Source organism: Delftia sp. K82 (assembly GCF_002193035.1).
GTDB classification, from domain to species: Bacteria; Pseudomonadota; Gammaproteobacteria; order Burkholderiales; family Burkholderiaceae_C; genus Comamonas; species Comamonas acidovorans.
Genome location: NZ_MYFL01000001.1, coordinates 670383 through 727712, shown reverse-complemented (window position 1 = coordinate 727712; position 57330 = coordinate 670383). Strand labels below are relative to the sequence as shown.

Genomic DNA, 57330 nt, shown 5'->3' with positions numbered 1-57330 from the left:
CGGAGCCCAGGACGGCGCCATCCTCGACCCCGTGGTCGTGGCCATGCCTGCGGCAGCCGCCACCACCACCGCAGTGCCCACCCTGTCGCAGTGGTGCCTGATAGCCATGTCGGCCCTGCTGGCCCTGTTCGGCATGACCCGGATGCGGCGCCGCCAGGTCTGACGCGTGCGCTCCATTGCGGGCCGTGCCAGGCGGTCAGAAACCGGCCCGGCCTGCCCACGGGCCGAAGGCAACGTGTTTGCGCACGCTGCCTTTTTTCATGCCTGCGACCTGTTCCTGCTACCTGTTCCTGCTACCTGTTCCTGCTACCTGTCGCGCACCGCATCGGCCAGCGCCGCCCAGGCCTTGAGCGTCAGCGCATGCGTGAAGGCCGCGCCCGCCACCGGGTGCGATGACAGCTTGACCACCACCATCTGCGCGGCCGGATTCACGTGGATGAACTGGCCGTGTATGCCGGCGGCCTCGTAGGCGCCATCGGCGTTGTGCAGCACCCACCACTGGTTGCGGTAGCTGTAGCCGGGCCGCGCGGCCTGGATGCCGCGGAACTTGAACTGCTCGCGGTCGCCGCCGCGCGCAATGTCGTCCAGCACCGCCTTGTCGAAGATCTTGTGACCGTTGAAGCTGCCGCCCAGGCGCAGCATCTCGCCCACGCGCGCCAGATCACGCGCCGTGGCGTTCAGGCCCGCGCCCTGCAGCGGCGTGCCGGTGCTGTCCACCATCACATAGGCGTCTTCCTGCATGCCCAGCTTCTGCCAGATGTTCTCGCTCATGAGATCGCTCCAGCGCCGGCCCGTGACGCGCGAGACGATCCAGCCCAGCACCTCGGAATGCACGGTGCGGTAGACAAAGCCCTCGCCATGCGTGCCTTCCTTGGGCAGCGTCTTGAGGAAGTCGTACACATTGGTCGGCCCCGCGTAGCCGGGCGGACGCGGCAGCATGCCCGAGGCCCAGGAGTAGCCGAAGATCTCGGTCTTGGGGTCGGTGTAGTCCTCGCGAAAGCGCACGGCGCCCGTCATGTCCATGACCTGGCGCACCGTCATGTCGCCCCAGGCCGAGCCTTCCAGCTCAGGCACGTACTTCGTCACCAGCGCCTGGGGGTCGACGCGCCCCTCGTGGGCCAGTTGCGCGGCCATCAGGCCGGTGAACGACTTGGTGACCGAGAACAGCAGGTGCGGCGAGCTGGCCTGCATCTGGTTCTGGTAGCGCTCGAAGACCACCCGCCCCTTGTGCAGCACCACGATGGCGTCGGTATAGGTGCGGTCCAGCCACTGGTCCACGGTGACGGGCTGGCCCTTGTCGTCGTCAAAGCGCAGGCCGCCCAGGGCCATGGGCGCTTCGGGCAGGGCCGAGGGCGCCGCCGCGCCGCGCCGGATGTTCTGCGTGGGCTGGATTTCGCGCAGGTGCTGCACCACCCAGCGCAGTTGCGGATAGCGGTAGCCGTTGGACACATCCACACGCTTGTCTGCGGCCGGCGGAAAGCCCTGCATCAGCCCCAGCTGCTCCAGGCGCACGCTGTCGGGCGGCGGCAGCGCAGGTGCTGCCGGTGCCTGGGCTGCAGCCCAGCCGGGCAGCAGCGTCAGCAGGGCCATGGCATGCCGGGAACGCCGAAAGAGCTGACTGACCATCGCTGTCTCCTTGATTTTTTGGAAACAGCCAGTCTTGCAGAAAGACCCTTGCGGGTCATGGGTGTTCGCCCACCCACAGGCCGGCGGGCTGTCGTCTGCGCGACGCCTGTTTCAGCGGCGCATCAGGGCGGAATCGCACCAGCGCTGGGCGACCTGGGGCGAGGTCATGCAGACCGTGTCGTGCGTCACCGTGGTCACGGCGCGCTCCAGCAGCTGGATGTCGGCCTCGTGCTGGCGCGCCACATGCGGGTCCTCGAAGAAGATCACGCGCTGGCAGCGGCGGTCCAGCACCAGGTCGGCGATCTGCGCATCGCCGCCCAGCGGGCCGCTGTTGTAGCGGTCCACCCAGGGCCGGTCCTCGGGCCAGCCACGGCTCCAGGCCATTTCGTTGAGCCTCTGGCCCGTGGTGCCCGTGCCCACGCGTCGGCCAAAGCGCGACAGCAGCTCGAAGTTGCGCGCCGCGAAATCCAGCATGGTGGGCTTGAGCGCATCGTGGGCGATCAGCGCCAGCGTCTGCTGCCCGTAGTCGTGGAAGCGCTGCGCGCCGGCATCCCTGGGAAGGCCGGCATGGATGCGCTCCATCTCGATCCAGTCCCGCGCCGAGGCCACGGTGGACAGGAAGGGCTTGCCGTGGATCACGCATTGGCGCTTGAGCGCCACGGCCTCGGGGAAGATGGAGGACGGATCGACCGGGTCGGTCAGATAAATGGCGCCGTCAATCGTGCGCTCGTCGCCTTCCACGCCCACCACCTCAGCCACCAGCTTCATCAGCCCGCCTTCGCGGCCATAGGGATAGCGGCGCAGGCCCCGGTAGGACGCCAGCATGCCGGCGGCCTGGATGGCGTCGAAGGTACGGCCCACGGCATGCAGGCCCAGCTGCAGCTCGCGGATGCCGGACTCACAGGCGCGCAGCCAGCCGAACAGTGCGGCATCCTCGGTTTGGTGGTGGATTCGGTTGGCGGCCAGGCCCAGGCGTATCGGCATACAGGTTCACTCATCAACAGTGGGGAGAGGTCCGCATCGCCTTGTCGGCCCGCGAACCAGCGGCAAGAATAGCGCCAATCCATGACAGCGCCGGCCCGCAGGGCAGCGGCGCTGAACTTTTGGCCGGCCCGTGCATCCATTGTTGCGTCATGCCCTCAATGCTTCCCTTTCTGTGGCCCCGAAGGCGCCTGCACCGGATCACGGCGGCGCTGGGCGTGGCCGCGCTGCTGGCGGCCAGCGGCTGCTCCGTGCTGGACACCAAGCAGCGCGAATGGATCTTCCAGCCCAGCGACCGCAGCTGGCCCGGCGCCAACACGGCCGGCATGGAAGATGTCTGGATCGACATGCCAGCGCAGGACGGCGCCCGCCTGCATGCGCTGTGGCTGCCCCAGCCGGCCACGGCCGGCAACGCCCCCGTGCTGCTGTACCTGCATGGGGCGCGCTGGAACGTTGCCGGCTCCTCGCCGCGCATCCGGCGGCTGCACGAACTGGGCTTTTCGGTGCTGGCCATCGACTACCGGGGCTTTGGCAAGAGCAGCGCCGGCCTGCCGTCCGAGGAATCGGCCGCCGAGGACGCACGCGCAGGCTGGGACTGGCTGGGCCGGCACGCTCCGGACCGGCCGCGCTTCATCTTCGGCCATTCTCTGGGCGGCGCCATCGCCATCGACCTGGCGCGCAGCGTCCAGGACGAGGCCGGCGTCATGGTCGAGGCGACCTTCACCAGCATTCCCGACGTGGTCCGCAGCTTCCGCTGGGGCTGGCTGCCCGTGGGGCCGCTGATCACGCAGCGCTTTGCCTCCATCGACAAGGTGGCCGGCATAGGCTCGCCGCTGCTGGTCGTGCACGGCAGCGCCGATCCGCTGATCCCCGCCACGCTGGGCCGCCAGCTGTTCGACGCGGCCAGCGAGCCCAAGCGCTTCGTGCTCATCGAAGGCGGTAACCACCACAACACCCAGTCGCGCGCCATGGAGCAATACCGGCAGGCGCTGGACGAGCTGTTCGGGCTGCGCCTGCTCGCACAGGCGCCCACAGCGCCAGCTGTTGCACCTCAGGTATTGCGCTAACATCCGCGCCTGCGGTGCAGGCCGCACCCGGACCCGCGGGAAGGGTTGAACCCACCTGTATGCGCCCCTGCGGCGCGTTCTTTCTTGCCACATGCCTTTGTGCTGCCAGATTGCGGGTCGTTGGCCTCAGGGGCCTGTTCACACGGATCCAGGGATCCGTGTGAACAGGCCCCTTGCATGGAGGTATTCCTGTGAAACGCATTCCCGCCCAGCCCGACATGGGCCATCTCAAGAAACAGGCCAAGCAACTGCTGGCCGCCTATCGCGCAGGCTCGGCCCAGGCCATGGAGTCCATGCGCTCCCACCTGCCAGCAGCCAAAGGCCTTGCCGATGAGGCGCTCGCCGCCAAGGACCTGCGGCTGCACGACGCCCAGTCCTGCGTGGCGCGCGAGCACGGTTTCGCTTCATGGAGCGAGCTGTCAGGCTACGTCGAGGCATGCCAGCGCCTGGCGGCGGACCCCGAGAAATCCCGGCTGCACTGGCTGGCCCTGGTCTATGCCGGCGATGTGGCGGGCGGCACGCACCGCGCGCAGCCCGCGCTGGCCCGGCGCCTGCTGGACGAGCGGCCGGAACTTGCGGGCAGTGATGGCAGTGATCCCTGGGTGGCCTGCGCCACCGGCAAGCTGGCCGTGCTGCGCGAGGCCGGGCGCAACGACCCCGGCTGGCTGCGCCGTGCAGGTGGGCCGTTGGCGCTGCCGCCGCTGATGGCCGTCACCCATTCCTGCCTGCTGCGCCTGCCCGAATTCACCGAGCACCTGCACGCATGCGCGCGCTGGCTGCTGGACGCGGGCGCAGACCCGCTGCAGACCATAGGCAACCGCTGGCCACCCGCCTCTCTGCAGTCCCCCTCCGATACCGAGCGGCTGTCGGCCCTCTATGGCGCAGCAGGCCAGAACCATGATGCGCAACTGACGCAGATGCTGCTACAGGCCGGTGCCGACCCCAACGATGGCGAATCGCTCTACCACTCTCTGGAAGGCACGCCCGCCAGCCGCGAATGCACGCGGCTGCTGCTGCAAGCCGGCGCACGCGTGGACGGCAGCAATGCCCTGTTCCGCGTGCTGGACCTGGACGATGTGCAGGCCCTGCGCCTGCTGCTGGACCACGGCGCCGATCCGAACGAGGACAACGGCCAGGGCGAATGGGGCCGCCCGCTGCTGTGGGCCATCCGCCGGCGCCGCTCGCCCGCCCATGTGCAGGCGCTGCTGGATGTCGGCGCCGATCCGTCGGTCCGCACGCCGCAGGGCCTGCGTGCCGCTGCACTGGCGCAGCGCTTTGGCCTGGCCGACGTGGCCGCCCTGCTGGAACAGGCTGCGGGCAGCGAGCCCACCACGCCGCAGGAGCAGCTCCTGGCCGCCTGCGCCGTGGGCGACGCAGCACAGGCCCGCCGTCTTGCAGCAGCCCACCCCGGGCTGCTCCAGGGCCTGGCGCCCGAACAACTGCGCATGCTGCCCGAACTGGCGGCCCTGGGCTGCATGGACGCCGTGCGCTGCATGGTGGAACTGGGCTGGCCCATCGCCGCGCGCGGCGGCGACTGGGATGCATCCGCACTGAACCAGGCCGTGTTCCGTGGCGATGCCGCCATGGCGCGCTTCCTGCTGGAGCACGGCGCACAGTGGACCGAACGCCACGCCTATGGCGACAACTGCGCAGGCACCCTGTGCTGGGCATCGCTGAACCGGCCCGAATCCACGGAACCCGGCGGCGGCGACTGGCTGGGCTGCGCCCAGGCCCTCATCGACCACGGCATGCCCCTGGCCAGGCCCGACCCCGAGGCGCCCGGCTGCGTGCTCATCGACGGAAGTCGGCAGCGGTATCCGGAGGAGATCGTGGATTTGCTGCTGGGTGCGGCTGCCGGCTGAAGGCCCTCAGTCCCGGCTGGCCTGCCAGCGCCGCAGCACGAAACCCGCCCACAGCGCCGTGAACACGGCCGCGCCAAATACCCAGCCCGACAGTGCGCCCGCCATGCTGCCCGACAGCAGCGTGCCGATGGTGCAGCCCAGCCCCGTCATGGCGCCCCAGCCCAGCAAGGAGCCACCAGCCAGGCCGCGTGCCGCATCGCGCCAGGTGGGGCGGCGCGGCGTCCACTGGCGGCTGGCCACGGCAGCGCCCCAGGCGCCGGCCACCAAGCCCAGCAGCAGCACGGCATGGGGCGTGAGCAGGCTGTTGAGTACGGCCGTAGCGCATCCGCCCAGGGTGTCGAGGCCGTGCAGGCGCTCGGGCACCCAGCCGCCGGCCTGGGCCCAGCCGCGCACGGTGCTGCCCAGCGTGGTGGTCACGCCCAGCGGCCGCATGCGCACGATGGCGGCGGCCGCGATCAGGCCCACGGCCAGGCCGCCCAGCGCGGCGTTCCAGCGGCCTTGCCACAGTGACAGCCACAGCTGGCGCAGGCCCGGTGGCTGCGCCGGTTCTGCCGCAGGCCGGGGCTGTGCGCGGCCCGAGCGCCCATGGATGCGCCAGACCCAGGCCGCCAGCAGGCCCAGCACGGCCAGTTGCAGCGCCAGCGCGCCGCCATAGCCCAGATGGGCCGGCAGCCAGATGACGGGTGCATCGGCAATGGCCAGGCTGTAAAGCGGGTTCCAGCTGCGAAACCCCAGCACGAAGCCCAGGCCCGTGCCGACCAGGGCAAACGGCGCCACGGGCGATCCCTCGCCCAGCCGGTACCAGTGGGCGCTGATGCACGAGCCCGAGACCGACATGCCCGCGCCAAAGGCCAGGCCCGCAAGGACCAGCACCCAGCTCACGGGACCTATGTGCATGTCAGGCGGCAACTGGCCCGGCTGGGGCACGGCCACCCAGCTGCCCAGCACCACGGTCATGCCCGCCGATCCCACGGCCAGCGCCAGCAGGATGGAGAGCACGCCGCGCGGGTCGCCGAACTCGAACCAGTCGCGCGCATGGCAGTAAAAGCAAAAGCGCGAGCGCTGAAGCACCAGCCCCAGCAGCAGGCCCAGCGCCAGCGCAAAGACCAGGGTGCGCCCGCCGCCTTGCAGCTGCAGCTGCGCCGCCACAGGCCAGGCTGCGGCCAGCACGGCGGCCAAGGGCAGCCATCTGGTCCAGTCCCTTGCCCTGTGCCTGCCATTCACGTTCTGCGTGTGCTCACCGGTCACGCTTGTCATTCCTGCCCCCTTTGTTGCCATCCACGCATAAAAAAAGGGGCCCGCAGTCTGCGGGCCCCAAAGGAGCCGAGCTTTTGCCAAAGCCACTCGTCACCACCCCTGATCCGTCGAACCAAGAGCACCGACACCCCTCGCCCGGCCCCCGCCTTCAAGACAGGTTGATCGACTGCAGGATCATTTCGCGGCCCAGACCGTACCAGCCGGGTTGTTGATGGGCACACCCACGGAGTTGCCGTATTCGGTCCACGAGCCGTCGTAGTTGCGCACCTGGTAGCCCAGGATCTTGGACAGCGCAAACCAGGTGTGGCTGGAGCGCTCGCCAATGCGGCAGTAGGTGATGACGGGCTTGCTGCCGTCGATGCCCACGCCCGCATAGAGCTTCTTGAGTTCTTCGGCGGACTTGAAGCTGCCGTCCTCGCGCACGGCCTGCCCCCAGGGCACGTTGACGGCGCCGGGGATGTGGCCGGCGCGGATGGCCAGCTCCGGCACGCCGGCCGGGGCGAAGACCTTGCCCTGGTATTCGTCGGCCGAGCGGATGTCGACGAGCCGGGCGTCGCTGCGCCCCTCGGCCGAGGCCAGCGCATCGGTCAGGCGCGCGCGCAGCGCGGTGTTGACCTTGCCCACGCGGTAGGTGGTGGCCGCATATTCCGGGGCGCGGTTGTTGAGGGGGCGGTTCTCGGCCTCCCACTTCTTGCGGCCGCCGTCCAGCAGCTTGACGTTCTGCACGCCATAGATGTCGAAGACCCAGGCCCCCCAGGCCGCGAACCAGTTGTTGGTATCGCCGTACAGCACGACCGTGTTGCCTTCCTTCACGCCGGCCTGGGACAGCAGCTTCTCGAACTGCTCCTTGCCCACGATGTCGCGGCGCACCTTGTCATTGAGGTCGTTGTGCCAAGAGAAGTTGACGGCGCCCGGCACATGGGAGCGTTCGTACAGGCCGGGGTTGACGCTGACCTCGACGATGCGCACATCGGCGCGGTTGAGGTTGGCCGCCAGCCATTCGGTGCTGACCAGCGGGCCTTCGGGCACAGGCGCATTGGCATGGGCCGCACCACCGACCAGGGCCACGCCCCACAGCAGGGTGCACGCCCCCTGGCGCAGCGCGGCGGGAAGGGAGGAGAAAGCGGTCAGCGTTGCCATTGCGGTCCTTTGTTCACAGTTGCATTGATCGGGTTGATTCCTCTGCAATGCAATGTAGGCAGGGCCCGGCCGGTTCCCAACTGCGCAATCCGCAGATGGATATGCACCGCCCGAACATGGACAGCGGCACCCCTTGTTCTCTGCTACCCTCGGTCGCCTATGTCAGCGCCCCTGTCTCCCGCCGCCGCGCAAGCGCAGCCGGCCATGTCCCCCGTCCTGGTCGTCGTCCTGCTCGGCCTGCTGCTGGGACTGCAGCCGCTGGCCACCGACCTGTACCTGCCGGCCCTGCCGTCGATACAGGCGGCCTTCTCCACCCAGGTGTCCCAGGTGCAGCTCACGCTGACGGCGTTCCTGCTGGCCTTCGGCTGCTCGCAACTGGCCTGGGGGCCGCTGTCCGACCGCTTCGGGCGCCGGCCCATCCTGCTGGCGGGCATGTCCATCTACGTGCTGGCCGCGCTGGGCAGCGCCAGTGCCGAGACCATGGAGTCGCTGATCGCCTGGCGCGCGCTGCAGGGGGCATCGCTGGGCGCCGGCGTGATGTGTGCACGCGCCATGGTGCGCGATCTGTTCGCACCGCACCTGGGCGCCCAGGTCATGTCCAAGGCGCTGACCGGGCTGGGCGTGATCGCCTTCCTGAGCCCCGTCAGCGGCAGCCTGCTGGTGGATTCGCTGGGCTGGCGCTCGACCATGCTGGCCCAGGCCGTGATGGGCGCGCTGGCCCTGCTGCTGGTGGCCCTGCGCTTCACGGAGACACTGGCCCGCACCAATCCCACGGCGCTGCAGCCGCTGGCCCTGGCGCGCAACTGGATCACCATCGTGCGCCACCCGGGATTCCAGTCCTACCAGTTGCTGACCTGCTGCACCTATGCGGCCCTGTTCACCAACCTGGCCGCATCTTCCTTCACCTATATCCATGTGCTGGGCGTGAGCCGCACGGGCTACGGCCTGCTGATGGGCAGCAATGCGCTGTGCTACATCGCGGGCACCTTCCTGTGCCGCTGGCTGCTGCAGCGCATGGATGTGCGGCGCGCCGTGCAGATTGCCGGGCTGGCCAGCCTGCTGTCGGCCACGGCCATCGGCATTGCGGCGCTGGCCGATGCGCGCAGCCTCTGGGCCTATGCCCTGCCCTTCTATATCTTCCAGATCGCCCATGGCGTGCACATGCCCTGCGGCCAGAGCAATGCCATCGCGCCCTTCCCGCAGTCGGCGGGCACGGCCTCGGCGCTGAACGGCTTCACCATGATGCTCATCGCCTTTGCCATGGGACACTGGCTGGGCCTGCACCTGGACGGCCAGTCCACCCGGCCCATGGCCTTCGGCATCTGGTTCTGGGGCGTGTGCACGGCCCTGGTCGCCTGGGGGCTGGTGCGCCGCCACGGCCGGGTCGATGGCCACCGCTGATTCCACTTTCCTGCGTTCCCGTTTCTCGAATGTCCACCGCTTCCCCGCTCCCCTGCCTGGCCATCGCCGGCCCCACCGCTTCCGGCAAGACCGCTGCCGCCCTGGCCCTGGCCAGGCTGCTGGCCGAACGCGGCCAGGCCGCAGAAATCATCAGCGTGGACTCGGCCCTGGTCTATCGCGGCATGGACATCGGCACGGCCAAGCCCACGCCCGAAGAACTGGCTGCCTGCCCCCATCACCTGATCGATATCCGCGACCCGCTGCAGGCCTACAGCGCGGCCGAATTCGTGCAGGACACGCAGCGCCTAGTGGCCGAGATCCGCGCGCGCGGCGCCCTGCCGCTGCTGGTGGGCGGCACCATGCTGTATTTCAAGGCCCTGCAGGATGGCATTGACGACATGCCGGCCGCCGACCCTGCCGTGCGCGAGCGGCTGGACGCCCAGGCCGCGCAGATCGGCTGGCCCGCCATGCATGCGCTGCTGGCCCAGGTCGATCCCGCCACGGCCGCACGCCTGGCGCCGGCCGACAGCCAGCGCATACAGCGCGCGCTGGAGGTTTGGCACGTGTCGGGCAAGCCGCTGTCCAGCTTTCATACGCGCAGTGGCAAGAATGCCGAACAGGGCCTGATCAGCCCCGGCGGTTTCTTCTCGCTGGAGCCGCAGGACCGCGCCTGGCTGCATGCGCGCATCGCCCAGCGCTTCGACGCCATGCTGGACGCCGGCTTCATCGACGAGGTGCAACAGCTGCGCGCGCGCGGCGACCTGCACCTGGACCTGCCCTCCATCCGCTGCGTGGGCTACCGCCAGGCCTGGGAATCGCTGGACGGCCTGTACTCCATGAACTCGCTGCGCGAACGCGGCATTGCCGCCACGCGCCAGCTGGCCAAGCGCCAGATCACCTGGCTGCGCAGCATGCCCGCCCGCCATGCCATTGCCTGCGATGCGCCCGATGCCCAGCAGCAACTGCTGCAGGCAGCGATGGCCGTGGTGGCTGCAGCAAACCAGGCCCGCAACGGCTGAACAGGAAACCGCCTTCATGACTGCCGCGCCCCGGGACAACACGCCACTGACTCAGCCGCCGCTGCTTCAGGTCCAGGGCCTGGCGCGGCGCTACCGCAACGACGGCGGCACGGAAACCGCCGTCTTCGAGAACGTGGACTGCAGCGTGGCGCGCGGCGAGTTCGTGGCCATCGTGGGTGACTCGGGCGTGGGCAAGTCCACCTTTCTCAACTGCCTGGCCGGGCTCGATGAATGGCAGCATGGCCGCGTGCTGCACGAAGGCCAGGACCTGTCGGCCCTGGATGAAACCGGCCGTGCGCTGTGGCGGCGCAGCCATGTGGGCTTCGTGTTCCAGGCCTTCCATGTGCTGCCCCATCTGGATGTCTGGCACAACGTGGCCCTGCCGCTGATGCTGCTGCAGCGGCTGGATGCGGCGGGCCGCCAGCGCGTGCAGCAACTGCTGCAGGCCGTCGGGCTGCAGGGGCTGGAGCAGCGCCTGCCCTGGCAGCTCAGCGGCGGCCAGCTGCAGCGCGTGGCCATTGCACGCGCCCTGGTCCACGGCCCGGCCCTGCTGCTGGCCGACGAGCCCACCGGCAACCTGGACCCCGGCACGGCCGCACAGGTCATGGAACTGCTGCTGCAGCAGACCCGGGAACACCAGGCCGCCCTGGTGCTGGTCACGCACTCCATCGAGGCCGCGCGCCGTGCCGACCGCGTGCTGCGCCTGACCGCACAGGGCATGCAGCCCGCCTAGCGCCAGAGACCATCCGCCCATGCTCGCACTGCTTCGCACCTTTTCCTGGCAGGAGCTGCGCCAGCATCCCTGGCGCACGGCCACCGCCTTGGTGGCCATCATGCTGGGCGTGGCCCTGGGCTTTGCCGTGCATGTGATCAACCAGTCCGCACTCGATGAGTTCTCGCGTGCCGTGCGCACGGTCAGCGGTCAGCCGGACCTGGAACTGCGTGCCATGCAGGGCGGCCTGCCCGAATCGCTGTATGGCCGTGTTGCGCAGCAGCCCCAGGTCAGCCTGGCCGCACCCTGGATCGAAGCCACGGCCCTGGCCGGCACCGCCACGCCGGTGCAGTTGCGCGTGCTGGGCGGCGATGCGCTGCGGCTGGCGCCCGTGGCGCCTGCGCTCATGCCCCGGCTGTTCGATGGCGGCGGGCGGCTGGACCTGTTCGCGCCCGATGCGGTCTTCCTCAATGCAACGGCACTCGAAGCCCTGGGCCTGACGCCGGAGCAGGCGCGGCACACGCCCCTGCCATGGCAACTGGGCGGGCGCGCGCAGACCCTGCGCATCGCGGGCACGGTGGCCGCATCCGGCCCGCCGCTGGCCGTGATGGACATCGGCGCGCTGCAGGACGGCCTGCAGCGCTGGGGCCAGGTGGACCGCATCGATGTGCTGCTGGCCGAAGGCGCCACGCGCGAGTCCCTGCTGGCCGAGCTGCGCCGCCTGCCCGACTGGCCCGCCCAGGCCCTGGCCAGCCGCCCCGGCGACGACCAGCAGCGCATAGCCGAGATGTCGCGCGCCTACCGCGTCAACCTCACGGTGCTGGCCCTGGTGGCGCTGTTCACGGGGGCGTTCCTGGTGTTCTCGGTGCTGGCGCTCAGCGTGGCCCAGCGCGCGCCGCAGTTCGCCCTGCTGGCCGTGCTGGGATTGACGCCGCGCCAGCGCCTGGGCCTGGTGCTGCTGGAATCGCTGCTGCTGGGCATGGTGGGCAGCGCGGCCGGCATTGCGCTGGGCGCGGGCCTGGCCTGGCTGGCCCTGCACCTGCTGGGCGGTGACCTGGGCGGCGGCTACTTTGCCGGCGTGCAGCCCGCGCTGCAGTGGAGCGCCGGCGCCGCGCTGACCTTTGGACTGCTCGGCGTGGCCGCCACCGTGGCTGGCGGCTGGTGGCCGGCGCGCCAGGCCATGGAGTTGCCGCCCGCCGCCACGCTCAAGGGCCAGGGCGCGGGCTCCGAACGCGCGGCGCGCGGCCTGCCGGCCCTGCTGCTGATGGCGGCCAGCGTGGCCCTGGCCTTTGTGCCGCCCGTGGCCGGCATTCCCCTGGCCGCCTATGCCGCCGTGGCCCTGCTGCTTCTGGGCGGCATGGCCGCCCTGCCCTGGTTGCTGGGCCAGCTGTTGCGCCTGGTGCCGCAATCGCTGCTGCGCCAGCCGCTGGCCCTGCTGCCCGTGGAGCGCGCACGGCGCATGCGCCGCAGCACCACCGTGGCCGTGGGCGGCGTGGTGGCCAGCCTGAGCCTGGCCGTGGCGCTGACCGTGATGGTGGCCAGCTTCAGGGACAGCATGATCGCCTGGCTGGACGCTGTGCTGCCCGCCCCGCTGTACCTGCGCACGGCCGGCAGCGCAGGCCGTGCCGATGCCGCGCCCCTGCCCGCCGATCTGGCCGCGCGCATTGCCGCCCTGCCTGGCGTGCAGCGCGCCCAGCCCATGCGCAGCACCAGCCTGTGGCTCAGCCCGGATCGCCCCGCCGTCAGCCTGCTGCTGCGTCCGCTGCATGGCCCCCAGGGCCAGCAGTTGCCGTGGATACAAGGCCCCTTGCAAGCGCCCGCTGGCAGCACGCCCGTCTATGTCAGTGAAGCCGTGGCCCAACTCTATGGCGTGCGGCCGGGCCAGGAGTGGCCGCTGCTGGCCCAGGCCCTGCCGTCCGAAGATTCCCGCGTGTTTGTGGCCGGCATCTGGCGCGACTATGTGCGCCAGTTCGGCGCCATCGCCATGGACTGGGAGGACTACCAACGGCTTGCCGACGGCAGCGCCACCACGGCAGGCCCCACCGAAATCGCCATCTGGCCGGACGGCGACGACACGGCCACGGCGCAGCAGCTTCAGGCGCGCATCCAGTCCCTGCTCGCCGGGCCGGGCGCCGCGCAGGCACTGGAGTTCGCCAGCAGCGGCGCGCTGCGCGAGCGCTCCATGCGCATCTTCGACCGCAGCTTTGCCGTGACCTACTGGCTGCAGGCCGTGGCCATCGGCATCGGCCTGTTCGGCATTGCCGCCAGCTTCAGCGCCCAGGTGCTGGCACGGCGCAAGGAATTCGGCCTGCTCGCCCACCTGGGCCTGACGCGGCGCGACATCCTGGCCGTGGTGGCTGGCGAAGGCATGGCCTGGACCACGGCAGGCGCCATCGCCGGCAGCCTGCTGGGCCTGGGCGTGGCCGTGATCCTGGTGCACGTGGTGAATCCGCAAAGCTTTCACTGGACCATGGAGCTGTCCCTGCCGTGGCCCCGCCTTTTGGCGCTGGCTGCCAGCGTGATCGCAGCAGGCACGCTGACGGCATGGCTGGCCGGGCGTGCGGCTGCAGGGCGTGAGGCAGTGCTGGCGGTCAAGGAGGATTGGTAAGAGGCAGCCTGCGACAATGGCCGCCATGCCGCACACCACCTCTTCCTGGCTGCACGAGGCCATCAACCGCATCGAGGCCGATTACCAGCGCAGTGCCGACACGCACCTGATCCCGCTGCCCCTGCCCGGCTTTGCCGGCCTGGGGATCGACCTCTACCTCAAGGACGAATCCACCCACCCCACGGGCAGCCTCAAGCACCGGCTGGCGCGCTCGCTGTTTCTCTATGCGCTGTGCAATGGCTGGGTGCATGAGGGCTCGACCATCGTCGAGGCATCGAGCGGCTCCACGGCCGTGAGCGAGGCGTATTTCGCGCGCCTGCTGGGCCTGCCTTTCGTGGCCGTGATGCCGCGCAGCACCTCGGCCGAGAAGATTGCGCTGATCGAGTTCTACGGCGGCCGCTGCCATCTCGTGGACAGCGCAGGCCAGGTCTACGACGAGGCACGCGCCGTGGCTGCGCAGACCGGCGGCCACTACATGGACCAGTTCACCTATGCCGAGCGCGCCACCGACTGGCGTGGCAACAACAATATTGCGGAGAGCATGTTCACCCAGATGCGGCGCGAGCGCCATGCCGTGCCGCGCTGGATCGTGGTGGGCGCGGGCACGGGCGGCACCAGCGCCACCATTGGCCGCTATGTGCGTTTCCAGCGCCATGCCACGGGCATCTGCGTGGCCGACCCCGAGGGCTCGGTGTTCGCCGCCTACCACCGCACGGGCGATGCCACCCTCACCGCACCGGGCTCGCGCATCGAGGGCATAGGCCGCCCGCGCGTGGAGCCCAGCTTTGTGCGCACCCTGGTGGACCGCATGGAGGAGGTGGCGGACTGCGATTCCCTGGCCGCCATGCGCAGCCTGTCCGCACTGCTGGGCCGGCGCGTGGGGCCGTCCACGGGCACCAACTACGTGGCCATGCTCAGGCTGGCCAGCGAGATGCGCCAGCGCCGAGAGCGGGGCTCCATCCTCTCGCTGCTGTGCGATGCGGGCGAGCGCTACCTGCCCACCTACCATGATGCGGACTGGGTGATGCAGCGCATTGGCGACTGCGGGCCGGCCCAGGCACGCATCGCGCAGTTGCAAAGCTGATCCATGATGCACCTGCCCCGCCGCCATCTGCTGGGACTGGCTGCCGGCCTGGGCCTGGGGGCGGCAGGACTGCCCGCCCAGGCACTGCCGCCACGCACGCTGGTCTTCCCGCGCGACCATGGCAGCCACCCCGGGCTGCGCACCGAGTGGTGGTACATCACCGGCCAGGCACGCGCGGCGGGCCAGGCCTGGGGTTTCCAGATCACCTTCTTCCGGTCACGCGTGCAGGCCACGCAGGAGCTGCGCTCCGCCTTTGCGGCGCGCCAGTTGCTGTTTGCCCATGCGGCGCTGTGCGATGTGCTGGGCGCCCGCCTGCACCACGACCAGCGCATCGCGCGCGCAGGCTTTGGCATTGCCCAGGCCAGCGAGACCGATGCCGACCTGCGGCTGCAGGACTGGTCGCTGCAGCGCACCGATGAAGGCACCGGTAACGGCGAGGCCGAACGCTACACCACCCGCATACGCAGCACCGCATTCGCACTGGACCTGCGCTTCGAAACCCGCGAGCACCCGCTGCTGCAGGGCCGCGCAGGCCTCTCGCGCAAGGGGCCGGAACCCGAGCAGGCCAGCTACTACTACAGCCGCCCGCAACTGCAGGTGAGCGGCACCCTGGAGCTGGCAGGCCAGCGCATGGAGATCGAAGCCGCGCGCGAACCCGGTGACAACCGCGCCTGGCTGGACCATGAATGGAGCCAGGCCCTGATGCACCCCGAGGCCGTGGGCTGGGACTGGATAGGCATGAACCTGTTCGACGGCGGTGCGCTCACGGCCTTCCGAGTGCGCCGGGGCGATGGCAGCGCGCTGTGGGCCGGAGGCTCGCTGCGCGGCGCCGATGGCAAGGTACAGGTCTTCGCCCACGATGCCGTTCGGTTCACACCGCTGCGCCACTGGAGCAGCCCCGCCAGCGGCGCGCGCTACCCCGTGCAATGGCAGGTGGACACGCCCGCTGGCCGCTTCACCGTGAACGCCCAGGTCGATGACCAGGAGCTGGACAGCAGCGCTTCCACCGGCGCCATCTACTGGGAGGGCCTGTGCAGCCTCCAAAAGCTGTCCGGCCCGGGCCAGGAGGCGCGAGCCGGTCAGGGATATCTGGAGATGACGGGCTACGCCCGGCCGCTGCAGTTGTAGCTATAGCAGTCAAGAGCATGGGCACGTAGCCCACCCCCTTGAAACCGTCCCAACCCGGCTCTCAAGGAGTACGCTTTTTCTGCAGCCAGGCGATCAGCTCTCCCATGATGCCCTTGCGGAACAGCAGCACGCAGACCACGAAGATCAGGCCGGTGACGATGGTCACCGACTCGCCCAGCGTGGAGAACCACTCCACGCCCGTGAGGCGCTGCAGGAAGCTGCCGAACTCGCCGATCTTGTTCTCCAGCATGACCACCACGGCCGAGCCCAGGATGGGGCCGGACAGCGTGCCCAGGCCGCCCATCAGCGTCATCAGGATCACGTGGCCGGAGGTGGTCCAGTGCACATCCGACAGCGTGGCAAAGCCCAGCACCACGGTCTTGAGCGAACCGGCCAGGCCCGTGAGCGCGGCCGAGATCACGAAGGCCAGCAGCTTGAAGCGCGCCACGTCATAGCCCAGCGAGGTCGCGCGCGGCTCGTTCTCCTTGATGGCCTTGAGCACCTGGCCGAAGGGCGAGTGGATGGTGCGCACGATCAGCAGGAAGGCCAGGACCACGATGACCAGCGTGACGTAGTACATGGTCAGGTCGCTGGTCAGGTCGATGAGGCCGAACAGCTTGCCGCGCGGTACGCCCTGCAGTCCGTCCTCGCCGCCCGTGAAGGGCGCCTGCAGGCACACGAAGAACAGCATCTGGGCCAGCGCCAGCGTGATCATCGAGAAATAAATGCCCTGACGGCGGATGGCCAGCCAGCCGAAGATCAGCCCCAGCAGCGCGCCCCCGGCCGTGCCGGCCAGCATGGCCAGCTCGGGCGTGAAGCCCCAGCCCTTGATGGCGTAGCCCGTCACATAGGCCGCACCACCCAGGAAGGCCGCGTGGCCGAAGGACAGCAGGCCCGTGTAGCCCAGCAGCAGGTTGAAGGCCGAGGCGAACAGTGCGAAGCACATGAGCTTCATCACGAACACCGGGTAGGCACCCAGCATGGGCGCCGCCAGCAGGCCCAGCAGCAGCAGGCCGTAGCCCCAGGGGGCGATGCGTTGAACGAGAGTCTTGGATTTCATGTGGTCGGCCCCTTGTCCTCGTTCTTGTTATTTCTCTTTGCCGAACAGGCCGGCGGGGCGGATGAGCAAAACGATGACCATGATGAAGAACACCACGGTGGACGAAGCCTCGGGCCAGAAGACCTTGGTCAGGCCCTCGATCACGCCCAGGCCCAGGCCGGTGAGGATGGAGCCCATGATGGAGCCCATGCCCCCGATCACCACCACGGCGAAGACCACGATGATGAGGTTCTGCCCCATCAGCGGCGTGACCTGGTAGACGGGCGCCGCCAGCACGCCGGCAAACGCCGCCAGGGCCGCGCCGAAGGCATAGGTCAGCGTGATCATCACGGGCACGTTGACGCCGAAGGCCTCGACCAGGCGCGGGTTCTCGGTTCCGGCCCGCAGGTAGGCTCCAATGCGCGTCTTCTCGATCATGAACCAGGTGGCCACGCAGACCACGATGGAGGCCAGCACCACCCAGGCGCGGTAGTTGGGCAGGATCATGAAGCCCAGGTTGGTCGCGCCTTCCAGCAGCTCGGGCGTGTCGTAGCCCAGGCCCGAGACGCCGTAGACCGAGCGGAACAGGCCCTCGATCAGCAGCGACAGGCCCAGGGTCAGCAACAGGCCGTAGAGGTGGTCGAGCTTGTAGATCCAGCGCAATAAAAAGCGCTCGATCAGCACGCCCAGCAGGCCCACCAGCAACGGCGACAGCACCAGCATCACCCAGTAGTTGATGTTGAAGTAGCTCATGGCCATCCAGGTGACCATGGCGCCCAGCATGAACAACGCGCCGTGGGCGAAGTTGATCACGTTGAGCAGGCCGAAGATCACCGCCAGCCCCAGGCTGAGGATGGCGTAGAACGAGCCGTTGACCAGCCCCAGAAGGAGCTGGCTCATCAGGCCTGGCAGGGAAACACCAAAGATTTCCATGGGATGCAGCTGTCGTGGTTGGCCGGGTGGCGGTTGGGGGTCAGTGGCGGCGCAGCGTTACTTCCACAGCGCGCACTTGGTCTCGGCCTTGGTGGTCCAGACCTGGTCGGCGGGCAGCGTGGCCACGACCTTCAGGTAGTCCCAGGGCTTCTTGGACTCGGCGGGCTTCTTGACCTCGACCAGGTACATGTCGTGGGCGAAGGTGCCATCGGGACGGATCGAGCCCTTGCCGTAGAAGTCGTCGATGGGCGTGCTCTTGAGGTAGGCCATGACCTTGTCGGCATCCGTGGACTTCACGGCCTGCACGGCCTTGAGGTAGCTGGTCACGGCCGAGTAGTCGGCAGCCTGGATGGAGGTGGGCATGCGCTTGGTCTTGGCGAAGAAGCGCTCGCCGAACTTGCGCGTGGCATCGTTCTGGCCCCAGTACCAGCTGGTGGTGAACTGCATGCCTTCGGTGTTCTTCAGGCCCAGGCTGTGGATGTCGGTCAGGAACACCAGCAGGCCCACGGTCTTCATGCTCTTGTTGATGCCGAATTCCTTGGCGGCCTTGATGGCGTTGATGGTGTCGCCCCCCGCGTTGGCCAAGCCCAGGATCTGGGCCTTGGAGGCCTGCGCCTGCAGCAGGAAGGACGAGAAGTCCGAGGCATTGAGCGGGTGCTTGACGCCGCCCACCACCTTGCCGCCCTTGGCCTTGATCACGGCCGTGGTGTCGTTCTCCAGCGCGTGGCCGAAGGCGTAGTCGGCCGTCAGGAAGAACCAGTCCTTGCCGCCGCGCTCGACCACGGCCGTACCCGTGCCCTTGGCCAGGGCCACGGTGTCATAGGCGTAGTGCACGGTGTAGGGATTGCACTGCTCGTTGGTCAGTGCCGAGGAACCCGCACCGCTGTTGAAGTGCACGCGCTTTTTCTCATTGGCCACCTGCGACACCGCCAGGGCCGTGCCGGAGTTGGTGCCGCTGAACACCAGCGAGATACCTTGCGTGTCCACCCACTCGCGCACCTTGGAGGCGGCGATGTCGGCCTTGTTCTGGTGGTCGGCGCTCAGCAGCTCGATGGGCTGGCCCAGCACCTTGCCACCGAAGTCATCGATGGCCATCTGCATGGCGGTGACGGCGTTCTTGCCTTCCACGTCCGCATACAGGCTGGACATGTCGGTCACGAAGCCGATCTTCACCTTCTCCTGTGCCATGGCAAGCGGGCTGGCCAGGCCGGCCGCAGCCAGCATGCACGACAGTGCGGTCAGTTTTGCTTTCATTGGTGTCTCCTTCGCGTTGATGTCTTGGGTTTTTGTCACAGGGCCATGGCAGGAATGCAGCCGGCGAGCCCCAGGCGCCGGCCACGATGGATATCCGGGTCAAACGCCCAGCAGTTCGTTGAGCACGGGCATCTTGGCCTGCAGCTCGGACGCGCCGAAACGCTCGACCACATGGCCGTGCTCGACCACGTAGAAGCGGTCGGCCAGCGGCGCCGCGAAGTGGAAGTTCTGCTCCACCATGACCACGGTGTAGCCCTTGGTGCGCAGCATGGTGATCATGCGGGCCAGCGCCTGCACGATGACGGGTGCCAGGCCTTCCGAGATTTCGTCGAGCAGCAGCAGCCGCGCGCCCGTGCGCAGGATGCGCGCCACCGCCAGCATCTGCTGCTCGCCGCCCGACAGGCGCGTGCCCTGGCTGTGGCGGCGCTCGGCCAGGTTGGGGAACATGGCGTAGATCTCATCCACGCTCATGCCCGGCTGGCCGGTCTTGAGCGGCGGCGGCAGCATCAGGTTCTCTTCGCACGAGAGGCTGGAGAAGATGCCGCGCTCTTCAGGGCAGTAGCCCACGCCCAGGTGGGCAATGCGGTGCGTGGGCAGGTGGATGGCTTCCACGCCGTTGATCCGGATGGAGCCCTTGCGCGCGCCCGTCAGACCCATGATGGCGCGCAGCGTGGACGTGCGGCCCGCGCCGTTGCGCCCCAGCAGCGTGACCACCTCGCCGGGCTGAACCACCAGGTCCATGCCGTGCAGCACATGGGATTCGCCGTACCAGGCCTGCAGGCCCTTGATTTCCAATGCCGGTGCAGTCATCTCAATGCGCTCCCTGCAACTGGCCGTCGGTGGTGCCCATATACGCTTCCATCACTTGCGGGTTGCGCGAAACTTCCTCGTACGGCCCCTCGGCCAGCACGGCGCCGCGCTGCAGCACCGTGATGCGGTCGGCAATGGTGGAGATCACTTTCATGTTGTGCTCCACCATGAGAATCGTGCGGCCGGCCGAGACCTTCTTGATCAACTGGGTCACGCGGTCCACGTCTTCATGGCCCATGCCCTGCGTGGGTTCGTCCAGCAGCATCAGCTCGGGCTCCATGGCCAGCGTGGTGGCAATCTCCAGCGCGCGCTTGCGGCCATAGGGCAGGTTGACCGTGACCTCGTCGGCCAGATCCTGAAGGCCCACTTCGGCCAGCAACTGCATGGCGCGGTCATTGAGCTGCGACAGGCTCTTCTCGCTGCGCCAGAAATGGAACTCCGTGCCCAGCTTGCGCTGCAGGCCGATGCGCACGTTCTCCAGCAGCGTGCAATGCGGGAACACGGCCGAGATCTGGAAGGACCGGATCACGCCACGGCGCGCAATCTGCGCCGGTGCTTCCCGCGTGATGTCCTCGCCATTGAAACGGATGGTGCCGGAGGTGGGCTCCAGGAACTTGGTCAGCAGATTGAAGCAGGTGGTCTTGCCTGCGCCATTGGGGCCGATCAAGGCATGGATGGAGCCGCGGCGCACCGAAAGGTCCACCTTGCTCACCGCCGTAAATCCCTTGAACTCTTTGGTCAGGTTCCGGGTTTCGAGAATAACGTCGCTCATGTGCGCTTCGCCTGCTCCGTTGATGCTGCCAGCCCCCAACGCGTCGCCAGAGGCTCTGGCGGGCGTTGTACAGGGTCGGACGCATCGTAGGCTTGCCGACGTTGTGCACCGCAGCGGGAAAACGCCTACGTAAGTGCTCCTAAGCACAGGCCCTGCCCCGCACTGCAGCATGCCGCATCAAGCCTGGCCTTCGCAAACAATAGAAGCAACCACTCACACTTGAAATAATCAAGCACACACGGGGCTGTAAGGTGCCGCGGTGATAGGCAGGGCCTAGGGTTCTCCAGCATCTCGACCCGGCGCGGCCCACACGGAAGGCCAGAGCGCTTCCAAAGCGATAGCAAACTACCCTTTTTGCGACTTACAGGGCAGCGGCCAATGTCCGCTGCCTTACGGGAAACACCCAGGTCAGCAATCTCCCTGTGGCCTGCTCAGTCACTATGCGAAAAGCCGCGGATATGCTTGAGTTTGTCGCCTCTTCAATTGAAGGGCGACAAAGTCAGCTGGAGCGCTACTCAATCAATAGCAACAAGCAAAGGCCTGGCCTGGAAATTGCCGATCCATTGCAATGCGGGCAATTGTCGTCGCCAAGACAGCAAGTGCCAATCGCCACTTACTGCAGCGTTTCCTTGCTGCCTTCGGGCAAGGCCAATGGAAGGACGGCAATGCCTTCATCCAGCAATTGCATGGCCTGCTCGGGACTGGCCTTGCCGCGGATGGCACGCTCGTCCGTCTCGCCGTAGTGCATGCGGCGGGCTTCATCGACAAAGCGCTCGCCCACGTCCTCGGTCTGCTGCGCCACCTGGCGCGACCATTTCAGCCAGGCGGCCTGCATGGCCTGCAGCTGCTCGCGCGCCTGGGGCGGCATGGACGGTGAGGGAACGGCTGCCGCACTGGCAGCCGATGCGGCTGCAGCAGGCTCAGCCGCCGCAGTCGGGGGCGAGGCTGCGGGCTTGGCGCCAAGATTGATGCGGGGGGCGCTCAGTCGCTTGGTGATGTCGTTGTGGCCGCAGACGGGGCACAGCACCAGCTGGCGCTGCAGCTGGCCCTGGAAATCATCTTCCGAGGCGAACCAGCCCTCGAACAGATGGCCGTGCGGGCAATGCAGGTCGAGCACTTTCATCACGCACCCCCACCCATGAGACAACCGGCACCGCAGCCTCAGCCGCGGCGGTGAATCAGGAAACGATAGACGAAACCGGGGAAGGCCAGCGTCAGGAACAACGCTCCCGTGACGGCATAGAACTCCCAGCCCTGGGGCGCAATCTGCCCCACACGGCGCTCCAGCAGCAGCGCCACGCCGCCGACGATGAAGTACAGCAGCACCATCTCCAGCAGGCACATGGCCAGCGGCTTGCGCTGGGCGCGCAGCGGCCCCAGCTGCAGCCAGCGGGCGTTGAAGAAAGGCAAATTGGCTGCCACAAGGGCAGCCAATATCACGAGCCAGATCGAAGCGGTTTGCGACAAGCCGATGTCCTCACCGCGGAGCCCTGCGTGCAGGGCCCCGCATCGGGAAAGTGGATCAGGAAGCCAGGGCGCGCACAACGGCGTCGGCGCACAGGGCCATCAGGCCACCCGGCAGAAGGCCCAGCCCCAGCACCAGGGCGCCGTTGAGGGTCAGCACCACGCGCACGTCCAGCGAAGCGGAAACGCTGGTGGCGGTGATGGGTTCGTCAAAGTACATGACCTTGACGACGCGCAGGTAGTAGAAGGCGCCGATCAGCGACATGACCACGGCAAACACGGCCAGCGCGATGTACAGGCTGTGGCCCGATGCCACGAGCGCCTGCAGCACCGACAGCTTGGCGTAGAAGCCCACCAGGGGGGGGATACCGGCCATGGAGAACAGGCAGATCGCCATCACGCCGGCATACAGCGGGCTGCGCTGGTTAAGGCCGGCAAAGTCGGCGACCTCTTCGCTCTCGAAGCCTTCGCGGGCCAGCAGCTGGATCACGCCGAAGGCGGCCAGCGTGGTCAGCACGTAGGTCACCACGTAGAACATGGCCGAGCTGTAGGCGTTCTCGATGGTGGCCGGATCGACCTTGCCATCCACCACACCCGACATCAGGCCCAGCAGCACGAAGCCCATCTGCGAGATGGTCGAGTAGGCCAGCATGCGCTTGAGGTTGGTCTGCTGCAGGCCGGCCAGGTTGCCGACCAGCAGCGAGGCAATGGCAAGCACCGCCAGCATCTGCTGCCAGTCGATGGCCAGCGGCAGCAGGCCGTCCACCAGCAGGCGGATGACGATGGCGAAGGCGGCCAGCTTGGGCGCGCCACCGATCATGGTGGTGATGGCCGTGGGAGCGCCCTGGTAGACGTCGGGAACCCACATGTGGAAGGGAACCACGCCCAGCTTGAAGGCCAGGCCGGAGACCACGAAGACCAGACCGAACACCAGCACCTGGTGCTTGATCTCGCCCGAGTTGATGGCCTTGAAGACTTGGCCGATGTCCAGCGAGCCGGTCGCACCGTAGAGCATGGACATGCCATACAGCAGGAAGCCGCTGGCCATGGCGCCGAGCACGAAGTACTTCATCGCGGCCTCGACCGACGCCGTGTGGTCGCGGCGCAGGGCCACCAGGGCGTAGCTGGACAGCGTCAGCAGCTCCAGGCCCAGGTAGATGACCAGGAAGTTGTTGCCCGAGATCATGATGAACATGCCCAGCAGCGCGAGCATGGCCAGCGTGAACAGCTCGCCGCCGCGAAGCATGTCGCGGTCGGCGGCGTAGGGGCGGCCGTAGACCAGGGTGACCATCATGGCCACGGTGGCGAAGCACTTGAGCCAGTTGCCCATGGCGTCGGAGACCACCATGTTGCCCCAGCCATAGAAGGTGTTGCCACTGGAGGCGTACATGCCTTGCAGCACGGCCACCACGCCCAGGGTCAGCAGCGTCAGAACATAGGTGCCCGTGCGGCGCGGGCTTTTGACGCCCAGGTCCACCAGGGCGATCACGCAGGCCATGACCAGGAGAAGGATCTCCGGATAGATGGCCAGCCAGCTGATGTTGTCAATCATCTCGATTCTCTCGTTTCAGTCTGGTCACTGCAGCTTGCTCATGGCCACATGCTTGAGCAGCTCGGCCACGGACACATCCATCACGTCAGTGAAGGGCTTGGGATACAGACCCATGTACAGCACGGCGATGGCCAGCAGACCCAGCACCAGGAACTCGCGGTTGCCGATGTCGGTCAGGCCGCGCACATTGTCGTTGGTGACCGGACCCAGGTAGACGCGCTTGTACATCCACAGGGTGTAGGCGGCGCCGAAGATCAGCGCCGTGGCAGCGCCCAGGCCGATCCAGAAGTTGTACTGGACGGCACCCAGGATCACCATCCACTCGCCCACGAAGCCGGCCGTTGCGGGCAGGCCGCAGTTGGCCATGGCGAACAGCAGTGCGAAGGCCGCGAACTTGGGCATGGTGTTGACCACGCCGCCGTAGGAGGCGATTTCACGCGAGTGCACGCGGTCGTAGAGCACGCCGATGCACAGGAACATGGCGCCCGACACGAAGCCGTGGGCAATCATCTGCACGATGCCGCCGGCAACGCCCAGCGGGTTGAAGATGAAGAAGCCCAGGGTCACGAAGCCCATGTGGGCCACGGACGAGTAGGCCACCAGCTTCTTCATGTCCTTTTGCACCAGCGCGACCACACCCACGTAGATCACGGCGACCAGCGACAGCGCGATGACCAGCCAGGCCCACTTGTGCGAGGCATCGGGTGCGATGGGCATGGAAAAGCGCAGGAAACCGTAGGCACCGAGCTTCAGCATGATGGCAGCCAGCACGGCGGAGCCGCCGGTGGGTGCTTCCACGTGCACGTCGGGCAGCCAGGTGTGCACCGGCCACATCGGCACCTTCACGGCGAAGGCCGCGAAGAAGGCGAAGAAGATCAGCGTCTGGGCCGTCATGGACAGCGGCAGCTTGTGCCAGTCGAGGATCTCGAAGCTGCCACCGGACTGGGTGTACAGATAGATGATCGCGATCAGGGTCAGGAGCGAACCCATCAGCGTGTACAAGAAGAACTTGAAGGCCGCGTAGATGCGGTTGGGTCCGCCCCAGATACCGATGATCAGGTACATCGGGATCAGCGTGGCTTCGAAGAACACGTAGAACAGCAGGCCGTCCAGTGCGCTGAACACGCCGACCATCAGGCCGGACAGGATCAGGAACGCGCCCATGTACTGGTTCACGCGCTCGGTGATGTTTTCCCACGACGCGATCACGACGATCACGGTGATGAAGGCCGTCAGCGGCACGAACCAGAACGAGATGCCATCCACGCCCAGGTGGTAGTAGATGTTGAAGCGCTCGATCCACAGCGCCTTCTCCACGAACTGCATCGCAGCCGTGCTGTTGTCGAACTGCTGGATCAGCGGCAGCGTGACCGCCAGGCCGGCCAGGGCGCCGACCAGGGCCAGCCAGCGCACTGCCTTGACCTGGTCCTCGCGGCCCAGGGCCAGCAGGAGGGCGCCGAATGCGATCGGCACCCAGATTGAAAGACTCAACCAATGCATTTTTGTTCTTCCTCTACTACTTGTTGAGCCACACGAAATACGTCATGAGAGCGAACACGCCCAGCAGCATGACCAACGCGTAGTGATAGAGATAGCCCGACTGCAGCTTGCGCACCCACTGGCCGATGCGGCCGATGAGCTTCCACGAACCGTTGACGATGGCGCCATCGATGATGGCCTGGTCGCCGACCTTCCAGAAGAAGCTGCCGAAGGCGCGTGCACCACGGGCGAAGATGTTTTCGTAGACCCAGTCCACGCCGTACTTGCCTTCCAGTGCCTGGTAGACACCGATCTTCTGCATGGCCGACTTGATGGCCGCAGGGACTTCGGGCTTGACCATGTAGAACAGGTAGGAGACGACGACGCCTGCCAGTGCCAGCCAGAACGGCGCGGCCGTGAAGCCGTGCAGTGCCATGGGCACCCAGCCGTGGATCTTCTCGGCCAGTTCGGCCATGGCGCCGTGCTTTGCGCCATCGACGTGGATCACGCCCTTGAAGAAGTCACCGAACAGCATGGGCATCAGCGCGATGGCACCGATCACCACCGAGGGGATGGCCAGCAGCATCAGCGGACCGGTCACGACCAGGGGCGACTCGTGCGGCTTGGCATCGTGGCCATGGCCGTGGTGGTCGTCATGGGCATGATGGTCATCGTGACCGTGGTGGTCATCGTGGTGCGCGTCCGGGTTCTGGTCGTAGCGCTCCTTGCCGTGGAAGACGATGAAGTACAGGCGGAAGGAGTAGAAGGCCGTGATGAACACGCCGGCCAGCACCGCAAAGTTCGCGAAGCCTGCGCCCGGCAGGTTCGTGGCGTGCACGGCTTCGATGATGGCGTCCTTCGAGTAGAAGCCCGAGAAGAACGGCGTACCGATCAGAGCCAGGTTGCCCAGCAGGAAGGTGATCCAGGTGATGGGCATGTACTTGCGCACGCCACCCATCCAGCGGATGTCCTGGTTGTGGTGCATGCCCATGATCACCGAGCCGGCGCCAAGGAACAGCAGGGCCTTGAAGAAGGCGTGGGTCATCAGGTGGAACACGGCCACCGAGTAAGCGGAGGCGCCCAGGGCCACGGTCATGTAGCCCAGCTGCGACAGCGTGGAGTACGCGATCACGCGCTTGATGTCGTTCTGGATGATGCCCAGCACGCCCATGAACAGCGCCGTGATGGAGCCGATCACCAGGATGAAGCTCAGTGCCGTGTCCGACAGCTCATACAGCGGCGACATGCGCGAGACCATGAAGATGCCGGCCGTCACCATGGTGGCGGCGTGAATCAGTGCCGAGATGGGGGTCGGGCCTTCCATCGAATCGGGCAGCCAGGCGTGCAGCGGGAACTGTGCCGACTTGCCCATGGCGCCGATGAACAGGCAGATGGCCGTCACCGTCACCAGCAGCCAGCCGGTGCCCGGCAGCAGGGTGTTCTGGATCTCGGGCAGCTTGGCGAAGATTTCGCCGTAGTTCATGGTGCCGGTGTAGGCAGCGATCAGGCCGATGCCCAGGATGAAGCCGAAGTCACCCACACGGTTGACCAGGAAGGCCTTCATGTTGGCGAAGATGGCCGTGGGCTTGTTGTAGTAGAAGCCGATCAGCAGATAGGACACCAGGCCCACGGCTTCCCAGCCGAAGAACAGCTGCAGCAGGTTGTTGCTCATGACGAGCATCAACATGGAGAAGGTGAACAGCGAGATGTAGGAGAAGAAACGGTTGTAGCCGTCATCTTCCTGCATGTAGCCGATGGTGTAGATGTGCACCATCAGCGACACGAAGGTCACCACGCACATCATCATGGCCGTGATGCTGTCGATCAGGAAACCGACCTCCATCTTCAGGCCGCCGATTTCCATCCAGGTGTAGATGGACTGGTCGAAACGCGCGCCGTCGAAGATCACGCTGTTGAACGTGATGGCCGACAGGATGAAGGCGATCAGCACGCCCGCGATGGTGAGGGTATGGCTGCCGCCGCGACCGATCTTGTTGCCGCCGAAGGCCGTGCCCCAGATGCCCGCGAGCACGGAGCCCGCCAGCGGTGCCAGCGGCACCGCCAGGAGCATGGATGCAGAGAGTGTTTGACTCATTCTTAAGAACCTTGCAAGTTACGGCGGACTCAACCCTTGAGGGAGTTGAGATCTTCCGCATTGATGCTGGTCTTGTTGCGGAACAGAAGCACCAGGATCGCCAGACCGATGGCCGACTCGGCGGCTGCCACTGTCAGGATGAAGAACACGAACACCTGGCCGTGCATGTCACCCAGATAGCTGGAGAACGCCACGAAGTTGGTGTTGACGGCCAGGAGCATCAGCTCGATGGCCATCAGCAGCACGATCAGGTTCTTGCGGTTCAGAAAAATGCCAACGACGGAGAGCGCGAACAGCATGGCGCCCAGCGTCAAATAATGGCCCAAAGTCAACGTCATGCTTTTGTCTCCACGGCGGGGGTTGCCTCGGCGGCCGGTGCCTGCGGCGCCTGGGTGACCGGCACCTTGACCAGCTCGAGGCGATCCTTTGCGCGCACGCGGATCTGCTGGGCCGGGTTCACTGCCTTGCTGTCCTTGCGCTTGCGCAGGGTCAGGGCGATGGCGGCAATCATGGCCACCAGCAGGATCACGGCAGCGATCTCGACGGGGTACAGGTATTCGGTGTACAGCAGCTTGCCCAGGGCCTGGGTGTTGGAGTACTGCACGGTCTGGCCGGCAGCGTTGACCGTGGCCGCAATGGCCTTGGGCTCCTCGACGCCGCTGAAGCCGCCCATCAGCACCATGCCCATTTCAAAGGCAATCAGTGCACCGATCAGGGCAGCGAAGGGGAAATGCTTCCAGAACCCCTGGCGCACGGCGTCGATGCGGATGTCCAGCATCATCACCACGAACAGGAACAGCACCATCACGGCGCCCAGGTAGACCAGCACCAGGGTCACGCCCAGGAACTCGGCCTTGAGCAGGAGCCAGATGCCGGCAGCCTGCGAGAAGGCCAGGATCAGGTTGAGCACGGCATGCACGGGGTTGCGTGCCGTGACGACCCGGAAGGCTGCAAACAGCAGCACGACCGAGAACAGATAGAAGAAACCAGTTTTGGCGTCCATGGATCGAATCTTTTCAAGTGATCAAGGAGCCGCTTCAGCGGTACTTGGCGTCCGCAGCCTTGGCGGCGGCAATCTCGGGTTCGTAGCGATCGCCAACGGCCAGCAGCATGTCCTTGGTGAAGTACAGGTCGCCGCGCTTTTCTCCGTGGTATTCGAAGATATGCGTCTCGACGATCGAGTCCACCGGGCAGCTTTCCTCGCAGAAGCCGCAGAAGATGCACTTGGTCAGGTCGATGTCGTAGCGCGTGGTGCGGCGCGAGCCGTCGTCACGCACATCGGACTCGATGGTGATGGCCATGGCCGGGCACACCGCCTCGCACAGCTTGCAGGCAATGCAGCGCTCTTCGCCGTTGTCATAACGGCGCAGGGCGTGCAGTCCGCGAAAACGCGGCGACAGGGGTGTCTTTTCCTCGGGGAACTGCACCGTGACCTTGCGGCGGAAGGTGTAGCGGCCAGTCAGGGCCATGCCCTTGGCCAGTTCCCAGAGCATGAAGCTCTTGAGGAAATCTTTGATCGAAAATGGGGTAGCAGCAACCGCAGACATTCTTGCTCCGCTCAGTTCCAGATGTTCCAAGGCGAGTGCATCCAGCCACCCACGACGACCAGCCACACCAGGGTGACGGGAATGAAGATCTTCCAGCCCAGACGCATGATCTGGTCATAGCGAAAGCGCGGGAAGGTGGCACGGATCCAGATGAACATGGACACGACCAGGAAAGTCTTCGCCGCCAGCCAGATCCATCCGGGGATGAACGACAGGAAGTCGAACGGAGGCAGCCAGCCGCCCAGGAACATGATCACGCCCAGGATGGACACCAGCCACATGCTGGCGTACTCGGCCAGGAAGAAGATGGCAAAGCCCATGCCCGAGTACTCGACCATGTGGCCGGCCACGATTTCGGCTTCGCCTTCGACCACGTCGAAGGGGTGGCGGTTGGTCTCGGCCACGGCCGAGATCAGGTAGACCACGAAGATCGGCAGCAGCGGCAGCCAGTTCCACGACAGGACACTGGCACCCATGCTGGCGAACTGGCCCTGGCCCTGGCTCAGCACGATCTGCGTCAGATTCATGCTGCCCGTGACCATGATCACGACCAGGAAACAGAAGCCCAGCGCGATTTCATAGCTGACCATCTGTGCCGATGCGCGCAGCGCGCCCAGGAAGGCGTACTTGGAGTTGGAGGCCCAGCCCGCAATGATCACGCCATAGACTTCGATGGAAGTGATGGCCATGATCAGCAGCAGGCCGGCGTTGACGTTGGCCAGCGCCACTTCGGGGCCGAAGGGGATCGCCACCCATGCCGCCAGGGCGGGCATGATGGCCATCACCGGGCCCACGTAGAACAGGCCCTTGGCGGCAGCCGTGGGCTGGATCAGTTCCTTGGTCAGCAGCTTCAGGCCGTCGGCCAGAGGCTGCAGCAGACCGAAGGGACCCACGCGGTTGGGACCCATGCGAACCTGCATGAAGCCCAGCAGCTTGCGCTCCCACAGCGTCAGGTAGGCCACGGCGCCCATCAGCGGGGCGACGATGGCAACGATGCCCAGCAGGATCCAGAGCACGGGCCAGGCCACGTCGGTCCACCAGGGGGCGGCGATCAGGCCGGCACCGGCCGTCTTGAGTGCGTCAATCATGCGGCGCCTCCCTCACGAGCCTGACGTGCATCTGCCGTCAGTTGCAGCGATGTCGCGCGGCGCACGATGCTGTCGAGCTGATAAATGCTGGCCACCACGGGCGCGGCATGGCCGGCACCGTTGGCGATGGAATTCACGGCAGGCGCACCGTTGCCCAGCAGGTTGGCTGGCACGCTGGTGGCAGCGGCGGTGGCGGCTGCGAGCACGTCCTGCGACGTCTCGTAGTCCACGCCCTGCACGCCCAGCAGGTTGGCCAGCACGCGCAGCACCTTCCAGCCCGGACGGGCTTCGGCCAGCGGCTTGACCACGGCGTGGAAGCTCTGCAGGCGGCCTTCGGCATTGACGAAGCTGCCCGAGGTTTCCGTGAACGGGGCGATGGGCAGCAGCACGTCGCTGAATTCCATGTTGGCCTTGAAGGGGCTCAGGGTCACGACCATCTCGGCCTTGCCCAGTGCCTCTGCGGCGCGGGCGCCGGCAGCGGAGTCGAACACGGGTTCGTTGTTCAGCAGCAGCACGGCCTTGAGGCCGCCGGCCAGCATCTGGCCTGCGTTCAGGCCCGAGGCGGCAGGCTGTGCACCCACCCACTGTGCACCCACCGTGTTGGCGGCTTCGGTCAGGTAGCCGACCGAGGCACCGGTCTGCTCGGCAATCCAGTTGGCCAGCGACAGCAGGGTCGATGCCTGTGCGTGGTGCGCAGCGGCATTGCCCAGCAAGATGGCCTTGCGCTCGCCGCGCAGCAGCGCGGCAGCGATGGCCTGGGCCTCGGCATGCACGTCGGCGGCGGCCACGGGAGCGGCAACGCCCTTTTCCTGCGCCACGGCGGCGGCCACATCGGCCAGCGCCTGGGCCCAGTCCGGGGCAGCCACGATGGACGCCGTCACCGGCATGGCCCAGTCGTAGACACGCTCATTGATGGCGAGCACGGCGCAGCCCTGCTTGGCAGCCTGGCGGATGCGCTGCGCGAACAGCGGATGGTCCTTGCGCAGGTTGGAGCCCAGCACCAGGACGCCTTGCAGCTTGGACAGCGACGCGATAGGCGTGCCCAGCCACTGCACGCCCTGGGCGGCGGTGAACTCGGCATTGCGCAGGCGGTAGTCGATGTTCTCGCTGCCCAGGCCACGCACCAGCTTGCCAGCCAGGTACAGCTCTTCCAGCGTGCTGTGCGGGCTGACCAGCGAACCGATGGCGGATGCGCCATGGTCATTCTTGATCTGGCGCAGGCCGTTGGCCACGTATTCGAGGGCGGTCTGCCAATCGACTTCCTTCCACTCGCCGCCTTGCTTGAGCATGGGGCGGGTCAGGCGTTCGTCGCTGTTCAGGGCTTCGTAGGAGAAGCGATCGCGGTCGGCGATCCAGCACTCGTTGACCTCTTCGTTCTCAAAGGGCACGACGCGCAGAACCTTGTGGTTCTTGACCTGGACGATGAGGTTGGCACCCGTGGAATCATGGGGCGAGACCGACTTGCGGCGCGACAGCTCCCAGGTGCGGGCGCTGTAGCGGAAGGGCTTGCTGGTCAACGCGCCCACGGGGCAGATGTCGATCATGTTGCCCGACAGCTCGGAGTCCACCGTATCGCCCACCACCGTGGTGATCTCGGAGTGCTCGCCGCGGTTGATCATGCCCAGCTCCATCACGCCGGACACTTCCTGTCCGAAGCGCACGCAGCGGGTGCAGTGGATGCAACGGCTCATCTCCTGCATGGAGATCAGCGGGCCCACGTCCTTGTGGAAGACCACGCGCTTTTCTTCCTCGTAGCGCGAGGCGGAGCTTCCGTAGCCCACGGCCAGATCCTGCAGCTGGCATTCGCCGCCCTGGTCGCAGATCGGGCAGTCCAGCGGGTGATTGATGAGCAGGAACTCCATCACCGATTGCTGTGCCTTGATCGCCTTCTCGCTCTTGGTGCGCACGATCATGCCCTGCGTCACGGGCGTGGCGCAGGCGGGCATGGGCTTGGGGGCTTTTTCCACATCCACCAGGCACATGCGGCAGTTGGCGGCGATGGAAAGTTTCTTGTGATAGCAGAAATGCGGGATGTAGGTGCCTGCCTTCTCGGCTGCATGCATGACCATGCAGCCCTCGGCGACCTCCACCTTCTTTCCGTCCAGTTCAATTTCAACCATATGCTTTTCTCGCGATCAGGCGGCGTGGACCGTCTGCTTGGAAGCGTTCTGGATCTTCGCTTCAAACTCGTGGCGGAAGTGCTTGATCATGGCGCGCACCGGCATCGCTGCCGCATCGCCCAGCGCACAGATCGTGCGCCCCATGATGTTCACGGACACCGAGTCCAACAGCTCGATGTCTTCAGGACGGCCTTCGCCGTGCTCGATTCGGTTGACCACGCGCCACAGCCAGCCCGTGCCTTCGCGGCAAGGGGTGCACTGGCCGCAGGACTCGTGCTGGTAGAAGTAGGACAGGCGCAGCAGGCTCTCGACCATGTCGCGCGAGTCGTCCATCACGATCACGGCGCCCGAGCCCAGCATGGAGCCGGCCTTGGCGATGGAATCGTAGTCCATCGTGCATTCCATGATGATGTCAGCCGGCAGCACGGGCGAGGACGATCCACCGGGGATCACCGCCTTGAGCTTGCGGCCCGTGCGCACGCCACCGGCCAGCTCCAGCAGCTTGCTGAAGGGCGTGCCCAGCGGCACTTCGTAGTTGCCGGGCAGGTTCACGTCACCGCTGACCGAGAAGATCTTGGTGCCGCCGTTGTTGGGCTTGCCGCACTCCAGGTACGCAGCGCCGCCGTTGCGGATGATCCAGGGAACGGCCGCAAAGGTTTCGGTGTTGTTGATGGTGGTCGGCTTGCCGTACAGGCCGAAGCTGGCCGGGAACGGCGGCTTGAAGCGCGGCTGGCCCTTCTTGCCTTCCAGCGACTCCAGCAGCGCCGTCTCTTCGCCGCAGATGTAGGCGCCGAAGCCATGGTGCGCGTGCAGCTGGAAGCTGAAGCTGCTGCCCATGATGTTGTCACCCAGGTAGCCGGCAGCGCGGGCTTCTTCCAGCGCGGCCTCGAAGCGCTCATAGGCTTCGAAGATTTCGCCGTGGATGTAGTTGTAGCCCAGGGAGATGCCCATCGCGTAGGCGGCGATGATCATGCCCTCGATCACGATGTGCGGGTTGTGCACCAGGATGTCGCGGTCCTTGCAGGTGCCAGGCTCGCCTTCGTCCGAGTTGCAGACCAGGTGCTTCTGGCCCGGGAACTGGCGAGGCATGAAGCTCCACTTCAGGCCCGTGGGGAAACCTGCGCCGCCGCGGCCGCGCAGGCCCGATTCCTTGACGGTGGCAATCACCTGGTCCTGGGTCAGGCCTTCGCTGCCATCCTTGCCCAGGATCTTGCGCAGCGCCTGATAGCCGCCGCGTGCCTCGTAGTCCTTGATGGACCAGTTGGCGCCGGTCAGGTCGGCGTAGATCTGCGGATTGATGTGGCGGTCGTGAAAGCAGGTCTCGCTGCCCGAAGAGGCAAACTTGGCCAGGACCGATTGTGCGGCGGCGTTCATGCCTTGCCCTCCGCGGCGCGCAGGCCGTCGATCAATTCGTCGAGCTTCTCGTTGCTCATGAAGCTGCACATGCAGCGGTCGTTCACCAGCATCACCGGCGAATCCGCGCAGGCGCCCAGGCACTCGGACTGCTGCAGCGTGAACATGCCGTCAGGCGTGGTCTCGCCCATCTTGATGCCCAGGCGGGATTCCAGATGGTGCAGCGCCTTGTAGCCGTCGCGCAGCTGGCAAGGCAGGTTGGTGCAGACGTTCAGCTTGTACGTGCCCGTGGGGCGCTGGTTGTACATGTTGTAGAACGTGGTGACTTCATGCACCGCGATCTCGGCCATGCCCAGGAACTCGGCAATCACGGCCTCGCTCTCGGCGCTGACCCAGCCCTGCTCCTGCTGCACGATGGACAGGCAGGCCATCACGGCAGACTGCTTCTGGTCGGCCGGGTACTTGGCCACCTCGCGCGCAAAGCGCTCCTTGGTCGCTTCGGTAATCATCGGTCAACGTCTCCAAACACGATGTCCAGGGTACTCAGCACCATCACGGCGTCGGCCAGCATGTGGCCTCGGCACATTTCGTCCATGGCGGACAGATTGGCGAATCCCGGCGGACGGATCTTCAGGCGGTAGGGCTTGTTGGCCCCATCGCTCACGATGTAGATGCCGAACTCCCCCTTGGGGTGTTCGATGGCCGCGTAAGCCTCGCCTTCGGGCACGCGGAAACCTTCGGTGAAGAGCTTGAAGTGGTGGATCAGCTCTTCCATGTTGGACTTCATGCCTTCGCGCGGCGGCGGAGCAATCTTGTGGTTGTCCACGATCACCGGGCCCGGGTTGGCACGCAGCCAGTCCACGCACTGCTTGATGATGCGGTTGGACTGGCGCATTTCGGCCACGCGCACCAGGTAGCGGTCGTAGCAGTCGCCGGTCTTGCCCACGGGCACGTCGAAGTCCATGCGGTCATAGACCTCATAGGGCTGCGACTTGCGCATGTCCCAAGCCACGCCGGAGGCACGCAGCATGGGGCCGGTCAGGCCCAGGTTCATGGCACGCTCGGCCGTCACCACGCCGATGTCCACGTTGCGCTGCTTCCAGATGCGGTTGTCGGTCAGCAGGGTCTCGTACTCGTCGGCGCACTTGGGGAAGCGCTGCGTGAAGTCGTCGATGAAGTCCAGCAACGAGCCGTGGCGGTTGCGGTTCATGATCTCGACCGAGCGCGCATTGCGCACCTTGCTGGCCTTGTACTGCGGCATGGTGTCGGGCAGGTCGCGGTAGACGCCGCCAGGACGGAAGTAGGCCGCGTGCATGCGAGCGCCCGAAACCGCCTCGTACATGTCCATGAGATCTTCGCGCTCACGGAAGGTGTAGATCAGCGTCGTGGAGCTGCCCGCATCGTTGCCGCTGGAGCCCAGCCACATCAGGTGATTCATGATGCGGGTGATCTCCGAATACATCACGCGGATGTACTGGGCGCGGATGGGCACCTCGATGCCCAGCAGCTTCTCGATGGCCAGGCAGTAGGCGTGCTCGTTGCACATCATGGACACGTAGTCCAGCCGGTCCATATAGGGCAGCGACTGGATGTAGGTCTTGCTCTCTGCCAGTTTTTCTGTCGCACGGTGCAGCAGACCGATGTGCGGGTCTGCGCGCTGCACCACTTCACCGTCGAGCTCCAGCACCAGGCGCAGCACGCCGTGCGCTGCCGGGTGCTGCGGACCAAAGTTCAGGGAATAGTTCTTGATTTCAGCCATGGTCGTCCATCAAAAAGGCGCCTGGAGCGCCTTCAGTGCAGGCCCCCGTAGTTGTCTTCGCGGATGATCCGCGGCGTGATCTCGCGGGGCTCGATGGTGACCGGCTGGTACACCACGCGCTGTTGCTCGGGGTCATAGCGCATTTCCACATGGCCCGACAGCGGGAAGTCCTTGCGGAAGGGATGGCCGATGAAGCCGTAGTCGGTCAGGATGCGGCGCAGGTCGTCATGGCCGTCGAAGACGATGCCGAACAGGTCGAACGCTTCGCGCTCGAACCAGTTCGCACCCGCCCAGACGGAAGTGACGGAAGCCACCACCGGGAAATCGTCGTCGGTGCAAAAGACACGAACGCGCAGGCGCTGGTTCAGGCTGATCGACAGCAGGTGGGATACCACGGCAAAGCGCGGGCCTTCACGCCCGACTTCTGCATAGGTGGAGTAGTCCACGCCGCACAGGTCCACCAGGACCTCGAACCGGCAATCCGGGGCGGTGTGCAGAACCTGCATGGCCTCCAGATACTGGGCGGCGGACACTTCGACCGTCACTTCGCCCAGGGCCACGGTCACGCTGCGCGCCTTGTCGCCCAAGGCAGCAGCCACCACATCCCGAAGCACTTCGGGGTGAATCGCAATAGCAGTCATCATCTAGCCCTTAGACGCGAGCGATGGTATGGGTGCGGCGGATCTTCTGCTGCAGCTGGATGATGCCGTAGATCAGGGCTTCCGCCGTGGGGGGGCAGCCAGGCACATAGACATCGACCGGCACGATGCGGTCACAGCCGCGCACCACGGAATAGCTGTAGTGGTAGTAGCCGCCGCCGTTGGCGCACGAGCCCATGGAGATGACCCAGCGGGGCTCGGACATCTGGTCATAGACCTTGCGCATGGCGGGCGCCATCTTGTTGCACAGGGTGCCGGCCACAATCATCAGGTCCGACTGCCGCGGGCTGGCACGGAAGACTTCCGAGCCAAAGCGACCGATGTCGTAACGCGCCGCCGCAGCGTGCATCATCTCCACCGCGCAGCAGGCCAGACCAAATGTCATGGGCCACAGCGAGCCCGTCTTGGCCCAGTTCACCACAGAGTCGTAACTCGTGGTGATGAAGCCTTCTTTCATCACGCCTTCGATCATCGTGTTTCCTTAGTGAACCCGCTTCAGTCCCAGTCCAACGCACCCTTCTTCCATTCGTAGACAAAGCCCACGACGAGAACGGTCAGGAAAATAAGGACAGCGGCGAAACCAGCCCCACCCACGTCCCGAAGCGCAACGGCCCAGGGCAGCAGAAAGGCGATTTCCAAATCAAACAGGATGAACAGGATGGCGACGAGGTAGTAGCGCACATCGAACTTCATGCGCGCGTCTTCGAAGGCCTCGAAGCCACATTCATAGGGGGAGTTCTTGGCGGCATCGGGCCGGTTCGGACCCAGCACATACCCCAGTACCAGGGGGACTACGCCGACACCCATGCCGACGAGAATGAACAAAAGAACGGGAAGATACTGGTCGATGTTCATCGTGTGCGGCTACCTTGAAAGGCATGCCCGCACCGATCAGCCTGATCAGCAGGGCAGGCTCTTAGTTATATCTTGGTGCCGTCGGCGAGACTCGAACTCGCACAGCTTTCGCCACTACCCCCTCAAGATAGCGTGTCTACCAATTTCACCACGACGGCAAGTCTTGATTTCGGCTGGCTCTTTATCTCCGTTGCAAAGATTCCGCCTACCGAACAATCTCTAGATTCTACTCTGAAAAACCCTCGGACCCGGAGGACCGAGGACTTTGTTCGAAATTATTTCGTGGGGATCTGGGCGGCGCCTTCAGCACCGGCAGCAGGCGCCTGGCCTGCAGCAGGAGCAGGCACTTCGCCAGTAGCGCCAGAGGCCGCAGGAGCCGGCGCCGTGATGGGTGCGGCACCTTCCAGCACGCTGCCCGAGCTGACGGGACGCGCATTGCTCAGATAGGCCAGCGCCAGTGTGGCCACGAAGAACACCGTGGCCAGGCCTGCCGTGGAGCGCGACAGGAAGTTGGCGCTGCCCGAGGCACCGAACAGGCTGCCGGAGCTGCCGCTGCCGAACGAGGCGCCCATGTCGGCACCCTTGCCGTGTTGAATCAGGATCAGGCCGATCATGCCGAGAGCCGACAGCATCTGAACGGCGAGGATCACGCTTGCGAATGCATTCATTGGTTGTACCTGCTAGTAACGCGAGAGCTAAAAAAGCGAATGGAAAAACCGCCCCGGCTTACTAGGCCGCAGCGATGATGGTCAGGAAATCGGCCGCCTTGAGCGACGCTCCGCCCACCAGGCCACCGTCAATGTCGGCCTGGGCCAGCAGCTGGGCTGCATTGGAGGCATTCATGCTGCCGCCGTACAGCAAGGCGATGCGATCGGCCTGCTGGCTGGCAGCCGCCAGCTGGGCGCGCAGCACGGCATGCACCTGCTGGGCCTGCTCCGGCGTGGCGGTCCTGCCGGTGCCAATGGCCCAGACGGGCTCATAGGCCACGACCAGCTCATTGATGCACTGACCCACCTGGTGGATCACGGCCGCCAGTTGGCGCTTGACCACTTCTTCGGTCTGCCCCGCCTCGCGCTCCGCCAGCGTTTCACCCACACAGACGATGGGCGTGACGCCCTTGGCCAGCGCAGCCTGCGCCTTCAGCGCCACCACGGCATCGGTTTCGCCATGGTATTGGCGGCGCTCCGAGTGCCCCACCAGCGTATAGCGCACGCCAAAATCCCGAAGCATTGCGGCCGACAGCTCGCCCGTATAGGCACCCGATTCATGCTGCGACACGTCCTGCGCGGCCACGCCGATGGCCGAGCCTTCAAGCTGGGCCCGGGCCTGGGCCAGATAGACGGCAGGCACGGCCACAGCCACGCCCGCATTGCCCCCCTCGGGCAGACCCTCCTTGAGGGCCTTGAGCAAAACGGCATTGGCAGCCAGGCTGCCATTCATCTTCCAGTTGCCGACGATGAGTTTCTTCTTCATGGTTACCACGTCAAAACGATTTTGCCGGTGTGCTGACTCGACTCCATCAGCGCGTGCGCCTTGTCGGCATCAGCGGCAGCAAAGGTGCTATGGATCACAGGACGAATGTCGCCTGCCTCGATGAGCGGCCAGACCTCGCGGCGCAGGGCCTGGGCGATGGCTGCCTTGAAAGCCACAGGCCGCGGACGCAGTGTGGAGCCCGTCACCAGCAGACGGCGACGCAGGACCAGGCCCGCGTCGAACTCTGCCTTGATGCCACCCTGCACCGCAATGATGACCAGGCGGCCATCCTCTGCCAGGCTTTGCACTTCGCGTGCCACATAGCCACCCGCCACCATGTCAAGGATCACGTCCACGCCCCTGCCTTCGGTGATGCGCTGCACCTCCGCGGCAAAGTCCTGCGTACGGTAGTTAATGGCATGGTCGGCACCCAGCTTGAGGCAGTCGGCGCACTTGGCATCGGAGCCAGCGGTCACGATGACCGTGGCGCCGCGCGCCTTGGCCAGCTGGATGGCCGTCACGCCGATGCCGCTGCTGCCACCCTGCACCAGCAGGGTTTCACCCGCCTGCAAGGCACCGCGGTCGAACACATTACTCCAGACGGTGAAGAAGGTCTCGGGCAATGCCGAAGCCTCCACCTCGCTGAGCCCTGCCGGAATGGGCAGGCACTGGGCCACGGGCGCAACGCAGTACTCCGCATAGCCACCACCGGCCAGCAGCGCGCACACGCGGTCTCCCACGCGCAGGCCTGCCAGCCGCATGGCTTCGTCGTCGCCCGACACGATCACCCCAGCCACTTCCAGCCCGGGCAGATCGGAGGCGCCAGGCGGCGGAGCATAGTGCCCCTTGCGCTGCAACACATCAGGGCGATTGACACCACTGGCCGACACCTGGATCAGCAACTCCTGCGCACCCGCAACGGGCAGCGGACGCTCGCCCAGGCGCAATACCTCGGGAGCACCAAAGTCCGTGAGCTCCACGGCACGCATGATTTGCTTTTCCATCTTTCGACCTCGCAATCCCTGTCAAAAATGCCACAAGCGCTGAACAGGTCAGCGCTTTTTGCCAGTCACCACATGCACCTGCAAGGCCACCCCCCCTTTTGGGGAATGGGCCTTGCCGGGCATTACTGCTGCTGTTGCTGTTGCTGCTCGCCCTCGGCAGCCGGACGGCCGCCGTCACGGGGCTCGCGGGGTTCACGCGGCTCGCGGAACTCGCGCTGCTGGCGGGGCTCACGCGGCTGGCGGAACTCACGCTCGGCAGGCGCGGGGCGCTCGCTGCGCTCCATGCCGGCAGGACGCTCGGTCAGCGCCTTCAGCGACAGCTTGACACGACCCTTTTCGTCGGTCTCCATGACCTTGACCTTGATGATCTGGCCTTCCTGCAGGTAGTCGGCGACGCGCTCCACGCGCTCGTGGGCAATCTGGCTGATGTGCAGCAGACCGTCCTTGCCGGGCAGCAGGTTCACGAGAGCACCGAAGTCCAGGATCTTGGTGACCGGGCCTTCGTAGATCTTGCCGATTTCGACTTCGGCCGTGATCTCTTCGATGCGGCGCTTGGCTTCGTCGGCCTTGGCGGCATCGCTGGAAGCGATGGTGATGGTGCCGTCTTCGCCGATGTCGATCTGCGTGCCGGTCTCTTCGGTCAGTGCACGGATGGTGGAGCCGCCCTTGCCGATCACGTCACGGATCTTCTCGGGATTGATCTTCATCGTGTACAGCTTGGGAGCGAAGGACGAGATCTCGGCCTTGGCTTCGCCCATAGCTTCCTGCATCTTGCCCAGGATGTGCATGCGCGCTTCCTTGGCCTGGGCCAGGGCGACCTGCATGATTTCCTTGGTGATGCCCTGGATCTTGATGTCCATCTGCAGCGCAGTGATGCCGCTGGTGGTGCCAGCCACCTTGAAGTCCATGTCGCCCAGGTGATCTTCGTCACCCAGGATGTCGGTCAGCACGGCGAAGCGGTTGTCTTCCTTGATCAGGCCCATGGCGATGCCGGCCACGTGGGCCTTCATCGGAACGCCTGCATCCATCATCGAAAGGCAGCCGCCGCAGACCGAAGCCATGGACGAGGAGCCATTGGACTCGGTGATTTCCGACACCACGCGGATGGTGTAGGGGAATTCTTCCTTGCTGGGCAGGCAGGCCGCCAGGGCGCGCTTGGCCAGACGGCCGTGGCCGATTTCGCGACGCTTGGTCGAGCCCATGCGGCCCACTTCGCCGGTGGCAAAGGGAGGCATGTTGTAGTGGAACAGGAAGCGGTCCTCGAACTCGCCAGCCAGCGCGTCGATGCGCTGCGCGTCGCGCTCGGTGCCCAGCGTGGACACGACCAGGGCCTGCGTCTCGCCGCGCGTGAACAGGGCCGAGCCGTGCGTGCGGGGCAGCACGGAGTTGCGGATTTCGATGGGGCGCACGGTGCGCGTGTCACGGCCGTCGATGCGCGGCTCGCCGGCCAGGATCTGGCTGCGAACGATGCGTGCCTCGATGTCGAACAGCATGCCTTCGACCTTGACGCCGTCGAACTCCACGCCCTGGGCCGTCAGGCCGGCCTTCACGGCGGCGTAGGCTTCGCGGCAGGCTTGCGTGCGGCTTTGCTTGTTGCGGATCTGGTAGGCCGTGCGCAGGGCTTCGTCGCCCAGTGCCGCCACCTTGGCGATCAGCTCTTCATCCTTGGCGGGAGCGACCCAGTCCCAGACGGGCTTGCCGGCTTCGCGCACCAGTTCATGGATAGCTTCGATGGCGATGCGGCCTTGCTCGTGGCCAAAGACCACGGCGCCCAGCATCACGTCTTCAGGCAGTTGCTGCGCTTCGGACTCCACCATCAGCACGGCGGCTTCGGTACCGGCCACGACCAGATCCATCTGCGAATCCTTGCGCTGGGTCTGGCCGGGGTTGAGCACGTACTCGCCATTGATGTAACCCACGCGGGCAGCACCGATGGGGCCATTGAAGGGAATGCCCGACACGGACAGGGCAGCCGAGGTGGCGATCAGGGCGGCGATGTCGGCATCGACTTCGGGGTTCAACGACACGGTGTGGATGACCACGTGCACGTCGTTGTAGAAACCCTCGGGGAACAGCGGGCGGATCGGGCGATCGATCAGGCGGCTGGTCAGGGTTTCGAGTTCGCTGGGCTTGGCTTCGCGCTTGAAGAAGCTGCCGGGGATCTTGCCTGCGGCGTAGGTCTTCTCGATGTAATCGACGGTCAGCGGGAAGAAGTCCTGGCCGGACTTGGCCTGCTTGGACGCCACCACGGTGGCCAGCACCACGGTGTCATCGATGTTGACCAGCACGGCGCCGGAGGCCTGGCGGGCGATCTCGCCGGTTTCCATGGTGACCGTGTGCTGGCCCCACTGGAAGGTCTTGGTGACTTTGTTGAAGATGGACATTGTTGCTCCTTTGGAATGGGTGGACCGATGCACTCATCGGGCCATGATGGAGAGCAATTCAGAACACGATGCCATTCCAGTGCTGGATTTACTGCTATCAAATCAGCAGCACTGGAATGACACAGCTTCGCTCTGTCTTGCATTCTCCGAAGTAAAAAACGCCTGAGCTAGACAGGCTAACTCAGGCGTTTTGATCTCCCACCGTGCTTACTTGCGCAGGCCCAGCTTGGCGATCAGTGCGGTGTAGCGATCAGCGTCCTTGGACTTGAGGTAGTCCAGCAGCTTGCGACGACGGCTCACCATGCGCAGCAGGCCGCGACGACCGTGGTGGTCCTTGGCGTGTTGCTTGAAGTGAGGGGTCAGCTCGTTGATGCGTGCGGTCAGCAGAGCCACTTGCACTTCTGGGCTGCCAGTATCGTTGGCAGAGCGTGCGTTGGACTTGACGACTTCAGCTTTCACGGAAGATGCGATCATTTTTTTTCCTTTGAAATTGGCCCCTCACAGACAAAAGCAGGGAGGCAGCCTTGGTTACTTGCGCCGGGACTGGAAAGGCCCCGACGTGCGTCTTGCACCATGCAAAACCCTGGGATTATAACAAGCGCGCCCAGTCCAGCATCCACACATGCTTTGTGACCCCATGCCATGTCGGCCGACAGCCCGCCCAGAATGCCGCAAAACCTGCAGACATTCATAGATCACGGGAGGGCAACACCATGGCGACGCGTTTTTCATTCACTGCTGCAACCTGGCGCGCACATCGGCAGCAATGCACCCTGCTGTGCCTGGTCGCGGCCCTATGCCTGGCCCTACCGGCCCAGGCGAGCCCTCACCGCTCCGACACATCGGCTGCGCAAGGCGCCAAGCGCAAAAAAGGCGGACAGCGAGTCCGTATTCCAACCCAGCGCAGCAGTTCCGAGGAATCGCCCGAACAACGCGACAAGCGGCTGTACCGCGAATGCCAGGGCCGGCACAACGCCGGGGCATGCGCCGGATATACCCGGCCGCCACCCGGCAGACAGCAGCGCTGAGCGTTCTCCCAACAAAAACAGTCCTACCCCGGAGTCCGATAGCGACAAAGCCGGCAATACCTTGTCACCGTTGGATTTTTTGACGCATCGTCATGCCGGGTGACCCTGCACCAACGGTACGACTCCTAATTGTTGAGGACAGAAACAGATTTGTCTGAAAGACATGTACGAAGAACCCCAATAGATTGAGCAGCGGGCAAAAACAACCAGCGCTTCGCAAGCAGATCGACGGGGAGGGATTCAAGACATGTCATCGACCTGGCCTCAGGCCCACCCGGGCGCAAAAGGCTTCACGGCCATCGAGCTGATGGTGGTCGTCGCCATCCTCGCCGTGCTCACCACGCTGGCCGCACCCAGCTTCCACCTCATCATCGAGCGATGGCGCGTTCGCCAGACCGTGGAGGGCCTGCAGTCGACGCTGCAATACGCGCGCTCCGAAGCAGTCCGGCGCGGGGGCAGCGTCTTCATCCAGAAGCTACCCCAAGGCACCAACGGCTGCACTCTGGCTGCACGTCACGCGGACTGGGGCTGCGGCTGGGTGGTGTTCGTTGACCGCAATGGCAATAAGCGCTGGGATCCCCGGGAAGAACTGCAGCGCTTCGACACTCCCGCTCGCACCCTTGTCATCCGTTCCAGATCCGCCGCCATCATCAGTGTGAACCGGTGGGGACAAATGGGTGGATTCACTGCCATGGGCTTCGCCGTCGCCCCGTCTTCCGCCGGCCTCGTCTCTGCTGCAGCGAAAGGCGTCTGCGTTTCGTCCGGCGGACGTATCCGGGTGGTCGGCCGGGAAGGCATTCCATGCGCCTGACAAGTACCCACGCTCGGCACGCCGAAGGCTTCACCCTGATCGAAACCCTGGTTGCCACCGTCGTCACGGCCTTGGGTGTTCTGGGAATCCTGAGCCTGCAGATGCGCACCCTGGCCGACACCCAAAGCGGCGTGCGCCGCGCTCAGGCCATCCGGTTGATCGAAGACTTCAGCGAGCGCACCCACGCCAATCCCAACTCCCTCGGGCAGATGGGCAATTACGAATCCGATTGGGATCACACCCCTGAATCCACCGCCGACTGCAGCGCCACCCCATGCGACCCGGAAACGCTGGCCAGCTACAACCTCGCGCTATGGAAGGCTTCCGTGCACCAACTGCTGCCAGGCGGAGCAGCCAAGGTCTTCCCTGCAACAGACGACCCCAGCAACGGACGCCACCTGGGCATCGTGATCAGCTGGCGTGAAAACGAGAAATCCAGCAAAGCCGGCTACAAAAAACCCATCGGACTCCATAGCGATGGCACACACGGCGACGAAGCCATGGCCTGCCCCACCGGCAGAACCTGCCACCTGCAGTACATAGCGCTCAGCGCTCGTTGCGCGCCATATCTTGCCAACAACGCAGTCCAGTTCTTCTGCGCAAGCCCATGAAGCACACCCGCATCGCCGCCGCAACCCTGGTGCAGCCTGGTCAACGGGGCTTGAGCCTGGTCGAACTGCTGGTGGGCCTTCTCCTGGGACTGTTGATCATCGGTGTGGCCCTGGGCGCACTCATGGCATCACGCGCCGTCTCCGGCACCGTCAGCGATGCCAGCCATCTGCAGCAGCAGGCATCCCATATCTTCCGCGTCATGGGCCGGCAGATCCGGCAGGCGGGGTCTCTTCGGCTGCTTCTCTCGTCTGGAAAAAAGGGAACAGACACCGTTGACGTGGCGGACCCCGTTGCATTCGAGGCGAGCGCACAAGATTTCGACCCTGCGCACGACACCATCCTGGGCCTTGATGCGCCAGGCCGCGCTCAATACAAGCTCACCGTGGGCTACAGCAACTACACGCAACCGCTGCACGGCTCGGCCATAGAAACTTCACTGCAGCGCAATTGCCTGGGCCAGACCAACAGCCACAACCTGATCCTGAGCCGCTTTGCGCTGGACGCCCGCAAAAACACCCTGCGCTGCACCGGAGCACCCTCTGCGGGAGCCCAGCCACTGGCCCAGAACGTCGCCAACTTCCAGGTGCGCTATCTGATCCAGTCGCCGAAAGGTGATGCACGCCTGCAGTACGTCAACGCAGCCGCTGTGGGCCAGGACTGGTCACGCGTCGTTGCCGCCGAGGTCTGTCTGGTGCTTTTCGGGATCGAAGTCATCAACATGCCCGCCGACAGCCGCTACACCGATTGCGCAAGCAGTGACGGCACAGCCGAATCCATCGACATGACCACGCTGCCGGCGCCCAGGACCCGGCGCCTGCACATGGTCTTTCGCAGCGTGTACCAGTTGCGCAGCCAGGGGATGGCTGGATGACCGCCAAAGCAGCAGGCATGCGGCATGCCCACACCTGTGCCACGCAGCGCCAGAAAGGCGCCGCACTGTTCATCGTGATCACCCTGGTCATGCTTTCCATGCTGCTGGCACTTTGGGCATCGCGCAGCGCCCTGTTCAACGAGATGTTCGTGGGCAACGATGCCGACTACCAACGCGCCCTCGAAGCTGCACAGGCATTGCTGCAGGATGCCGAACTGGACATTCGAGGCGAACAGGCCAACGGCGCCGCATGCATCGCCAACAGCAGCCAGCCATCCGTCTGCCGCAACGCTGCAACCATCACCCAGTTTCCCCAGGAAACCCAGCAGGTAGGTCTGCTGCTGGCCAACCTGAACCGAGCCACCCCCACAAGCTGCCGAGACGCCCTGTGCACCAAGCGCACAGGGCCTCAGGACTTCTGGAACAACGTGGACGAGACCAAAGGGATCACGCTGAGCCAGATGACCGCCACCGATGTAGCCGCACGCTACGGCCAGTTCACGGGCGCCATTTCTGAAGGCAAGAGCAATCCCATCCTGGCAAGCCGTGAGACAGGAAAGGGGGGGTTGGTACTGGATAGAGATCCTGCCCTATGACGCCAACGCAGGGAACTCAGGTCTCATCGCCAACGACTCTCCACGTCTGGCCCTATACATGCAGCCGCAGGTGATCTATCGCATCACAGCCATCGCTCACGGCCGCAAGAACGGCACCCAGGTGGTGCTGCAACAGACCTATGCGCGCCAGAAGCGCCGCGACTGACTCAGAACATCTGACATGCCTTATCTCTTCCACCCTGGGCTCCGAACCCTCCTGCTGCCAGCCGTGATAGCCGCACTCCTGGCCGCGCAAAACAGCCAGGCACAACGTTTCTCTGAGGCAGGCACGCCAGTTTCCCCGGCACAGAGAGAAGACAACGAATTTGCCACGCCCATTGAAGACTGCCCGACAGGCCAGCCAGCCGATGCCAAGGGCCGCAGCAGCTCAGCCACTTCCAACGGCAGCGTGATTGCACAGTCAGGCGTGGACATATTCACGGCACGCTACAGCTCCAAAGCCGCCTGGAGCGGCTGGATCAACGCAGAAACGGTCCAAGCCGACGGGAGCATCACCGCAGCAGCCGGCTGGCAAGGCAAAAGCACGGCTGGCCACCTGGATGCACTCAGTGATCAACAGGTACTCAATGAGCGCCTGATCCTGACCTGGAGTGACAGACTGCAAAGGGGCGTGTCCTTCAAATGGCATGAGCTGGACCGCCCCCAGAAGGCGTCTTTCAGCGTCGATGCCGAAGGCAGGGCAGACAAACTGGGCAAGCACAGACTCAACTTCATACGTGGCGACCGCCGCATGGAAGCTGCGGGACAACCGCCGCGCCCTGACCCGGCCCACCCTTTTCGCCAACGCGGCTCGCGCCAGGGCGATATCGTCAACGCCCAGATCTGGCATAACGGCCGCCCCGTGGACAACTCGCCTTTGCCGGGTTACGCGGCCTATGCGCTCGCCCAGCAGAAGCGCCAGCCCATGATTTACGTGGGCGGCAACGACGGCATGCTGCACGGCTTTTCTGCCACTGACGGCAGCGAGAAGATCGCCTACATCCCCCGTGGCTTGATTTCGGGGCTGGCACGCCTTTCCGATCTCGATTACGACACCCGGCATCGCTACTTCGTGGACGGCTCTGCCATGAGCGGCGACATCAACTCAGGCAGCCATGCATCCCCGCAATGGCGCACCGTGCTGGCAGGCATGCCGGGCGCCGGTGCCAAAGGCTACTTTGTGCTGGACATCACGCACCCAGAGGCTTTCAACGAGCACGGCGCCGGCACGCTGGTCCTGCTGGACCGCACCCAGACCCGCAACAGCGATCCCGGTGACTGCGCCATCTCCGCAGACCTCTGGCAGCGCACCACTTGCCAGGAAGACAAGGACCTGGGCCATATCCTTGCAGCCCCCGTGCGGGACGATGCCAACCCGCAACGCAGCATCCAGATCACGCAGTTGAACAACAACCGCTGGGCGTTGGTGACGGGCAACGGCTACCACAGCACCAACCAGCGGCCCGTGCTGCTGATCCAGTACCTCGACGGCAACCAGGAACTGCTGCGCATCGTGGCCACAGGCGACATCCCCACCGGCACCACACCGGAGACCACCAACAATGGGCTCTCCGCCCCACGCCTCGTGGACATCAATGGCGATGGCCGGCCCGATGTGGTCTATGCGGGCGACCTCCAGGGCAATCTGTGGAAATTCATCATCGCCAGCGATGCCTCCTCCGCTTGGGGCATGGCCTTCAACGGCCGGCCGCTGTACACCGCCATGGGTGGCAGTTCGCCAACGGCCTCTCGCGCGCTGCGCCAGCCCATTACCGCCCCTGCGTCCGTACGCGCCAATGACCGGTACAGCGTCACCACAGGCCCTAAAGGAAGCGATGAACGCGTGACTGTGGGCGGCATGCTGGTGGCATTCGGCACAGGACGCAACATCACCCAGCAGGACACTGGCAACACGGCGGTGCAGAGCATCTATTCCATCCTCGACAACACCCGCTACAAGCTGCTCGCGGACAGCCAGGTACAGCCTTGCACGGATGACTCGGACTCTGAGTGCAAGCTGCCTGCAGGGCAGCGCCCAGCCCCTGTATCCGGCATCGGTGAGCTGGCCAAACGCTCGGTGAGCCATCAGACGCAAGGGGCCGTAGGCCATGGCACCTGGCGAGTGGACTCCGCCACCGACCTCGACTGGACGCGGCACAAAGGCTGGTACATGGGCCTTCCCCTGTCAGGCGAGCGCCTGCTCAAGCCGATGCGCTTCTACGACGGCAGCAACCTCCTCGCGATCTACAGCCAGATACCCGCAAGATCCTCCAAGCGTCCTGGTGAAGCCATAAACCGTCCCGCTGACGCCTGCAATGTGAGCGAGGAAAGCCAATTTCTGACGCTCATTAACATCATGGATGGCAAGCGGCCCAGTGTTCCATTGATGGACAGCAACGGCGACGGCGTCTACGACACGGCGGATCAGGAAGCCTCGCGCGCAACCGTCTCCGGGGGATCCCAGACATTGCTCAACAAAGGCCATCACGCCATTGGCTACGACACCGATGGTCGCCGCAACGTCCTCGCCCGCATGCCCGAGCAATCCCTGCGCCCCAGCTGGCGCCAAATGAAATGAGCCGCACAATGCGCCGCCCTCCTCCCCCGGGCTTCACACTCATAGAGCTCATGATCGTCGTGGCCGTCATGGTCATCCTCGGCACCGTCGCCGTGCCCAGCTACAACGAATACATCCGCGGAGTCCACCGTGCCGATGCCCGCGCCGGCCTGCTGCAGGCCCAGCAATGGCTGGAGCGCGCAGCCACGGCCAACGGGGTCTATCCAACCAAGCTGCCTGCAGACCTGACTTGGACCCGCGATTCCAGCAAGCGCTACACCATCAGCCTGGATTCAGGAAACACCACCGAGGCCTATACCCTGATCGCCACGCGCCGAGGCTCACAGATAGGGCACCGCTGTGGAGATTTCGCGCTGACACATACGGGTGTGCGGGAGACACTGAACCTCGCAACCGGCACCAGCGCGGCGGAATGCTGGTCGCGGTAGCGCCGCAGGCCAGCCACAATCCCCTGCGACAACCCTGGCCCGCCATCCATCCAGCGGCCGCATCCATTCATCCGGTTCGCTCACCTGCCCGCGAGTGCAATGCCTAGCATCTGCGCATGCACGCATTGCACCTACAACGGCTGACACACGCCAAGGCACCCGCCCGACGCCGCAAAGGGTTCACCACCCTTGAGCTGATGGTGGTGGTCGCCATCCTGGCCATACTCACCGCCCTTGCAGCGCCCAGCTTCACCCCATTGATGGAGCGCTGGCGCGTGCGACAGGTTGCCGAGGATCTCCAGGCAACGATTTATTTTGCCCGCTCCGAGGCCCTCAAGCGCGGCGGCAACGTCACTATCGCCAAGGCCGCAAATGGCAATGGCTGCGCCAATGCCACCGGAAACACCCAGTGGGGGTGTGGCTGGCAAGTGGCCAGCGGCAACACGGTGCTGCAGCAGACCGCGCCCCCGAGCCGCGTCCAGATCACCCTCGCCGACAGCACGGGCTCCATTGCCGTGGACCGCTGGGGCATGCTGTCGCATGGAGGAGGTACCGCGGCAGCGGCCATGGATCTCCTGCTCGTTCCCGAAGGCAAGATCGCCAGCGACCGAAGCGCCGTCCGTCTTTGCACAGGCACGGGCGGAAGGATCGTGCAGATGAAGGGCAGCGAATCCTGCTCCTGAACCGTTCTAGAGAAAGCAACATGCACAGACTCCAACGCAGCAAGCCGGCAGAGCGCCGCAACCAACGAGGCCTCACGATGATCGAATCCCTGGTCGCCATCGTCGTGGCGGCGCTGGGCATCCTGGGCATTCTGGGCACGCAGATGCGTACGCTGACGGATACCCAGACCACGGTCCGGCGCGCACAGGCCATCCGCCTGATCGAGGATCTGGGCGAGCGCATGAAGGTCAACCCCAGCGTGCTGAGGGATGCCGATGCCTATGTCGCCGATTTCAACACCACGCCCGCCCCTGGCGATTGCCAGGCGGCCTCGTGCAACCGCACGCTTTTGGCAGCCTACGACCTGGGTGTATGGAAGCAGACGGTCAAGAACACACTGCCCCTGGGCCAGGCCAGCATCTTTCTTGCTCCGGGTGAAGAAGTCGGCGCCAACCGCCGGCAGATCGGCGTGATGGTCGCCTGGCGCGAGAACGAGCGTGACCTGTCCGACAGCAGTCAGGCCAATCAAAAGGCCTACAGGGACAACATCGATGCCACGCAAGTCCGGGCTGCCGATGGCACGCTGAGTTCAGGCGGAGGCGGCACGACAGCAACCTCCTGCCCCGATGGCTACACCTGCCATCTCCAATACCTTCCGCTGGCTGCACGTTGCGCTCCCTACTTCGGCAGCGGTGAAGCGATTCCCCAATACTTCTGCCCAGGATTCTGATCATGGCAGCGCCCCGCATCATGAAACCAAACCTGCCGCACCTGCCGATACGGCCTCGCCGGCATGCCTTTGCCCGTCCCCTGGCTCAGAAAGGCTTCACCCTGCTTGAGCTGATGGTGGGCGTGGCCGTCGGCCTGCTGGTCGTCGCCGTGGCCACGGCCGCGCTCATGGTGTCCCGTGGCGTGTCCGGCACGGTCAGCGACGCCAGCGGCATCCAGCAGCAAGCGGCCTATGCCATGCGCGTCATCGGCCTTCAGCTGCGCCAGGCGGGCTCCCTGTACCTGAACCTCGATCCCAGAAACCAGAAGCCCGCGGCTGCCCTGGTGACCTCGACACCCGTGGCGTTCGAGACGACGGCTAAAAGCGACTCCGGCCTGGAGTTTGACCCGTCGCTCAATACGGTCAGTGGAACGGCCACGCCCACCACCCTGACCGTCGGCTATCGCCGCTACAAGGAACTTGTCTACACAGATGCCGCAGAGCAGTCCCAGGTGCGCAACTGCGTGGGCGGGCCAGCCAACAGCAGTGCAGACCAGCGCATAGACAACGTCTTTCAGCTGAGCGGCAGCCAGTTGCAATGCAGTGGCAATGGCGCGGCCGCGCAGACCTTGGTACAGAACGTGGCCGATTTCCAGGTCCGCTATCTCATCCAGGACAACACCAAGCCGGGCTCGCCGGGCATCCAGTATGTTCCATCGGCCAACGTCGATGCCTGGACGACAGTGGAGTGGAGCAAGGTACGGGGCGTGGAAGTCTGCCTTGTCCTCTATGGCAATGAGCCCATCGATCTGCCTGCGGGCAGCAGCTATGTCGGCTGTAATGGCACATCCGTCAACATGACCACGCTCACCGGCCAGCGCAACCGGCGCATGCACATTGCCTATCGCAATGTCTTCCAACTGCGCAGCCAGGGCCTGATCGGCTCCGTGCTCTGAATTCACGAGAAAGCCAGCAATGCATCGCAAGACTGCCAACCATGCCTCTCGGCAGCAGCGGGGTGTCGCGCTGTTCGTCGTCATCATTTTCGTCATGCTGTCCATGCTGCTGGCGCTCTGGGCGTCACGCACATCGCTGTTCAACGAGCTTGTCGTCGGAAATGATGCCGACTACCAGCGCGCCTATGAGGCCGCTCAGGCGCTGCTGCAGGATGCGGAACTCGACATTCGCGGCGAAAAGGCCGACGGCACTGTCTGCACGGGTCAGGACAATGTGTGCCGCACCAGCACCACGGCCAAGATTCCGCTGGAAACCCAGGAGATCGCCCCTCTATTGTCCTCTTTGGGTACCGGTTGTTCACAGGGCCTTTGCGGCAAGCGCGGCGACAAACAGGACTTCTGGAATAACAGCGACGAAAGGCTGGGACTCACACTGGCGCAGCTGACCACGGCAGGAGTGGGGGCCCGATATGGCCAGTACACAGGCGCCTCGCTGGGCTCCACCAGCAAGCCCGCCAATCCCATCCTGGCCGACACCAGCGCGGCCGATCGCGGCGGCTGGTACTGGATCGAGGTGCTGCCCTACCTGAACACCAAGAACATGGGACTTATCGCAGACACCCCGACCAACCTGCTGTCGCTCAACCTGAAGCCCTATGTGGTGTACCGCATCACGGCCCTGGCCTATGGCCGCAAGCCCAACACCATGGTGGTTCTGCAGCAGACCTATGCACAGCAAAAGCGCAAGAACTAGGTGGCCCACGGCCCAGTCACTGCACCCGCAAACGAATCCGACCACTCGGCACAAACATCAAGAGGCGCAGACATGAAACGCAAGCCCCCTATCCCTCACCAGCTGTTCTCCCGCACCCTACTGTCCTGTGCCGCTGCGACGGCCCTGCTTCCGCAAGGCGCTTGGGCCCTGGACCTGGCACAGTCGCCGCCCGGTACCAAGGAGCCGTATGTGGCTCCCAACGTCATCATTTCCATCGATGATTCAGGGAGCATGAACTTTCGGCTTGACACGGAAAGTGCCAGCGGCGCCAGCAGCCAGACCGAGCCCAATTCGGATGGCACTTGGCCGATGACTAGCCGCCGTGTCAACGTCCTCAAGTATGCACTCGTCGGAAAGAACGGATCCGGCGGCATCTTCCGTGATACGACGCTGCTGCCCGACAAGAAAATCCGGCTGGCATGGCAAGGCATGTGGAACAACGGCAACTCGTCCAATGCCGACAATGTGGACAGTGCCGACAGCCGAGGCGCCGTCCAGATGAATACGAACTCCATGCGCCCGCTGCAAAGCACGCATCGTGCGAACTTCATCTCCTTCATCAGCAACCTGAATCCTGGCGGTGGCACACCATCGCATCTGATGTTCAGCCAGGCCGACAGCTACATGCGACGCGGACTCAGCAAGAATGGCCCTTGGGCCAGCGATCCAGGCAATACGGGAGCGCCCTATCTTGCCTGCCGCCGCAATTACCACATCATGATGACCGACGGACGCTGGAACGGAACCGCCACCGGTGTCCCCGACAGCACCCGACGGGACAATGCCACCAACCTGGCGCTCAGCGACAACATGGTGTATGGCGGCAGTGGCGCGGCCGACCAGAAAAAGTCCGCCCTTTACCGCGACACATCCACAGGCACCACCCTGGCCGACTGGGCCTTCTATAGCTGGGCCACCCCGATGCAGACCTCGGGATTGACTGGGACCATGCAGCCGACCGCGGACTACCGCAAGGCACCGTCCGTGGAAACATTCACCAACGACAGCGGCAGCTCCGTCACGCTGGATCGCTACTGGAACCCCCGCTACAACCCGGCCACCTGGCCGCACATGGTCACCTACACCATTGGCTTCAGCAAAATGGCGTTCGATTGGAGCTATTCCTCCATTACACGTCCGACGCAGATGGTGCCATTCGGCTATGACGGCAGCTTTCCGGATCTGGCCAAGGGGAGCACCACCTGGCCCAATCTGACAGCCAGCACAGAGTCGCGCAATGCACTGGACCTCTGGCACGCTGCCCTGAACGGCCGCGGCCGCTTCTATGCGGTGGAGAAAGGCGAAGACCTGGAAAAGGCCTTCCGGGAAATCTTCGGCCAGATCAACACTCAGACGGACCCCGACCTGACATCCACGGCCACCAGCGGCTCCAATGCGTCGCGAAACGACGTTGGCAAGTTCACCGGTGCCTATGAGCCGCAGAATTACTGGAAAGGCTTCGTCACGGCGGAAACCGTGCAGAAAGACGGCACGACCGTCTCGACCGCCAGCTGGGGAGGGAAGAATACGGCCGACAAGCTCGATGCCATCTCAGACATCAATACCCGCCTCATTCTCACATGGAGCAACAAATGGGACTCCAACAGATATAGGGGTGGCGTGCCATTCAAGTGGGCCACCGATGATTCCTTTCTCAGCAGTGCGCAAAAGGCATCACTCGGCCTGAACTCCAATGATGTCATCGCCAAGACGGGGACCAAAGGCGAGAATATTCTCAACTATGTCCGTGGTGATCGACGCTACGAAGGCTCTGAAACCAGCGGCTACACGACGAGCAGCCCTTTTCGTGAGCGCAAAAGCCGCCAGGGCGACATCATCAACTCTGTCGTCTGGTTTACTGGAAAGCCGTCCAGCAACTATGCTCTTCCGGGCTATCTGAGCTTCGTTAGCGGAAGCTCACGTCCGGCCGTGATCTATGTCGGAGGCAACGACGGCATGCTGCATGGATTCTCTGCCGTGGATGGCAGCGAGAAGATTGCCTATGTCCCCAGAGGCATCATTCCCTCGTTGAAGTCTCTCGCCGACCCTACCTTCAACACCAGCCATCGATATTTTGTCGATGGTTCCCCGATGACCGGGGATGTCTATTTGAGCTCCGGATCGAACTCCTTCTGGCGCACCTTGCTGGTAGGTACTCTGGGAGCCGGCGGCAAAGGCTATTTTGTGCTGGACGTGACCAATCCGGACAGCGCAAATCTCAGTGGAGGAACACCCGGATTTTCCGAGGCGAATGCCCAGGCGCTCGTCAAGCTGGACCGGTCCCGGGATGCGTCGGAAACGCCGACATGCCCCTTGACAGGTATCAGTGCGGCCGAGCTTGCGGCATGCACCCAGGAAGTGGCGGAAGACAGGGACATCGGGCATATCACCGCACGCCCAGTGCTGGATGAGAATGACCCTATGCGCACCACGCAGATCACCGCCATGAACGATGGACGCTGGGCCGTGGTGATGGGCAACGGATACAACAGCTCCAACCAGCGGCCAGTACTGTTGATCCAGTACCTGGACGGTAACCAGGAACTGCTGCGCATCCCGGTCACGGCCGATATCCCCGGAACGGGATTGGCTGCGGACAATGGGCTTTCCGCCCCCAGCTTGGTCGACATCAATGGAGATGGCCGCCCAGACGTGGCCTATGCAGGAGACAACCTCGGCAATCTTTGGAAATTCGATATCACGAGCGCTCGCCCAAGCAAGTGGCAGGTAGCGCTGGGTGGTCAGCCTCTTTTCACGGCAAGAGGACCGACCGCACTGAATTCCTCTCTGCGCACGAATGTTCAGCCCATCACGGTTGCACCGACTGTGCAGGCCAATGACCGTACCATGGCCAAGGGTTCGGGCAAGGACGCAAAAATCGTTCGCGTCGGAGGAATGATGGTAGCGTTCGGAACGGGGCGTAACGTCACGAAGGATGATCCCAACAATGTTCAGGTACAAACCCTGTATTCTGTGCTTGACGAAACCCGCTACCGGTTCACAGACAATACCAGGACGCTGATCGAAGTCCATCCAGGCGATGCTTCCTGCAGCCGGGGAGGAGATTGCATACCCACGCCAAAGGCATGGGGCGTCGGGGTGACAACCGCCAAGCTGGCCAAGCAGACCATCACCGAACTCGGCAATGGTGATTTCGCCACCGTCGATACTGTTGACAAGCTGGGCGTTACTACATGGAGCGACTTCAATGGCTGGTATATGGATATGCCTGCCATCGGAGAGCGGCTCCTCAAGCCCATGGAGTTCTACGATGGCAGCAATATTTTGGTCATGTATTCCCAAGTACCAGCCAAGGGATCGAATGTGGATGTCAGCGTGGAAAGCTGCGAATCCACGTCCGTAGATGAAGAGCGTCAATACCGCACCATGATCAATATCATGGATGGCCTTCGCCCCACGGTACAGTTGGTGGACATGAACAAGGATGGAAAATACAACAGCGATGATTCAGGTGTATCGCGAGCCCGGGTCAGCAAGGGATCGCACAACCTGATCACACAGAAAAAGAATATTCTGGATATCGACGCCAAGAACAACAAAGAACCTCTGGCTCCAATGCCAGAAGAGTCCTTGCGCCCCAGCTGGCGCCAAGTCAAATGACCATGCCTCGTTCTACCAACACGATCATCATGAAAAGAAAAAATCAGGGTTTCACTCTCATCGAATTGATGATCGTCGTGGCGGTTGTCGGAATTCTTGGAGCCATTGCCATACCGAGCTACTCCGAGTACATACGTCGCGGGCACCGCGCGGAGGCCAGGGCAGGCCTTCTGCAGGCGGCGCAATGGCTTGAAAGGGCTTCCACGGCCACGGGGACCTACCCCCTGACCGCAGCATTTCCCAGCGCGCTTGCCACGGTGCCTTCCAATCGATACGACATCTCACTGAACTCGACCGATGGAAGAACTTTCACGTTGACGGCAACCCCCAAGGGCGCCCAGACAGGCGACAAGTGCGGCAACTACACCTTGACGCAAAGCGGCTTGCGTGGGGCCAACGGAGCCACGACAGGCACCATCGTTACTGACTGCTGGGGCAAGTGAGCACCGGGTAAATGCCAATCCGCCAAGCGCTTACCGAGCCCAGGCTTGCTACCATCCTGGCACCATGACAAACACCGTGCCACACATGCACCAAGCGCTTGGGCTCGCCGCCCAGGCGCTTTTTCTTTCCTCTCCCAATCCGCGCGTGGGCTGCGTACTGGTGGCACCTGACGGCAGAGTCGTCGGCCAAGGGTTCACTCAGCAGGCTGGTGGCCCACATGCCGAAGTGATGGCGCTGCGCGATGCCGCGGCACAAGGCGAGAATGTGCGCGGAGCCACCGCCTATGTGACGCTGGAGCCTTGCTCGCACCAGGGCCGTACGGGTCCCTGCTGCGATGCCCTGATCGCCGCTGGCGTTGCCAAGGTGGTAGGCGCACTCACCGATCCCAATCCCCAGGTAGCTGGCCAAGGTTTTGCGCGGCTGCGTGCTGCAGGTGTACAGGTGGAGGTGGGACCAGGTGCCGCCGAATCGCGCGAACTGAACATCGGCTTCTTCAGCCGCATGCTGCGCGGCATACCGTGGGTGCGCATGAAGGCGGCCAGTTCCCTTGACGGCGCAACCGCATTGCACAACGGTGTCAGCCAATGGATCACCTCGCCCGAGGCACGTGCCGATGGCCATGCCTGGCGCGCGAGGGCCTGCACCCTGCTGACGGGCATAGGCACGGTGCTGGAAGATGACCCGCGCCTGAACGTGCGGGACGTGGCTACGCCGCGCCAGCCGCGCATCGCTGTTGTGGACAGCCGGCTGGACATGCCGCTCACCGCCCGGGTACTCCAGGCCCCGGCCGGCTGTCTGATCTACACCAGCAGCCGGGATGCATCGAAAACCAGTGCACTGCAGGACCTGGGCGCGACCGTCATTCCCGTGCCCAACGCGCACGGCAAGGTGGACCTGTGCGCCATGCTGCGTGACCTGGCGGCGCGCGGCACGAACGAGCTGCATGTGGAAGCCGGCTTCAAGCTCAATGGCTCGCTGGTACGCGAGGGGCTGGTCGATGAACTGCTGCTGTACCTGGCCCCCAAGCTGCTGGGGACGGGTGGCATGGGCATCGCCAGTTTCGGGCCGCTGGACGCGCTGTCCGAGGCCCTTGCATTGGCACTGCATGATGTGCAACGCATCGGGCCAGATCTGCGCGTTGTGGCCCGCGTTGTGGACCGCGCCAGCTTCTGACGCGAACAGCGGCTTCCTGGACCACCGGCTGGCGCAGCCGTCCGACACCCGATTGACCGATCCTTGGGCCAAATCTCCGAATCATGTCCGGCGCTCGCAACTTACAGCCCCTTCCACCCACCAGCCTGTTTCGAGGCCTGCGGACCACGCTTGTCCTGCTGGTGTCCGCCGTGGTCTGCGGCTGCGCAAGCAGCTTGCCCTCCCAGGTCGATCGCCCCGTCACTGCAGCGTTGGAAGCCCCACAAAGCACGCCATTGGGGTCTTTAGTTCAGCAATTGCGGCCTGCCAGCGTCAAGCCTCAAACCTCCGCCTTCACCCTCCTGTCCGGTGCCCAGGCGGCCTATGGCGCCCGGTTGGCACTGGTCGAGGAAGCGCATCAGACGCTGGACCTGCAGTACTACGCCATCCATGCCGACGAGAGCACGCAGCGCCTGCTGCGCGGCGTGGTCGAGGCAGCACGGCGTGGCGTGCGCGTGCGCGTGCTGCTGGACGATTTCCACAGCACGGGCGCGAATGCGCAGGTCATGCGCCTGGCCTTTG

Annotated in this window: 53 protein-coding genes, 1 tRNA gene and 1 pseudogene (2 of these 55 running past the window's edge); 24 read left to right on the top strand and 31 right to left on the bottom strand. The window is 64.9% G+C overall.

Translation table 11 applies throughout. The features are described 5' to 3' along the window. Window positions 1–163, top strand: the 3' end of a protein-coding gene (locus KDK82_RS03240) for an IPTL-CTERM sorting domain-containing protein (protein WP_088164008.1). The gene continues 1376 nt to the left of window position 1, outside the view; the window shows 163 of its 1539 coding nt (coding positions 1377–1539); its start codon lies off the left edge, out of view; its stop codon occupies window positions 161–163. A gap of 143 nt (window positions 164–306) precedes the next feature. Here KDK82_RS03240 and KDK82_RS03235 read toward each other — a convergent pair whose 3' ends face one another. Together KDK82_RS03235 and KDK82_RS03230 are read right to left on the bottom strand one after the other, a co-directional pair. Next, the gene (locus tag KDK82_RS03235; protein ID WP_088164007.1) at window positions 307–1626 is read right to left on the bottom strand and encodes a serine hydrolase; all 1320 of its coding nucleotides are present in this window, start codon (window positions 1624–1626) and stop codon (window positions 307–309) included. 111 nt (window positions 1627–1737) lie between these two features. Next, window positions 1738–2610, bottom strand: a complete 873-nt coding sequence (locus tag KDK82_RS03230) for a methylglyoxal synthase (RefSeq protein ID WP_088164006.1) — start codon at window positions 2608–2610, stop codon at window positions 1738–1740. A gap of 149 nt (window positions 2611–2759) precedes the next feature. Between KDK82_RS03230 and KDK82_RS03225 the strand changes: the two genes are divergently transcribed. After that, window positions 2760–3674, top strand: coding sequence for an alpha/beta hydrolase (locus KDK82_RS03225; protein WP_088164005.1), 915 nt, complete (start codon window positions 2760–2762; stop codon window positions 3672–3674). Window positions 3675–3865: 191 nt separating this feature from the next. Continuing rightward, the gene (locus tag KDK82_RS03220) at window positions 3866–5536 is read left to right on the top strand and encodes an ankyrin repeat domain-containing protein (protein WP_088164004.1); all 1671 of its coding nucleotides are present in this window, start codon (window positions 3866–3868) and stop codon (window positions 5534–5536) included. A 6-nt stretch (window positions 5537–5542) separates the two neighbouring features. Here the strand turns inward: KDK82_RS03220 and KDK82_RS03215 are convergent, their stop codons facing one another. Next, window positions 5543–6793 (bottom strand): YeeE/YedE family protein, encoded by a 1251-nt coding sequence (locus KDK82_RS03215; RefSeq protein WP_088164003.1) that lies wholly within the window; start codon window positions 6791–6793, stop codon window positions 5543–5545. Between the two features lie 174 nt (window positions 6794–6967). Further along, window positions 6968–7933 carry a sulfurtransferase gene (locus KDK82_RS03210; protein WP_012206950.1) on the bottom strand — a complete coding sequence of 322 codons (966 nt, stop codon included), beginning with the start codon at window positions 7931–7933 and terminating at the stop codon, window positions 6968–6970. A 204-nt stretch (window positions 7934–8137) separates the two neighbouring features. Between KDK82_RS03210 and KDK82_RS03205 the strand changes: the two genes are divergently transcribed. From KDK82_RS03205 to KDK82_RS03180, 6 genes are read left to right on the top strand one after another with little or no spacing between them, the layout of a single operon-like run. After that, window positions 8138–9334, top strand: a complete 1197-nt coding sequence (locus KDK82_RS03205; protein WP_043795801.1) for a multidrug effflux MFS transporter — start codon at window positions 8138–8140, stop codon at window positions 9332–9334. A gap of 29 nt (window positions 9335–9363) precedes the next feature. Further along, window positions 9364–10353: a tRNA (adenosine(37)-N6)-dimethylallyltransferase MiaA gene (gene miaA, locus KDK82_RS03200; RefSeq protein WP_088164002.1), complete on the top strand. Its 990-nt coding sequence runs from the start codon at window positions 9364–9366 to the stop codon at window positions 10351–10353. A gap of 16 nt (window positions 10354–10369) precedes the next feature. Further along, on the top strand, window positions 10370–11086 hold the full coding sequence (locus tag KDK82_RS03195) for an ABC transporter ATP-binding protein (RefSeq protein WP_088164001.1): 717 nt from the start codon (window positions 10370–10372) through the stop codon (window positions 11084–11086). Window positions 11087–11105: 19 nt separating this feature from the next. Then, window positions 11106–13673, top strand: coding sequence for an FtsX-like permease family protein (locus KDK82_RS03190; RefSeq protein WP_088164000.1), 2568 nt, complete (start codon window positions 11106–11108; stop codon window positions 13671–13673). A 16-nt stretch (window positions 13674–13689) separates the two neighbouring features. Next, window positions 13690–14757: a PLP-dependent cysteine synthase family protein gene (locus KDK82_RS03185; RefSeq protein WP_088163999.1), complete on the top strand. Its 1068-nt coding sequence runs from the start codon at window positions 13690–13692 to the stop codon at window positions 14755–14757. A gap of 3 nt (window positions 14758–14760) precedes the next feature. Further along, window positions 14761–15885 carry a lipocalin-like domain-containing protein gene (locus tag KDK82_RS03180; RefSeq protein ID WP_088163998.1) on the top strand — a complete coding sequence of 375 codons (1125 nt, stop codon included), beginning with the start codon at window positions 14761–14763 and terminating at the stop codon, window positions 15883–15885. Between the two features lie 61 nt (window positions 15886–15946). On the opposite strand, the gene KDK82_RS03175 is transcribed toward KDK82_RS03180, so the two are convergent. From KDK82_RS03175 to rpsO, 27 genes are all read right to left on the bottom strand, one after another. Continuing rightward, complete coding sequence (locus tag KDK82_RS03175) at window positions 15947–16945, bottom strand: branched-chain amino acid ABC transporter permease (RefSeq protein WP_012206959.1); 999 nt, start codon at window positions 16943–16945, stop codon at window positions 15947–15949. A gap of 27 nt (window positions 16946–16972) precedes the next feature. Next, entirely contained in the window at window positions 16973–17857 is an 885-nt protein-coding gene (locus KDK82_RS03170; protein WP_012206960.1) for a branched-chain amino acid ABC transporter permease, read from the bottom strand. Window positions 17858–17914: 57 nt separating this feature from the next. Next, entirely contained in the window at window positions 17915–19111 is a 1197-nt protein-coding gene (locus KDK82_RS03165; RefSeq protein ID WP_088163997.1) for an ABC transporter substrate-binding protein, read from the bottom strand. A 99-nt stretch (window positions 19112–19210) separates the two neighbouring features. Further along, window positions 19211–19921 carry an ABC transporter ATP-binding protein gene (locus KDK82_RS03160; protein WP_012206962.1) on the bottom strand — a complete coding sequence of 237 codons (711 nt, stop codon included), beginning with the start codon at window positions 19919–19921 and terminating at the stop codon, window positions 19211–19213. Window position 19922: 1 nt separating this feature from the next. Then, a complete protein-coding gene (locus KDK82_RS03155) occupies window positions 19923–20693 on the bottom strand; it encodes an ABC transporter ATP-binding protein (protein WP_088163996.1) in 771 nt (256 codons plus the stop codon). A 613-nt stretch (window positions 20694–21306) separates the two neighbouring features. Continuing rightward, window positions 21307–21816 carry a DUF1178 family protein gene (locus KDK82_RS03150; RefSeq protein WP_088163995.1) on the bottom strand — a complete coding sequence of 170 codons (510 nt, stop codon included), beginning with the start codon at window positions 21814–21816 and terminating at the stop codon, window positions 21307–21309. Between the two features lie 38 nt (window positions 21817–21854). Then, window positions 21855–22160, bottom strand: coding sequence for a DUF2818 family protein (locus KDK82_RS03145; protein WP_012206965.1), 306 nt, complete (start codon window positions 22158–22160; stop codon window positions 21855–21857). A 55-nt stretch (window positions 22161–22215) separates the two neighbouring features. Continuing rightward, window positions 22216–23709 carry an NADH-quinone oxidoreductase subunit NuoN gene (nuoN, locus tag KDK82_RS03140; RefSeq protein ID WP_012206966.1) on the bottom strand — a complete coding sequence of 498 codons (1494 nt, stop codon included), beginning with the start codon at window positions 23707–23709 and terminating at the stop codon, window positions 22216–22218. Between the two features lie 24 nt (window positions 23710–23733). Continuing rightward, on the bottom strand, window positions 23734–25209 hold the full coding sequence (locus tag KDK82_RS03135; RefSeq protein ID WP_012206967.1) for an NADH-quinone oxidoreductase subunit M: 1476 nt from the start codon (window positions 25207–25209) through the stop codon (window positions 23734–23736). A gap of 16 nt (window positions 25210–25225) precedes the next feature. After that, window positions 25226–27283: an NADH-quinone oxidoreductase subunit L gene (gene nuoL, locus KDK82_RS03130; protein ID WP_174549351.1), complete on the bottom strand. Its 2058-nt coding sequence runs from the start codon at window positions 27281–27283 to the stop codon at window positions 25226–25228. A 29-nt stretch (window positions 27284–27312) separates the two neighbouring features. After that, window positions 27313–27621 (bottom strand): NADH-quinone oxidoreductase subunit NuoK, encoded by a 309-nt coding sequence (gene nuoK, locus KDK82_RS03125; protein WP_012206969.1) that lies wholly within the window; start codon window positions 27619–27621, stop codon window positions 27313–27315. Continuing rightward, a complete protein-coding gene (locus tag KDK82_RS03120) occupies window positions 27618–28286 on the bottom strand; it encodes an NADH-quinone oxidoreductase subunit J (protein WP_012206970.1) in 669 nt (222 codons plus the stop codon). The genes nuoK and KDK82_RS03120 overlap by 4 nt, the downstream gene beginning before the upstream one ends. 34 nt (window positions 28287–28320) lie before the next feature. Continuing rightward, window positions 28321–28830, bottom strand: coding sequence for an NADH-quinone oxidoreductase subunit NuoI (gene nuoI, locus KDK82_RS03115; RefSeq protein WP_012206971.1), 510 nt, complete (start codon window positions 28828–28830; stop codon window positions 28321–28323). Between the two features lie 11 nt (window positions 28831–28841). Further along, window positions 28842–29918, bottom strand: coding sequence for an NADH-quinone oxidoreductase subunit NuoH (gene nuoH / locus KDK82_RS03110; RefSeq protein ID WP_034396575.1), 1077 nt, complete (start codon window positions 29916–29918; stop codon window positions 28842–28844). Further along, window positions 29915–32038 (bottom strand): NADH-quinone oxidoreductase subunit NuoG, encoded by a 2124-nt coding sequence (nuoG, locus tag KDK82_RS03105; protein ID WP_013801063.1) that lies wholly within the window; start codon window positions 32036–32038, stop codon window positions 29915–29917. Before nuoG ends, nuoH begins: the two co-directional genes overlap by 4 nt. A gap of 15 nt (window positions 32039–32053) precedes the next feature. Beyond that, window positions 32054–33412, bottom strand: coding sequence for an NADH-quinone oxidoreductase subunit NuoF (gene nuoF / locus KDK82_RS03100; protein ID WP_034396578.1), 1359 nt, complete (start codon window positions 33410–33412; stop codon window positions 32054–32056). After that, window positions 33409–33900 (bottom strand): NADH-quinone oxidoreductase subunit NuoE, encoded by a 492-nt coding sequence (gene nuoE / locus KDK82_RS03095; RefSeq protein ID WP_012206975.1) that lies wholly within the window; start codon window positions 33898–33900, stop codon window positions 33409–33411. Before nuoE ends, nuoF begins: the two co-directional genes overlap by 4 nt. After that, window positions 33897–35150, bottom strand: a complete 1254-nt coding sequence (locus KDK82_RS03090; protein ID WP_013801061.1) for an NADH-quinone oxidoreductase subunit D — start codon at window positions 35148–35150, stop codon at window positions 33897–33899. Before KDK82_RS03090 ends, nuoE begins: the two co-directional genes overlap by 4 nt. A gap of 32 nt (window positions 35151–35182) precedes the next feature. After that, the gene (locus KDK82_RS03085) at window positions 35183–35791 is read right to left on the bottom strand and encodes an NADH-quinone oxidoreductase subunit C (RefSeq protein WP_043783660.1); all 609 of its coding nucleotides are present in this window, start codon (window positions 35789–35791) and stop codon (window positions 35183–35185) included. A 10-nt stretch (window positions 35792–35801) separates the two neighbouring features. After that, window positions 35802–36281, bottom strand: coding sequence for an NADH-quinone oxidoreductase subunit B family protein (locus KDK82_RS03080; RefSeq protein ID WP_012206978.1), 480 nt, complete (start codon window positions 36279–36281; stop codon window positions 35802–35804). A 23-nt stretch (window positions 36282–36304) separates the two neighbouring features. Continuing rightward, entirely contained in the window at window positions 36305–36664 is a 360-nt protein-coding gene (locus KDK82_RS03075) for an NADH-quinone oxidoreductase subunit A (RefSeq protein WP_012206979.1), read from the bottom strand. Window positions 36665–36737: 73 nt separating this feature from the next. Continuing rightward, window positions 36738–36822, bottom strand: a tRNA-Leu gene (locus KDK82_RS03070). A gap of 117 nt (window positions 36823–36939) precedes the next feature. Continuing rightward, window positions 36940–37332 (bottom strand): preprotein translocase subunit SecG, encoded by a 393-nt coding sequence (gene secG, locus KDK82_RS03065; RefSeq protein WP_088163994.1) that lies wholly within the window; start codon window positions 37330–37332, stop codon window positions 36940–36942. Between the two features lie 61 nt (window positions 37333–37393). Further along, complete coding sequence (tpiA, locus tag KDK82_RS03060; protein ID WP_088163993.1) at window positions 37394–38137, bottom strand: triose-phosphate isomerase; 744 nt, start codon at window positions 38135–38137, stop codon at window positions 37394–37396. Window positions 38138–38139: 2 nt separating this feature from the next. After that, window positions 38140–39141 (bottom strand): NAD(P)H-quinone oxidoreductase, encoded by a 1002-nt coding sequence (locus tag KDK82_RS03055; RefSeq protein ID WP_083571190.1) that lies wholly within the window; start codon window positions 39139–39141, stop codon window positions 38140–38142. Between the two features lie 122 nt (window positions 39142–39263). Then, window positions 39264–41525 (bottom strand): polyribonucleotide nucleotidyltransferase, encoded by a 2262-nt coding sequence (gene pnp, locus KDK82_RS03050; protein WP_013801059.1) that lies wholly within the window; start codon window positions 41523–41525, stop codon window positions 39264–39266. A gap of 207 nt (window positions 41526–41732) precedes the next feature. After that, window positions 41733–41999 carry a 30S ribosomal protein S15 gene (rpsO, locus tag KDK82_RS03045; protein WP_012206984.1) on the bottom strand — a complete coding sequence of 89 codons (267 nt, stop codon included), beginning with the start codon at window positions 41997–41999 and terminating at the stop codon, window positions 41733–41735. A gap of 239 nt (window positions 42000–42238) precedes the next feature. Here rpsO and KDK82_RS33365 point away from each other — a divergent pair, with 239 nt between their 5' ends. The 15 genes and pseudogenes from KDK82_RS33365 to KDK82_RS02970 form a co-directional block, all read left to right on the top strand. After that, the gene (locus tag KDK82_RS33365; protein ID WP_088163992.1) at window positions 42239–42553 is read left to right on the top strand and encodes a hypothetical protein; all 315 of its coding nucleotides are present in this window, start codon (window positions 42239–42241) and stop codon (window positions 42551–42553) included. Between the two features lie 247 nt (window positions 42554–42800). Next, window positions 42801–43364, top strand: coding sequence for a GspH/FimT family pseudopilin (locus tag KDK82_RS03035; protein WP_088163991.1), 564 nt, complete (start codon window positions 42801–42803; stop codon window positions 43362–43364). Further along, window positions 43355–43975 (top strand): type IV pilus modification protein PilV, encoded by a 621-nt coding sequence (gene pilV / locus KDK82_RS03030; RefSeq protein WP_088163990.1) that lies wholly within the window; start codon window positions 43355–43357, stop codon window positions 43973–43975. Before KDK82_RS03035 ends, pilV (KDK82_RS03030) begins: the two co-directional genes overlap by 10 nt. Beyond that, window positions 43972–44847 (top strand): PilW family protein, encoded by an 876-nt coding sequence (locus KDK82_RS03025; protein ID WP_088163989.1) that lies wholly within the window; start codon window positions 43972–43974, stop codon window positions 44845–44847. The genes pilV (KDK82_RS03030) and KDK82_RS03025 overlap by 4 nt, the downstream gene beginning before the upstream one ends. Beyond that, a pseudogene (locus KDK82_RS03020) lies at window positions 44844–45609 on the top strand (pilus assembly protein PilX). The gene KDK82_RS03025 and the pseudogene KDK82_RS03020 overlap by 4 nt, the downstream one beginning before the upstream one ends. A 15-nt stretch (window positions 45610–45624) precedes the next feature. After that, on the top strand, window positions 45625–48021 hold the full coding sequence (locus tag KDK82_RS03015; protein WP_088163988.1) for a pilus assembly protein: 2397 nt from the start codon (window positions 45625–45627) through the stop codon (window positions 48019–48021). A gap of 8 nt (window positions 48022–48029) precedes the next feature. Then, entirely contained in the window at window positions 48030–48449 is a 420-nt protein-coding gene (locus tag KDK82_RS03010) for a type IV pilin protein (RefSeq protein ID WP_088163987.1), read from the top strand. Window positions 48450–48565: 116 nt separating this feature from the next. After that, window positions 48566–49132, top strand: a complete 567-nt coding sequence (locus tag KDK82_RS03005) for a GspH/FimT family pseudopilin (protein WP_088163986.1) — start codon at window positions 48566–48568, stop codon at window positions 49130–49132. A 20-nt stretch (window positions 49133–49152) separates the two neighbouring features. Continuing rightward, a complete protein-coding gene (pilV, locus tag KDK82_RS03000) occupies window positions 49153–49842 on the top strand; it encodes a type IV pilus modification protein PilV (RefSeq protein WP_043782677.1) in 690 nt (229 codons plus the stop codon). 2 nt (window positions 49843–49844) lie between these two features. Then, window positions 49845–50777, top strand: coding sequence for a PilW family protein (locus KDK82_RS02995; protein WP_256974387.1), 933 nt, complete (start codon window positions 49845–49847; stop codon window positions 50775–50777). Between the two features lie 19 nt (window positions 50778–50796). Continuing rightward, on the top strand, window positions 50797–51531 hold the full coding sequence (locus tag KDK82_RS02990) for a PilX N-terminal domain-containing pilus assembly protein (protein WP_012206995.1): 735 nt from the start codon (window positions 50797–50799) through the stop codon (window positions 51529–51531). Between the two features lie 72 nt (window positions 51532–51603). Further along, window positions 51604–55173 (top strand): pilus assembly protein, encoded by a 3570-nt coding sequence (locus KDK82_RS02985; RefSeq protein WP_088163985.1) that lies wholly within the window; start codon window positions 51604–51606, stop codon window positions 55171–55173. Window positions 55174–55202: 29 nt separating this feature from the next. Further along, window positions 55203–55616: a type IV pilin protein gene (locus KDK82_RS02980; RefSeq protein WP_080518249.1), complete on the top strand. Its 414-nt coding sequence runs from the start codon at window positions 55203–55205 to the stop codon at window positions 55614–55616. A 64-nt stretch (window positions 55617–55680) separates the two neighbouring features. Continuing rightward, the gene (gene ribD / locus KDK82_RS02975; RefSeq protein WP_088163984.1) at window positions 55681–56790 is read left to right on the top strand and encodes a bifunctional diaminohydroxyphosphoribosylaminopyrimidine deaminase/5-amino-6-(5-phosphoribosylamino)uracil reductase RibD; all 1110 of its coding nucleotides are present in this window, start codon (window positions 55681–55683) and stop codon (window positions 56788–56790) included. Between the two features lie 83 nt (window positions 56791–56873). Further along, window positions 56874–57330 carry the 5' end (the start) of a phospholipase D family protein gene (locus KDK82_RS02970; protein ID WP_088163983.1) on the top strand. It continues 1358 nt past the right edge of the window, so 457 of the gene's 1815 nt are visible here — the first part of the coding sequence; it begins with the start codon at window positions 56874–56876; its stop codon lies off the right edge, out of view.

Coding starts and splice junctions, on each gene's coding strand:
- miaA (WP_088164002.1), top strand. CDS start 9,364: ATGTCCACCGCTTCCCCGCTCCCCTGCCTGGCCATCGCCGGCCCCACC.
- nuoN (WP_012206966.1), bottom strand. CDS start 23,709: ATGATTGACAACATCAGCTGGCTGGCCATCTATCCGGAGATCCTTCTC.
- KDK82_RS03135 (WP_012206967.1), bottom strand. CDS start 25,209: ATGCATTGGTTGAGTCTTTCAATCTGGGTGCCGATCGCATTCGGCGCC.
- nuoL (WP_174549351.1), bottom strand. CDS start 27,283: ATGAGTCAAACACTCTCTGCATCCATGCTCCTGGCGGTGCCGCTGGCA.
- nuoI (WP_012206971.1), bottom strand. CDS start 28,830: ATGTCTGCGGTTGCTGCTACCCCATTTTCGATCAAAGATTTCCTCAAG.
- KDK82_RS03085 (WP_043783660.1), bottom strand. CDS start 35,791: ATGACTGCTATTGCGATTCACCCCGAAGTGCTTCGGGATGTGGTGGCT.
- KDK82_RS03010 (WP_088163987.1), top strand. CDS start 48,030: ATGCGCCGCCCTCCTCCCCCGGGCTTCACACTCATAGAGCTCATGATC.
- pilV (WP_043782677.1), top strand. CDS start 49,153: ATGCACAGACTCCAACGCAGCAAGCCGGCAGAGCGCCGCAACCAACGA.
- KDK82_RS02980 (WP_080518249.1), top strand. CDS start 55,203: ATGAAAAGAAAAAATCAGGGTTTCACTCTCATCGAATTGATGATCGTC.
- KDK82_RS03165 (WP_088163997.1), bottom strand. CDS start 19,111: ATGAAAGCAAAACTGACCGCACTGTCGTGCATGCTGGCTGCGGCCGGC.
- KDK82_RS03225 (WP_088164005.1), top strand. CDS start 2,760: ATGCCCTCAATGCTTCCCTTTCTGTGGCCCCGAAGGCGCCTGCACCGG.
- nuoK (WP_012206969.1), bottom strand. CDS start 27,621: ATGACGTTGACTTTGGGCCATTATTTGACGCTGGGCGCCATGCTGTTC.
- KDK82_RS03120 (WP_012206970.1), bottom strand. CDS start 28,286: ATGGACGCCAAAACTGGTTTCTTCTATCTGTTCTCGGTCGTGCTGCTG.
- KDK82_RS03195 (WP_088164001.1), top strand. CDS start 10,370: ATGACTGCCGCGCCCCGGGACAACACGCCACTGACTCAGCCGCCGCTG.
- KDK82_RS03055 (WP_083571190.1), bottom strand. CDS start 39,141: ATGGAAAAGCAAATCATGCGTGCCGTGGAGCTCACGGACTTTGGTGCT.
- KDK82_RS03170 (WP_012206960.1), bottom strand. CDS start 17,857: ATGGAAATCTTTGGTGTTTCCCTGCCAGGCCTGATGAGCCAGCTCCTT.
- pilV (WP_088163990.1), top strand. CDS start 43,355: ATGCGCCTGACAAGTACCCACGCTCGGCACGCCGAAGGCTTCACCCTG.
- KDK82_RS03090 (WP_013801061.1), bottom strand. CDS start 35,150: ATGGCTGAAATCAAGAACTATTCCCTGAACTTTGGTCCGCAGCACCCG.
- secG (WP_088163994.1), bottom strand. CDS start 37,332: ATGAATGCATTCGCAAGCGTGATCCTCGCCGTTCAGATGCTGTCGGCT.
- KDK82_RS03205 (WP_043795801.1), top strand. CDS start 8,138: ATGTCCCCCGTCCTGGTCGTCGTCCTGCTCGGCCTGCTGCTGGGACTG.
- KDK82_RS03155 (WP_088163996.1), bottom strand. CDS start 20,693: ATGAGCGACGTTATTCTCGAAACCCGGAACCTGACCAAAGAGTTCAAG.
- nuoH (WP_034396575.1), bottom strand. CDS start 29,918: ATGATTGACGCACTCAAGACGGCCGGTGCCGGCCTGATCGCCGCCCCC.
- rpsO (WP_012206984.1), bottom strand. CDS start 41,999: ATGATCGCATCTTCCGTGAAAGCTGAAGTCGTCAAGTCCAACGCACGC.
- KDK82_RS03075 (WP_012206979.1), bottom strand. CDS start 36,664: ATGAACATCGACCAGTATCTTCCCGTTCTTTTGTTCATTCTCGTCGGC.
- KDK82_RS03175 (WP_012206959.1), bottom strand. CDS start 16,945: ATGAAATCCAAGACTCTCGTTCAACGCATCGCCCCCTGGGGCTACGGC.
- KDK82_RS03230 (WP_088164006.1), bottom strand. CDS start 2,610: ATGCCGATACGCCTGGGCCTGGCCGCCAACCGAATCCACCACCAAACC.
- KDK82_RS03080 (WP_012206978.1), bottom strand. CDS start 36,281: ATGATCGAAGGCGTGATGAAAGAAGGCTTCATCACCACGAGTTACGAC.
- KDK82_RS33365 (WP_088163992.1), top strand. CDS start 42,239: ATGGCGACGCGTTTTTCATTCACTGCTGCAACCTGGCGCGCACATCGG.
- KDK82_RS02985 (WP_088163985.1), top strand. CDS start 51,604: ATGAAACGCAAGCCCCCTATCCCTCACCAGCTGTTCTCCCGCACCCTA.
- KDK82_RS03235 (WP_088164007.1), bottom strand. CDS start 1,626: ATGGTCAGTCAGCTCTTTCGGCGTTCCCGGCATGCCATGGCCCTGCTG.
- ribD (WP_088163984.1), top strand. CDS start 55,681: ATGACAAACACCGTGCCACACATGCACCAAGCGCTTGGGCTCGCCGCC.
- KDK82_RS03190 (WP_088164000.1), top strand. CDS start 11,106: ATGCTCGCACTGCTTCGCACCTTTTCCTGGCAGGAGCTGCGCCAGCAT.
- KDK82_RS03005 (WP_088163986.1), top strand. CDS start 48,566: ATGCACGCATTGCACCTACAACGGCTGACACACGCCAAGGCACCCGCC.
- KDK82_RS02990 (WP_012206995.1), top strand. CDS start 50,797: ATGCATCGCAAGACTGCCAACCATGCCTCTCGGCAGCAGCGGGGTGTC.
- nuoF (WP_034396578.1), bottom strand. CDS start 33,412: ATGAACGCCGCCGCACAATCGGTCCTGGCCAAGTTTGCCTCTTCGGGC.
- KDK82_RS03215 (WP_088164003.1), bottom strand. CDS start 6,793: ATGACAAGCGTGACCGGTGAGCACACGCAGAACGTGAATGGCAGGCAC.
- nuoE (WP_012206975.1), bottom strand. CDS start 33,900: ATGATTACCGAAGCGACCAAGGAGCGCTTTGCGCGCGAGGTGGCCAAG.
- KDK82_RS03210 (WP_012206950.1), bottom strand. CDS start 7,933: ATGGCAACGCTGACCGCTTTCTCCTCCCTTCCCGCCGCGCTGCGCCAG.
- KDK82_RS03025 (WP_088163989.1), top strand. CDS start 43,972: ATGAAGCACACCCGCATCGCCGCCGCAACCCTGGTGCAGCCTGGTCAA.
- KDK82_RS03160 (WP_012206962.1), bottom strand. CDS start 19,921: ATGACTGCACCGGCATTGGAAATCAAGGGCCTGCAGGCCTGGTACGGC.
- nuoG (WP_013801063.1), bottom strand. CDS start 32,038: ATGGTTGAAATTGAACTGGACGGAAAGAAGGTGGAGGTCGCCGAGGGC.
- pnp (WP_013801059.1), bottom strand. CDS start 41,525: ATGTCCATCTTCAACAAAGTCACCAAGACCTTCCAGTGGGGCCAGCAC.
- KDK82_RS03150 (WP_088163995.1), bottom strand. CDS start 21,816: ATGAAAGTGCTCGACCTGCATTGCCCGCACGGCCATCTGTTCGAGGGC.
- tpiA (WP_088163993.1), bottom strand. CDS start 38,137: ATGAAGAAGAAACTCATCGTCGGCAACTGGAAGATGAATGGCAGCCTG.
- KDK82_RS03180 (WP_088163998.1), top strand. CDS start 14,761: ATGATGCACCTGCCCCGCCGCCATCTGCTGGGACTGGCTGCCGGCCTG.
- KDK82_RS02995 (WP_256974387.1), top strand. CDS start 49,845: ATGGCAGCGCCCCGCATCATGAAACCAAACCTGCCGCACCTGCCGATA.
- KDK82_RS03015 (WP_088163988.1), top strand. CDS start 45,625: ATGCCTTATCTCTTCCACCCTGGGCTCCGAACCCTCCTGCTGCCAGCC.
- KDK82_RS03185 (WP_088163999.1), top strand. CDS start 13,690: ATGGCCGCCATGCCGCACACCACCTCTTCCTGGCTGCACGAGGCCATC.
- KDK82_RS03035 (WP_088163991.1), top strand. CDS start 42,801: ATGTCATCGACCTGGCCTCAGGCCCACCCGGGCGCAAAAGGCTTCACG.